Source organism: Paenarthrobacter aurescens, from assembly GCF_041549525.1.
In the GTDB taxonomy this organism is placed as follows: Bacteria; Actinomycetota; Actinomycetes; order Actinomycetales; family Micrococcaceae; genus Arthrobacter; species Arthrobacter aurescens.
On record NZ_CP157456.1, the window covers coordinates 4010142 to 4065731 of the forward strand.

Sequence of the window (55590 nt, forward strand, 5' to 3'; positions counted from 1 at the left end):
CCGAATGCCACAAGATCCCGCACGGTCAAACGCATGGTGAGGTGGTTTTCCTGCCGAAGGATGGCCATGGTCCTGGCCAGTTCCTTGCTGGGAGTTGCCGTGACATCCAAGCCGGCAACGGACACTCCCCCTGAATCCATGGGCTGCAGGCGGCTGATCAGGGAGAGCAGCGTGGACTTGCCGGCACCGTTGGGTCCGATGATGGAGGTGATGCCGCCGCGGGGAATTTCGCAGCTCACATCGTCCAGCACGGTGGTGCCGCCGTAGCGCTTGGTGACGTTGCGGACAGTGATCATGGGCAGAGCCCACTCATCTCAGAGGTCATTTCAAGGAACCTTTCAACAACAGGTAAAGGAAAAGAATGCCGCCGGTGAACTCAATGATCACGCTCAGGGCAGTGGCAAACCCGAACACGCGCTCCAACAGCAGCTGGCCACCTACCAGCGCAATGGCACCGATCAGGACCACTATCGGCAGCAGCCAGGCGTGCCGGAAACCACGGCAGAGCTGATAACCGAGGCTGACCACCAGGAGCCCGAAGAACGTCACCGGGCCCACCAATGCCGTGGAAACAGCCACCAGCAGCGAGCACGCGAGAAGCACCCGCATCACCACGCGCTTGTGGTCCACCCCCACGTTGATGGCCACTTCGCGGCCCAGCGCCAGGACATCCAAGGTATGCCGCATGCGCCACACGCCGATGCACACCAGGGCGATCAGCGCGGCGGAAACAGCCAGCAGTCCCGGGTCCACGTTGTTGAAGCTGGCGAAGAACAGATCCTGGAGGATGATGAATTCGCTGGGTTCCATGAGCCGCTGCAGGAGCGAGGAAAAGCCGCGGAACAAGGTTCCCAGAACAATACCCACGAGCAACAGCAGGTGCAGCGATCGCGTGGCCCCGGTGAACATCCAGCGGTACAGGAATACGCTGAATCCCACCATCAGCAGGATTTCCAGCCCGAACTTGAGCGTTGATGGAGCGGTGGCCAGTGTGGCTGCGCCTGCCACGAACGCCAGTGCGGTTTGCACCAGGATGTACAGCGAATCGAACCCCATGATGGACGGCGTCAGGATCCGGTTGGCCGTCACGGTCTGGAACAACAGCGTGGAAACGCCCACCGCCACGGCTACCAGCAGCATGGCAGAGACCTTGATGGCCCTCCGCGGCAGCACGTAGGCGATGTTGCCTCTAAGATCGATCGTCAGGAAAACGGCAACAAGCACGACGGCGGCAATCGCCAGGATGCCGATGACCAGTCCCGGTGGGGTGCTGCGGATTTTCCCGCGCCAGCGTGCCGGGGCGAACCAGCGTGTGCGCTTGGAAACGGGAGGACCCGGCTCCAGGGATGAGGGAGCCACGAACGTTTCAGGCATTGCGTTTCCTCAAGAGCAGGAAGAGGAACAGGATTGCCCCCAGGACGGACATGACCATCCCTACCGGCACTTCATAGGGGAAGCGGATGGTCCGGCCGATGATGTCGCAGACCAGCACAAACGCTGCCCCGAAGAGCGCGGTCCAGGGCACCGCACGGCGGAGGTTGTCGCCAAAGATCAGGGAAACGATGTTGGGAACCACCAAGCCGAGGAACGGGACTGCACCCACCGTGGTGACTACCACAGCCGAGATCAGCGAGACGATCATCAGCCCCAGCCGCATGGTACGGGCGTAATTCAGGCCCAGGTTGGTGGTGAAGTCCTGCCCCATCCCGGCCACCGTGAAGCGGTCGGCAGCCAAAAGGCCCACCAACACCAGGACAGCCACGATCCACAGCAGTTCATACCGGCCGCGGAGAACGCCGGAGAAGTCTCCGATCATCCAGTTGCTGAGGGTTTGGAGGAGGTCGAACCGGTAGGCAAAGAAGGTAGTGACGGCTGCAATGACGCCGCCCAGCATGATGCCCACCAAGGGAATGAGCAGGGTGTTGCGGGCCGGAAGCCTGCGAAGGATCGCCAGGAAGAGCGCGGTGCCCAGGATGGCAAACACCGAAGCCACCAGCATCTTGGTGAGAATGGGAGAGTCCGGAGCCATCACGGTGACTACCAGGATGCCTAGTGTGGCCGACTCCACGGTGCCCACTGTGGACGGCTCAACGAAGCGGTTCCGGGCCATGAGTTGCATAATCAATCCGGCAACCGCAACCGCCATCCCGGCCAGGACCACAGCCAAGGTGCGCGGCACCCGGGAGACCCAAAAGATTTCCCAGGCACCGGCGTCGTTCGCCAACAAGGCGGGCAGCGAAACATCGCTGACGCCCACGAAGATGCTGCCCACGGCGATCACCAGCACAACGGCAGCAGCCGCAACCAAACGGGCGGTCCCGCCAGTCCGGTTGCGGCTTGCTGCGGCCGTGGGACGCACGGCTGTAGTTGTCACGTCAGGTTTTCAGGTGGTGCAGAAGATCAGGCGACGGACCCGGCCACTGCCGTGACCATGGCCTGGACGTTGTTCAGGCCATAGCCCACGATGTACCAGCCGGCGGGATCGAGGTTGACGATCTTGTTGTTCTTGGCAGCATTGGTGGACTTCACGAGCTCGTTGTCCAGAATCGGGTTGGCAGTGGAGCCTGCGGTGCCGATCGCGGTGTCGCGGTTGATGACGTAGAGGATGTCCGGGTTGGTTTCCTTGATGTATTCGAAGGAAACAGCCTCGCCGTGGGAGCCCTCGCTCTTGACGTCAGCGGCAGTGGGGACGCCCAGGACGTCGTGGATGATGCCAAAGCGTGAGCCTGCGCCGTAAGCGGTGACTTCGCCGCCGGAGGTGAGGACGATCAAGCCCTTTCCGGCCGTAGCAGCCTTGGCCTTGGTGTCGTCAACCGTCTTGTCCACCTCCGCGAGCTTGGAGGCGACTTCGTCTTCCTTCTTGAAGATCTTGCCGAGCTTCTCCGTCTGGGCCTTGAAGCTTTCCATGGGCTTTGCGGCGTCCACGGAGAGATCGATGGTGGGGGCGATCTTGCTCAGTTCCTCATAGGCCCCAGCGGTGCGGCCGGAAACGATGATGAGGTCCGGGGCTGCGGAGCTGACGGCTTCAAAGTCGGGTTCCTTGAGTGAACCAACCTTGGCGTACTTGGCCTCGGAGAACTTCTTCAGCGCTTCCGGGTAGCTGGCCTCGGGGACACCGGTGGGCTCCACGCCGAGCGCGTTCATGGTGTCCAGAACGCCAAGATCGAAGGTGACAACCTTCGCCGGGTTCACGGGAACGTTGGCCGTGGAACCCTGGGCGTGCTCGATGGTGATGGTGCTGGCTTCCTCGGGCTGCGAGGACGCCGTTGCCCCGCCTCCACATGCCGTAACGGTCAGCAAGGCTGCGCCTGCAGCCAGTGCCCCGATGTAGCTCGACAGCCTCTTTTTCACGCCGGTACTCCACTCACTAATAAGTCACAGTTGTGTTGCCTAATTGCTTTTTGACTCTATTAGTAAGGTGAGGCTTACTTCAAAACCGAAAGGCCCTCCAGCGGGTAAAAGTGACCGAAGTCACCTGTTTTTCTCCCGCTGGAGAGCCTTTGTTACTTTCGATCGTCGGATCAGGACTCCGCCTGGCGGTCCTCCACGAGCTTCTGGACCGCCGGGAACAGCGGGTGCGACGCCGTCAGTTCCGTAATGCGCTCGACGGCGGCAGCCGCGTCCAGTTCGGACAGCAACTTGGCGAGCTCCACAGCTTCGTCGTCGTTACCGTCGTCGAAACGCAACGCTGCGGACATCGCTTCAAGGAGAGCCACGGGGGTTACCCCGCGCTCGGCCAACTCGGCAGCGGGACCAACAAAACGTTCATGTCGGCTGAGCTTCCGCAAAGGCGCCCTACCCACGCGGTTCACCGTGTCCGGCAAGTGCGGGTTGGTGAAGCGGGACAGGATTTTCTGCACATAGGCCTCCTGCTCTGCCTCCACAAACCCATGCTTGGCCACCAGCAGTTCCTTGGTCTCCTCCAGGACTGCCCGGACTTTCGCAGCAACAGAGGGGTCCGCCATGGCATCGGAGATCTTCTCCAGCCCGGCCTGGTAACCGAAGTACGCTGCCGAAGCATGGCCGGTGTTCACTGTGAACAGCTTGCGCTCGATGTACGGCCCCAACTCGTCCACGAACGTGGCACCCGGGATCACCGGCGCGTTGCCGGCAAAGGGCGTACGGTCAATGACCCACTCGTAGAAGGTCTCCACCGTCACGTCCAGGCCTTGGCCAGGCGCCTGGTTGGGGACAATACGGTCCACGGCGGTGTTGGCGAAAACTGCGACGGCGTCGAGGTCGCCGGCGGAGTCGTCCCACGCTGCCAGGATCTCCGTGTGCAGGAGGTCCGTGGCATTGATTGCGTTCTCGCAAGCCATGACCTGAAGGGGTGGCAGATCCGCGGGACGGGCGGCCAAGCCGCGGGCAATCACCGGCGCCACGAACTTCAGGATGTGCGGCCCCACAGCAGTGGTGACCACATCCGCCGTCGAGATTTCCTCCACAACCGCGGCTTCCTGCGAGGCGGAATTGAAAGCCCGGAAGCCGGTGACGGTCTTGACCGCCGGGTTTTCGCCTACCTCATGAACCTCGTAACTGCCGGCCGACGCGAGCTGGCTGATCAGCGCGTCCGCCACATCAGCGAACACCACCTCATAGCCGGCCTCGTGAAGCAGCAGCCCCACGAAGCCGCGCCCTATGTTGCCTGCCCCAAAATGGACTGCCTTCACTATGCGTTGACCTTTCCGAACAGCTCCAGCACTTCATCAACCGTGGTTGCTTCCTCCAACTGGGCCACCTGGGCCTTGTTGGTGAAGATCTTCGCAATGGAGGACAGGATGTGGAGGTGTTCATTGTTGAGGCCGGCCACGCCCACCACGAACTTCACTTGCTTGCCGCCCCAGTCAATGCCCTCCGGGTAGCGGATGATGGACACGGCCGAGTGGTTGATGTGTTCCTTGGCATCGTTGGTGCCGTGCGGGATCGCCAGGAAGCTGCCCATGTACGTGGACACCGATTCCTCGCGCTCGTGCATTGCATGGACGTAGCTGACATCAACTGCGCCTCGGTCCAGCAGGAGCTTTCCAGCTTCGTCGATCGCTGCGTCACGGTCACGGGATGTGCCGTTCAGGATCACGCTTTCGCGCAGCAGGACGCCCTTGCCCTGGCTGGCATCACCGTCGACGGCGTTGGCCGGCTCGGCTGCATGCGCACCGTGGGTGGCGGCTGCTGAGGCAGCGGCGGCGGGCTGTGCACCGGCGGTGGGTTCCGTCGTCGTGCCTGAAGCCGCGCCTTCGGTGTTGCTGCTGCGGACCAAGTCAACAATTTCGTCGTACTTGGGGCTGTTCATGAAGTTGTCCACCGAGTAGTGAACGGCGCTGGCCGTCCTCGGCTGGGCGCGTTCGGTCAGGTCCTGGTGAGTGACCACAACGTCATAGTTGTCGTTGAGGTTGGCGATGGCCGAGTTGGTGACCTTGACGTCCGGGAAACCGGCAGCCTTGATCTTGTTGCGCAGGACCGAGGCGCCCATGGCGCTGGAACCCATGCCGGCGTCGCAAGCGAACACGATGTTCCGGACCGGGCGGGTCAGCACGGTTCCTTCGCCGCGGCTGGCTGCGGCGTCACCTGTCAGCGCGGAGGAGACGGAGCTCTTCTTGCCCTTCATGGCTTCCATGCGGGACGTCGCTGCAGAGAGATCGTCCTCGCCCTTGTTCTTGGACGTGCGCAGGATGATTGCGGCGATGAGGAAGGACACGGCCGTGGCCAGGACCACTGCCAGAATCACGCCAACGTAACTGTCACGCGAGGTCTGCGCCAGCACGGCAATGATGGACCCCGGAGCTGCCGGAGCAACCAACCCGGAGTTGGTGATGGCCAGGGTGGCGATACCGGTCATGCCGCCGCCGATTGCAGCGAGGATGAGGATGGGCTTCATCAGGACATACGGGAAGTAGATCTCGTGGATGCCGCCGAGGAAGTGGATGATCGCTGCGCCGGGAGCCGAAGCCTTCGCGGCACCGCGGCCAAAGAACATGTAAGCCAGCAGGATGCCCAGGCCCGGGCCGGGGTTGGCTTCCAGCAGGAACAGGATGGACTTGCCCTGCTCCAGCGACTGCTGAATACCCAGCGGGGTGAGCACGCCGTGGTTGATGGCGTTGTTGAGGAAGAGCACCTTGGCGGGCTCAATGAAAATGCTGGTCAGCGGCAACAAACCGTTGTTGACCAGGAACTCCACAACCTCGCCGGCGCGATCAGTGAACCACTTAACAAGGTAGGAAAGCCCATAGAAGCCGCCCAGCGCCAACGCCGCTCCCCAAATACCTGCGGAGAAGTTGTTGACCAGCATCTCAAAGCCCGGGCGGATCTTGCCGTCCCAGAGGCGATCAATCTGCTTCATGGTCCAGGCACCCAGCGGACCCATGATCATGGCGCCGATGAACATGGGAGAGTCTGTACCCGCGATCACACCCATGGTGGCAATGGCGCCTACAACACCGCCCCTGACGTCATAGACCATCCGGCCGCCTGTGTAAGCGATCAGGATTGGAAGCAGGTACGTGACCATGGGGCCCACGATGCCCACATTTGGCTTGCCCTCGGAGTCGGTACCAAAACCGCCCAGTTCAGCGACTGGAATCCAGCCCTTCTCGATGAAAAGGGCAGTAATAAGGCCCCAGGCGATGAAGGCGCCGATGTTGGGCATGATCATGCCGGACAGGAATGTCCCGAACTTTTGGACACCAACGCGGGCGCTGGTGCGGGGCTTCGCAACGGTCTCTGTTGCCATGTGAATTCCTAACGTGTGTCCCGCTGCGGCGCGGGGTCAGTCGATATAGATCGAGAGAGAACAGCCTTAGGAGCTGCTGGAAATGCGGTGAAGCCACTCAAGGAACAGCTTCAATTCAGAGCTGGAAAGTTGGTCTGAATGGGAGGCCTGCAGTGCCGCATTCAGGGCGATTGCCGCAACAACCACGGACGACTTACCGGAGTCATCCGCTGCGGCGCCACGGGCGGTGTCCGTGGAGACAGCAAAAATCATGGAATCCCGGGTCATCGTTGAGAGCTCGAGATTCCTTTCTTCCACCGGTTCAGCGATCAGCATGAGCGTGACGCCCACGTTGGCGGCCAGAATGCTCCGGGCCGCCTCGCGGGGCGGCACGTTGATCTGACCGGAGATAGCGGCCTTGTTCAGCATTTCTTCCAAAAGCGCCTCAGCATCGGCCACGATTGCCGGGCGGCTTTCCGGCCTGATATTGCCGAACATCACCAGATACAAATGGGGTTGGCTCAGCCCGAACTGGACGTGGTTGTCCCACATCCGCCGGACATCTTCCAAGGGTTCCCCGGACGGTGCAAAATCCCGCTCCCCCGCCACGTACTCTTCAAATCCGGCTGATACGACGGCGTCGAACAGGCCTTCTTTGTCGCCAAAGTGGTGGTAGAGCGTTGGCGCCGTGACCCCGGCAAGCTTGGTGATCTGGCGCGTTGAGACCGCTGACCCCTCCGAATTCGCCAGCAACTCGGCAGCTGCGCGAAGCAACCGAATTTTGGGCGGAAGCTGGTCATCGAAACTCATAACCGCTACCCTAGCACCTATAGCGTTGCTATATGAAGTGGCTCACAAAGGAATTTTGTAGGCTAGTTTTCGAGGCTCCCGGTGCCGTCGCCGGCGGGCCTGAACCAACAAGCAGGAACAGAGGATTCAGTGCAGAATTTCCAAGGAGTAGGGGTTAGCCCTGGCCGCATCATTGGTTCTGTCCGCCAGATGCCCAAGCCGGTGAGTGAACCGCCGTCGGGAGAAAGACTGGCCGCGGACGTCAGTCCGGAAGACGCCGTCGTACGCTTGAAAGCGGCTGCCCAAGCGGTCCATGACGAGCTCAAAGGACGCGCAGACAGCGCTTCGGGTGACGGCAAAGCCGTCCTCGAGGCCACGGCGCTCATGGCCAAGGACACCATGCTCCTGAAATCTGCGGGCAAGCTCATCAACGCCGGATCCTCGCCGGAACGGGCCATCTGGGAAGCCGGCGCATCCGTCTCCGAAATGCTGCACAACCTGGGCGGCTACATGGCCGAGCGCGCCACGGACGTCCTGGACGTACGCGCCCGCATTGTGGCCGAACTCCGTGGCGTTCCCGCGCCGGGCATTCCTGCCTCGGACACGCCGTTCATCCTGGTGGCGGAGGACCTCGCGCCGGCGGACACTGCCACGCTGAATCCCGCCACGGTCCTTGCACTGGTCACCTCCGGCGGCGGGCCGCAGTCCCACACCGCAATCATCGCCCGCTCACTCGGCCTGCCTGCAGTAGTTGCCGCGCACGGCGTTGACACAGTGGCGGACGGAACCGAAGTGTACGTAGACGGCGCCGCCGGCTTCGTAGCCGTTTCCCCCTCTGAGGAGCAGCGCGCCGCTGCCACAGCCTGGGCCGAAACGTCCGCCACACTGGCTGAATTCGACGGAAACGGCACGACGGCGGACGGCCACCTGGTGCCGCTGCTGGCCAATGTGGGCGGAGCCAAGGACGCCGTGGCAGCTGCCGCACTGGGCGCCCAGGGTGTTGGCCTGTTCCGCACCGAGTTCTGCTTCCTGGAACGGGACACCGAGCCCTCGGTGGACGAGCAAGCGGCGGCCTACAAAGCCGTTTTCGATGCGTTCCCGGGCAAGAAAGTTGTGCTGCGCACCCTGGACGCCGGCGCCGACAAACCCCTGCCCTTCCTCACCGATGCCACCGAACCCAACCCTGCGCTGGGTGTTCGCGGCTACCGGACCGACTTCACCACCCCCGGCGTGTTGGAGCGCCAGCTCGAAGCCATCGCGCGGGCAGCCTCGGAATCCGAGGCCGACGTCTGGGTCATGGCGCCCATGATTTCCACGGCCGCCGAAGCCGGACGTTTCGCCTCGCTCTGCGCTGCCGCCGGAATCCAGACACCCGGCGTGATGGTGGAGGTACCTTCTGCCGCTTTGACCGCAGCCACCGTGTTGCGCGAAGTGGGGTTCGCCTCCCTCGGCACCAACGACCTCACCCAGTACGCCATGGCCGCGGACCGCCAATTGGGTCCCCTCGCCGAACTCAACACTCCCTGGCAACCGGCCGTGCTCCGTCTCGTCCAGCTCACCGTTGAAGGTGCGGTGCAGGAAAGCTCCGGCCGCGAAGGCGACCCCAAGCCCGTGGGCGTCTGCGGTGAGGCAGCCGCGGACCCTGCCCTCGCCGTCGTACTGACCGGGCTGGGTGTCACCACGCTGTCCATGACCGCGCGCTCCTTGGCCGCCGTGGGGACCGTGCTCAAAACGGTGACTCTGGAGCAGGCGCAGGAACTGGCCACCCTGGCTCTTTCCGCTCCCACGGCCCTTGAGGCCCGGGACTGGGTGCGCGCCAAGCTTCCCGTGCTCGAAGAACTCGGCCTGTAACTTCTGTTTGTTTCCATCGAAGGAGAAATCCATGCCCGAACGCACAGCCACCATCGCCAGCCGCTCCGGCCTGCATGCCCGCCCCGCAGCATTGTTTGCCGAAGCCGCCGGTGAGCAGCCGGTGGAGGTCACCATTGCCATGCAAGGCGACCCCGCCGATGACGCTCTCGACGCCGCCAGCATCCTTTCGCTCATGACCCTCGGGGCTGCTAAGGGCGACGTTGTTGTGCTGCGGGCCGAGGGCGAGGGTGCCGACGCTGCGCTGGACGCACTGGTGAAGCTGCTGGAGACGGACCTGGACGCGGAATAGTTCCAGCGCCGCCGCCCATTTCGATGGCTTGCTGCGCATAAGACGGCAGGAGTCGTCTAAACCGCAGCGAAGCGTCGAAATGGGCGGCACACTGGGCTCAGGCTAGGCTTCTGCCATGGCATTGATAGCTCCCCGCGTGACGGCCGGCCTGCCCGTTGACGACGCCCGGAATCTGGCACGCTCCCTCCAGGACAGCAACGACATCACGGTGTTCGTCGATGGCACGGTCCACCGCCTGCCGGATGAGGCGAGGGACGCCGTCGTCGACCTCTTGGCGAGACTGAGCCGAGGCGAAACGGTGACGGTCAGCAGCGTGGAGGAAATGCTCACAACATCGCAGGCCGCGGAGCTGGCGGGCATCTCCCACACGTATCTGCGCAACATGACCGATCGCGGGGAGATTCCCGTGGAGTACCGCGGGACGCATCGGCGGATCCGGCAGGCTTCCATCATGGCGTGGCTGGAAACGCAGAAGAAGCAGGCAGAGGAAGCGGACAGCGCCTCGAATGAGGACGACGCGACGCCGTAGCCGGGCTACACATCCAAGCATGCTGTTCAATAGCGGTATGGCAACAAGCTCCCCATCGATCGTTTGGCCCGTGGTGCACCATGAACGCCGTGCCCTGCTGCAGGATCTGGAACCGTTGCCGGCAGCGCAGTGGAAGACGCAATCGTTGTGCGCCGGATGGGATGTCCATGACGTCCTGGCCCATGTGATCGATAGCGCCAAAACCACCCGGCTGAACTTCATTCGCCGCATGATCGCCTCCCGGCTGGACTTTGACCGGGATAACGCCGTGGGTGTGGGTTTGGAAAAGACCGAAGAGCCCGCCCGGACGTTGAACAGCCTGCGTGCTGTGCTTTCGCGGACGTCCGGACCGCCCGCCGGGCTGGCCACCCGTCTGGTTGAGGCGTTCGTTCATGGGGAGGACATCCGCCGCCCACTGGGCATCCGCCGCGACTACCCCGCTGACCATGTGGCCACTGCCTTGGGCTATCAAGTGAGGACTAGCAGGAAAATGGGTGGCGGCAAGGAAATAGCTGACGGCTGGAGCTTGGTGGCCACTGATACGCATTTCCATCACGGCTCGGGTCCGGCCGTTGAGGGCCCCGCCATTGCGTTGCTGCTGGCGGTGTCCGGGCGGCCGATCAGACACGATGAAGTGAGCGGACCTGGCGCTCCGGTGTTCCTGCAGCGTTTGGGAATCCAGTGAAGATACCAAGCACAACCAAGGGTTTGCACTCTGCCGACGTGGAGGTTTTGGGTCTGACCGGACGGATCCTTTGGGCGGAGGGCACGCCTGCGCCGGAACCGGGCACCGAACCCCTGTCCGAGCCCGCGTATATCCTGATCCACGGAATCGGCGTCTCACACCGGTACCTGAAGCGGTTACACGGTGTCCTGGCTGCTAACTCCCCCACTTATTCGCTGGACCTGCCCGGGTTTGGAGGGACGCCGAAGCCCGGCCATCAGCTCTCCGTGGAGGAGTACGGGGCTTTCATTGCTGCAGCCCTGAAGTCCTGCGGGATAGATTCCTACGTGTTGGTGGGTCATTCCATGGGGGCGCAGTTTGCCATCGAAGCGGCGCTGCATGCCCCGGAGCAGATCCGGCAGCTGGTGCTGATGGGGCCTGTGGTGGACTCGCGGCACAAGAACGTTCGCCGGCAGTCCGTGGCGCTCTTCCTTGATGGGTTGCTCCGTGAGAGCCCTTCCTCCAACTGGATTGTCATCTCGGACTACTTCCGGTGTGGGCCCCGCTGGTACCTCGCCGAGCTTCCCGTGATGATGGCGTACCGCACGGAGGAGCGGCTGGCGGGCGTGGGCGTGCCGGTTCTGGTTCTGCGCGGGAGCCGGGATCATGTTGCGGGCCCGGAATGGTCGCTGCGTTTGTCCAGGGCAGTGGCGCAGGGGCGCTTGGCGGAGATTCCCGGCGTGGGGCATGTGGCGCAACATATGCGTCCCCAAGCCGTTGCGGATGCGATCCGGAGCTTCGTCACCGCCACCACTGCGCACCGTTAGACACAAAGGCACGACGTCGGCGCCTGGCGTGGGTGCCGCTTGTCCGGTGGGGCTGCTCCCGGCTAGGCTGACGGAGCAAGCGCATTAGTAAGTTTGCTTACGAAAGGGTTGATCGTGACTGACACAAACTCGAATGAAGAGACCCAGGGCTTCGGCGCTACAGGAGCTACCGGCCCCTACGACACGACGTCCGATGCGGACAGCATCCACGAGGACCCGGACATGCGCCAGGATGAGGACGAAGATCCGGCAGCCTCGGCAAACCCGGACCCGCTGGACGGCAACGTCACAGGGTTGGAGCCCGGCGGCGGAGTTCCGCCAGGAGAAACCCCACCCGCCGAAGGCAGCATGAGCAGCGACCAAGGCCACGAAGAGTAACTACGTTGCCAACCCGCTGTTACGTTGCCGGCCAACAACGTAACAGCGGTCTGGCAACGCCCTAGGTAGCGGACAGCTTCAGGATCTCCCCGAGATCGTACGCAACAGGCTCTTCCAGCTGGGAGTACGTGCAGCTCTCAGGGGTCCTGTCCGGCCGCCACCTGCGGAACTGCGTGGTGTGCCGGAACCTGTCGCCCTCCATGTAGTCGTACGCCACTTCGATCACCAGTTCGGGGCGCAGCGGCACAAACGAGAAGTCTTTGCCTGCACTCCACCGGCTTTGGGCGCCGGGCATCCGTGAACCTCCCGCGGCTTCGTCCTGCTTGGCCCACTCACCCCAAGGGTGCTCGCTGAGTTCAATCCGGTAGGGCTCCAGTTCCGCCACCAAGGCCTCGCGCTTGGCCATGGGGAACGAGGCCACCACCCCCACGTGATGCAGCAGGCCAGTGTCGTCATGGAGGCCCAGCAGCATGGAGCCCACAACCTTCGCGGTCTTGTGCCAGCGGAATCCCGCCACCACGCAATCTGCCGTTCGCTCGTGTTTGGTCTTGAACATGACGCGCTTGTTGGGCTGATAGGCCCCATCCAGCGGCTTGGACAGCACTCCGTCCAGGCCGGCACCCTCCAACTGCACAAACCACTCCTGCGCCCGCTCCAAGTCGGTTACCGCCGGAGTTACGTAGACCGGCGGCTCCGCTTTGGCGAGCGCGCGTTCCAGGATGTTCCTTCGCTCGGAGAACGGCTTGTCCATGAGGTTCTCATCGCCAAGGGCGAGGATGTCGAAGGCAACCATGGATGCAGGGGTCTTCTCTGCGAGCATCCGCACCCGGCTGTCGGCGGGGTGGATCCGCTGCTGGAGCACCTCGAACTCAAGCCGGTTTCCCTCGATCAGGATGATCTCGCCGTCGATCACGCACTTGTCCGGCAGGTTCTTCCTAAGGGCCGCCACTACTTCGGGAAAGTAGCGGGTCATCGGCTTCTCGTTCCGGCTTCCAAGGATGATCTCGTCGCCATCCTTGAAGACGATGGTCCGGAACCCGTCCCATTTGGGCTCGTAGTGCCCAACATCAGGGATGGCCGGAACGGATTTGGCGAGCATGGGCGAGACGGGTGGCATCACGGGCAGGTCCATAGACAATGTCTACCTGCCACTGCACGCCGAAGCTAGTGTTAGGCCATGGATATCTTGCTCGTGTTGGCCGCAGTGTTGGGCGTTCCGGCCTTGCTGGCGGCGCTCTGGTACTGGTCTTCACGGCACAACAAGCGAGGGAACGTTCGGCGGGGAGCTACCGGGGGCATGCTGGGGGTAGTGGATGAGATCTTTCGGCCGGAGACCCATCAGGCAGTGCAGATCCAGAAGATTCAGCAGGAGTTGCCTGCGCCCGCACCGGCCCCGAAGCCTAAGTCATAGAACCCTGCCGCTTGGGCCGCCGTACCGCCCGTTACATTAATGTGACTTTACTTTCCGGCTCATGTACCGTCGTAGGGCGACCCGAATCTCCGCTGGGCCGCTTCCGGATTGACGCCGAGCTCTGCCGCAATCCGGGATCCGCCAGACCCGCGGCAGAGGCGGGGGACCCACAGTTCCCGGGCTTGGATTCCAAGTCCTCGGGGTGAAGCCGCTACGGCGGCCGGACGGCCTCGTCCGAACCCGACAGCTAACCTCGAAGGCGTTGAGAGGCAACAACCATGTCCCCAACCATGGATCAGCCGCGCCGCGCCCACACTGAAGGCGAGCGCACCAAGCCAACCGGACGCCGTCGGGCCCAACCCAGCGGATCCCTTGCCGGCGCGCCGGCAGACTCCGCCGCTCCGCTTCGGGCACCGGACAGCCCCGGCTCTGTAAATACAAGCACGACGCCGGACCTCGCCACCGCTGCCATGTCCCCTATGGCGGCGTCCCCTACTGCGCCGTCCCCTACTCGGGCGCAACTTCGCGCGGCCGAGCGTGAGCGTGCTGCCCAGGCAGTGATCGCACCTGACGCATCCTCCTCTGAAGCGGCACAGAAAAGGCACGAACCAGCCACTACAGCCCTACCCACCATCACGGGCAGCGTTGTTGAAACGCCCCCTGCACCCCGGGCGTCCACTACCCCGGGCCCGCCAACCGCTGCCATCCCCATTGTTCCTCCAGCGGAAATTGTTCCTCCAGCGGTGACTTTGCCGTCAGAGGAGACTGTGCCGTCAGCGGTGAACCCGGGCTCGCCGGAGTTCAGCACCCAGGAAACCGCCACTGCGGCCATTCCCGTAGTGCAGCCAGCAGCACCGGAACCCGCAACCGCAGCCATTCCCGTTGTTGCAGGCCCTGAGGAACTGACCCCGCACACTGAGTCCACCCGCACTGAATCTCCGCGCGGCAAGTCCCCCGCGCAGGTTGCCGCGGCGGCCACAGCCTCGGCGTCGTTGGCTAGCCGCAAGGACGTGCGGAAGCAGGCTGCCGAAACCAGCAGGCCCAGCTTCGGCTCCGCGGCCTCGTTCAGCCGTGAACCGCAGGCCGCCCTCCGGAAAGCTGCGTCGGTCAAACAAATGAGCCAGCGCATGGCAGTGGTTGCTGGCGCCCTCGGCCTTGTGCTGACGGCGGGTGCGTTGGGGCCGGCGCTTGGCCTTCCCTTCTTTGGCCAGGAAACCCCGGCGCAGGAAGCCAGTGGAAGCGACGGCCGAACCTCGGGCTCGGCCATGCCAGGGCCCAAGGCTTCCTACACCAAGACCTCCTCACCTCTGGCCTCCACTCCTTCTGCCACATCAGGGGCAACGGCGTCCTCGGAAGCCGGCCAACCCGCAACCATTGCGGAGGCACCCGGGGCGGTGTCGCCGTCGTCGGCTCCTACCCCGCAGGTTTCGCTCGCGGACCCGGTGTGGGTTCCATCAGCGGCGCCGTCCGCGGTCCCGGCAGTTCCCGGCAACACCAGCCCGGCACCCACTCAGCCTGCGCCGGCTCCGAGCGAAGTGCCGTCGGACACCATCACAACTCCGCCCGCACCGACGCCCACCGTCACACCCACCCCGACTCCCACGGTCACACCAACACCGTCGCCCACCCCGACCCCCACGGGTACTGCGACGCCAACGTCCAAGCCGAAGCCAGGTAAGCCCACGGCTGCCTCGGCTCCGGCGCCCAGCGGATCGGCGTTTCAGGACATCCTGGATGCCGCACAGAAGGTCCTCGGTTGAGCACGCGCCTGCCCCGGACCTCCGCCCACACGGGGTGGCATAGCCGCTACTGCAGCAGCAGCCGGAGTGCCATGTTCCGTCGGCGGATAGGACGTTGGAGCTGCCAGCGCTTGCGGCGCTCCTAAGCAGGCAGGGCATCCCAGGCAGGGGCACCCCAGGCAGGGGCAGCGACAACTGAGGAGGCGGGCACCCGGACGGATGGCCGCCTCCTGTTGTTTGCCGCGGCCATGTCGCCTTAGATCCGCGGGCGCACAGCCCAGCGCTTCGCCTTCAGGGCGGCATGAAGTTCGAGCCGGATTGCGCCGCTCAATGGATCAGCGCCAATGAGCTGCCGTATCCGCCCCAGCCGGTTGTAGATGCTGCTTCTGTGGAGGTGAAGTTTGGCGGCGACGTCCTGAACAGAACCGTCATTGTCATAGAGGAGTTCCAGGACGGGCAGCAATTCGCCGTTTTTGTCGTGATCCTCAAGGGCCTGAAAATGCACGGATCCTGTGTCATCCCAACCTCCGGGGGCCACCAGGCGATCGAAGAGTTGATACACACCAACTGTCCGGCTGTCCACGAGTTCGCCCAAGGGTTGGTCCACGGCGGCCGCTTGCGCCGCAACCTTCGACTGCCGATAAGCGCCCGCCAGTTGCCGGATGACATTGAACGGCTCACTGATCCCCAGGATCACCCTGTCCACCTTGCGTCCTGCACGTTTTGCAAGCTCCAGCTGATAGTGCACCAGCACCTGCGCGTGGTCCGCCCTGCCGCCCGACTCACGGAACAGGACCACCGAATGCGTCTCCGTTCCGGCACTGAACAAGGCCGCGTTGACGCCGATGGTGGACTGCAGCGCCGCTGATCGGTGCGTCAAGGTAGCGGCAATGGGGTCGACGTCGGACCGCGCGCCTTCAGGGTCCAGGATGGTCACCAGTTGCCACGGACCGCGGCCTTGGATTTCCTTCCACCCGGCAACGGCGGCCACAGCGTTCGATTCGCCGCCGCAGGCTGACAGGAATTCCTGTTCTCGCCGTCTCCGGAACTCAGATTCGGCCGTGTTGGAATCCAGGAGCAAGCCCGCCAGGAGGTCCAGCTCGTCACGGACGCCGGGCAGTTCGGCGAGTATCGCCGTCGCGCTTTGTTCTTCAAGGTCCAACTGCACCCACAAGTACCCCACGCGGAAACCGCGGACCAAAAGGGGTACGCAGACGCGGCCCAACATGCCGAGGTCATCGTTGGCGGGCACCACCACGGGTCGCACGGCCGTGGAAATGCCGTGTGCCAGTTGCCAGGCGCTGACGTCGCTGGGAACCCGCTTGCTCAGGAGGAAGTTCACGCGGACGCGGTCTGCGTGGGATTGGTTGGAACTGTAGGCGAGCAGAACGCCGTCGAGGTCTTCCAGGGACAGTCCCCGGCCCAGCTTCAGTGCCACGCGCTCAACAATCTCTTCCACGTCCTGCTGCATGGGGAAAGCGTACCAACAGCAGGCGACACTTGACGCTCCAAGCCTCGACAATTGTCGAGCCAGCGCGCAGAAGATCCTTGTGTTTGCGCGGTTCACGCCAGGGCAGGTCCGGCACTCCATGTCGCCTGCCTCACAGCCGGATCTATTCTGGAATCACAGCCCAGCACACATTTTTCGGCCGAACAGGCCGCCAACGATGGAGCCCACAGATGATCATCGGTGTCCCCAAAGAAATCAAGAACAACGAGTTCCGCGTAGCCATCACGGCAGCGGGCGTCCACGAATTCCGCACCCACGGACACAGCGTTCTGGTGGAGCGCGGCGCAGGCCTCGGCTCGGGCATCACCGATGAGGAATACTCGATCGCCGGCGCCGAAATCGTCAACGAAGCTGACGACGTCTGGGCACGCGCTGACATGGTCATGAAGGTCAAGGAACCCATCGCGGCCGAGTACCACCGCTTCCGCAAGGGCCTCATCCTCTTCACCTACCTGCACCTCGCCGCAGAGCCCGAGCTCACCGCAGAGCTCATCAACTCCGGCGTCACGGCAATCGCCTACGAAACCGTGCAGGAAGGCCGCACCCTTCCGCTGCTCGCCCCGATGTCCGAGGTCGCGGGCCGCCTCTCCGTCGTGGTCGGCGCTTCCTCCCTGATGGCTCCGGCCGGCGGCAAGGGCGTCCTTCTGGGCGGCGTACCGGGCGTCCGTCCGGCCAAGGTTGTTGTCCTCGGCGCAGGCGTTGCGGGAACCAACGCCGCTGCCATGGCGCTGGGCCTCGGTGCTGATGTCACCATCATGGACATCAACATCAACCGGCTGCGCGAACTCGACGCCCTCTACCAGGGCCGCCTGAAGACCGTAGCCTCCAACGCCTACGAGATCGAGAAGTCAGTCATCGACGCAGATCTCGTGATCGGCTCCGTCCTGATCCCGGGCGCCAAGGCTCCCAAGCTGGTCACCAACGAGCTGGTTGCCCGCATGAAGCCCGGCTCGGTCCTGGTGGACATCGCAGTTGACCAGGGCGGCTGCTTCGAGGACACGCACCCCACCACCCACCAGGAACCCACGTACAAGGTCCACAACTCGATCTTCTACTGCGTTGCCAACATGCCTGGCGCTGTTCCGAACACCTCCACGTACGCACTGACCAACGTCACCCTGCGCTACGCCGTGGCACTGGCCAACCTGGGCGTCAAGGCCGCCTTCGACCGCGACCCCGCCCTCGCTGCCGGCCTCAACATCGCCGCAGGCCACGTGGCACACCACTCCGTTTCCGAGGCGCACAACCTGCCCCTCGTCAACGACTGGCACACGCTGGTTTCCGCCTAACTCGGCCCAGAACGTCGTTAGCCCGCACTTCCGTTGCTGCCCAGCATCGGAAGAGCGGGCTTTCCACGTTTTAGGGCTTAGCCGGGATGGACGGGACCAGTTCCGCCGGCACCGGGACGTGTGAGGGTCCAAGGCTCGAGGGGTCAATCTTTGAAGGATCGATCTCGGAGGGGTCGATCTCCGGCGGGGTCACCGGCAGCACCGGAGGCGTGGGAATCAGGCCCTTGACGGGCTCCTTGCCGGACGGCACCTCGGGCTCCTTGGGTGCGTGCGGCGAGGATCCGACGCCGGGCTGCGGCTGAGGTGCGGGCGCGGCAGGGCTGCCGGGCGGGGCTGGAACAGGCTGGGGTTGCACCGTAGCAGGAGCTTGCTGCGGCACCTCCCGCACCGGCAAAGGATCCGGAGTGCTCCCCGCCGGAGCATCGGGCTGGGGAGCGCTCCCGGAACCGGGGTTCAACTGCGAGACCACCGAACCGATCGCTGCACCAAGGTGCTGGAACGCGCCCGGCAAGCCACCTTCAGAAGCGACCGCCGCGGTGGCACCGCCAGCCAAGGACACTGCAACAGCGAGGCCCGCGATGGCCGTGCGGCGCTTCTTCCGACGCCGCGCCGCAAGTTCGTCCACAGGCGCAAGTTCGTCCACAGGCGCGGACTCAGCCTCAAGCGCGGATCCATTAACAGGCACGGGCCCGGGCTGGGATTTCGGGTGCTGAGGTTGCGGGTTAACGGTGGTGAGTAACGCCGTAGCTGCGGCCGAGGGCGCGGGCCGTCCCGCCGTCGTCGTAAGTTCCCGGGTGGCAGCCGGGCCGCTGACCATGAGCGCACGCACAGCCTCGGACGGCAAGGGGGCAGCGCCGGCCAATGAACGGAGCTCGAGCAGTTCCGTGCGGAGCCCGGCGTCGCCGGAGAAGCCGGCGTCAGCCAGCAGATGGTCCACGGCCTGCTGGTCGTTGCGTCCGCGAGGCGTTGCTTGTTCGCTCATGATGTGCCGTTCCTTAGTAGTGCACGTTTCTTCAGTGCACCCAATGCCCTGCGCTGTAATTGTTTAACGGCTCCCTGGGACTTGCCCAAAATCGCGGCCGTATCTTCCACCGAAACATCGGCCACCACCCGGAGAGCCAGGACCTCCCGGTAATCCTCGGGAAGGTCATCCAGGATTTCCGTGACGCCCAACCCGGCACCATGGCCGAAGGCCTGGTCCTCCGCTGACGGTACCCGCCGGGCATCCAGATCAGCCTCGTACGGCGTCGAATCGGGGGTTCGTTCGCGTTTTCGATAGTGGTCCACCATCCGCGCATGCGCTATGGAGAACAGTAAAGTCTTTGCTCCTTGGAGCCCGCCGTGGAGCGTTTCCAACTTTGGGTACAACGCCAGGAACACGTCCTGCGTCACGGCCTCGGGGTCGTCCACGCCACGCGCACGGAGGTAGCCAAACACTGGTCCGGCGAAGTTATTGTAGGCAGCCGTGAAGAGCAGGCCGGGATCGTCCTGATCCGCCTGCACGTATTCATCAGCCAAAGGGTCAAGCACCCGTGGATGCCTCCGTCCCACACCACACTACGTAGCGGGGCTCCTTGTCCAAGCCAAGGAGCCCCGCCCTTAAACCGTAACCGCTGCTTGCTTAGCGGACAGAATCCAGGGCTGCACCGGGAACAGCCGGGACATCGGTGGGAACCTGGGTGGGCAGCTCAGGGGCAGCGGGGACAGCAGGCACTGCCGGCGTGGCGGGAACAGCGCCCGGCACTGCGGGGACCGCGGGAACTGCGGGGGTTGCAGGCAGTTCGGACGGCATTGCGGCCTCGACGGCGGCATCAGCTTCGGCCTCGGACTTTGCCGAACCGTCAGCCTTCAGGCCGGCAGCCTTACCGGCTTCCACCACGGACTCGCAGTGCGCCTCCACCTTGGCTTCGCCGCCGGCTGCGATGGTCAAGGACTCGAAGCCCTGAACCTTGGTGTCAGACTTCAGGCCGCCATTGAGGAAAGCGGTGCAGAGGCCAAACGCCTCCGGGGAAGTGGCATCCTCCACAGCGGCTTTGGCGCCGGAGGCTGCGTCGGCGGCCTTTGCCTGGCCGGCTTCGGCAGCCTCAGTTGCCGTTGCCTGCGCGGTCTCGACGGCGTCAGCGGCCTTCGCCTTGGCGGTCCGGGCGGCGTCGGCTGCTGCGGCGTCGGCGTTGGCTGCCGCGGTGTCAGCGGCGTCAGCGGCCTTCTCAGCCACCGGGGCGGGGGCACCGACGAGGTCGTGGGCGGTCTGCTGGATACCGGAAGGAAGCGCGCCATTGAAGGCAGCAACGCCGGTTCCGCCGGCAGCTACAGCTCCGGCGGCCAGGACGCCAGCGGCGACTTTGCTGGTGGCAAGGACAGTGAACAAGGACATGAAACCCTCCGACAAACGATTTTGGGATTGCCCCGGCCGCGGTTGGGTGGCGACCGGATGATCAGTGTGCGGATGTGGCCCGCACACCCCTTACATCGTTCGTGGCACCGGTGAGGTTACGCCTTCTCCAAAATTTTTTTTAGAGCCTGGCATTCGGTTCTTTATCCACATACCGCTCCTTTTCCACACTGGCTAGATGTCCCCATGGCCGGGAACGCTGCGGCCAACTATGCTCAGGAAAAGCCCGGCAGCATGGACCGTCTGGCGATCAACATGTCACTACGTTCAGGGGATACGTGATGGGCAGGGACGCAATGGGACAGCTTTACGCCGTGGGGCTGAGTATCTGATGGGGCAAGGACTGGTAGGCGCGGACGTCGCGGATCTCCGGCGGTTGTCCGCCGTCATGGACGCAGAAGCGGAGAAGATCACAACTCTTCAGCAGCAGCTCACTGCCATGATCCAGGCAGGTTCTTATTGGCGGGGTAACGACGCCGACCAATTCCGGAGCAGATGGCACAGCGATCTCCACGGACGCTTGGGGGCAGCAGCGCTTTGCCTGCGAACCAACGCACGCGTCCTCAAACTCAATGCAGACCAGCAGGAACAAGCGTCCTCCGGAGGTTCCTCGGGAGTGTCCAAGGGAAGTCCTTCCACAGGGCCTTTCAAAATCAGTCCAGAAGAGCTTGGGTTCACTTTTGATTCCACAAGCTATGGTCCCGTCACGGTTGAAGGCAGCGGTTCCATTGACAGTGAGGCCACCGGCGAAGCCCATGGCTCCTTGGGTCCCGGGGGCCTTGAAGCAGGGGGCTCCGGCGAGGCTTCCAGTGGGGGCGACATGACGTGGAAGGCGGAGTCCGGGTTCGGCCCCGTCAACACCACAGTCACCAATGAGACGTTCGTGGGCGCTCGCGCCGAAGGCGAGTATGGGGTCAGCGTGCCGTTCGGGCTGGGACTTCCCAACGCCCACGCCAACGGCGAAGCGTTCGCAGGCGCCGAGAACGTGACCACCACCCGCTCTGACTTCTTCGATGGCTGGGTCACCAACACCTCCACCACGCGCATGATGACGGGCGTGGAGGCCAGCGCGCACACAGAAGCCAGCAGCCCGTTCCTGTTTTCCGCAGGTGGTGAAGGTTTTGCCGGTCAAAAGGTCACTGTGGATAACAAAACCGATTTCGCCGGCGGCTTGTTCTCTCTGGGGCAGGGTGGAGAACTCCGCGCCGGCGCATGGGCCAGTGCCGGCGAGGGCGAACTCAGTGTCAAGGGCGGCCAGAGCACCGGCACGGCGTTCAGCGCAGGTGCCGGAGCGGAACTGACCGGGAGCCGATACGTGGAAGTTCTGGGCCAAACACTGACGCTCAACGCAACGGTCGCCGCGGGTGCCGGTGAGGGGCACTTCTTCACCGCTTCCATGGACGAAGACGGGCTCACCCTCGGCGCGGGCGCCAAGCTCACCGCGGAACTGGGGCTGGGCGCCGGTGGCCAGATCACCATCAGCCCGTCCGGATTCGTGGATTCCGTCACCGGGTTTGTCGACTTCCTGAACAACTGATTTTTCGCCACAGTCCACCGCCGGAAAGGCTCCCATGACATCCCAGCAGGTATTCCCGTCCGAAGCTTTTCCCGCTTACCCGATCATCAGCGTCAACGCGCCGGCCGGTTGGACCCAGCAGGTGGTTCCCGACGCCGTGGGCGCCTTGTTGGCTCCCGCCGCGGAAGGCCGCTACACAGCGAATGTGGTCATCTCAGTGTCGCGTCGATTGCCTGGTTACCAGCTGCAGGACATCGCCGCATCCGTTGACTCGTTCCTGGACGCCTTGCCGGATGCCGTCCTGCTGGGCACCGAGCCAGTAGTCATCAACGGCCGTGATTGGCACGTACGCGAGGCACGCTATTCACATCCTCAGGCGGGTTCGCTGGCCCAGTTCACTGCCGTAACCGTGGTCCATCAGCACGCCGCCGCGGATATCGTCCAGCTGACTGGCAGCTGCCAGCCCAGCGAAGACGAGGACCTCAAAGCCATCTATTCGCTGGTCGCCAGCGCAGACGTCACGCCAGCGCCCTTGCCTGCTCAATGAGCTTCAGCACCGTCACTGAATCAGCCGGGTCAACAGGTAACGGGAGCGCGGAGGTTGCCCCGCCGTCGTCGAGCTTTTCGGCGAGAATCCGGTAGAACTCCGGGTACGCGCCTCGCTCTGTGGCGATGGTTACGCGTTGGCCGTTCCGTTCCAGCACACCATTGTTTTGGGGAGGTTCCACCCCGTACTCGCTGTCCGTGGGTAGCCCGCCACCCAGCAAGTAGGGCTCCTGAGGGTCGGTGCCAAACTTCACGAAGCCGCCCTCGGTGCCGAGGATGCGGAATCGGGGGCCGTGGAGGTGGCTGTTGAGGTTGATGGTCACATGGCTGAGAACACCGGACTCGTGCCGTAGCGCGAGGAAGACGTCGTCGTCGGCGCTTTCCTGGGGCCGGCGGGCTGTGATCTCCGCGAAGGTCACCGTGGCTGGCCCAAAGAACCGGAGAATGAGATCCAGGACGTGGGTGCCGAGGTCGAAAAGGACCCCGCCGCCGTCCTCGGCCGTGGCGCTTGCCTTCCACGCCTTGGCGATTTCCGGCGCCCACCGCTCCATCCCCACCTCAAACCGGGTAACGGTACCCAACGTCCCGGCGTCGAGGAGTTTCTGCACGGTGAGCGAATCGCCATCCCAGCGCCGGTTTTGGTAGACCGTGAGGACACGCCCCAGTTTTGCAGCCAAACGGATCAGTTCCTCACCCTCGGCGCTGCGGACTGTGAACGGTTTATCAACGACGACGTCCAGCCCGGCTTCCAGCGCAGCTTTCGCCAGCGGGAAGTGGGTGGCCGGCGGTGTGCCCAGAACCACCAGATCCAGTTCGGCGGAGAGCGAGAGGATGTCCTCCGGCGTGCTCACAATCTTTGCCTGCGGGTACCTTTGCCGTGCTTTGGCTTGGCGTGCCTCGTCCGAGGTTGCGATAACTGCGAGCTCATAAGCGGGGTTGCTGGCGATGAAGGGCGCGTGGAAGACGCTGCCCGACAAGCCAAAACCTGCCACGGCGGTGCGGATCGGCTGGGAAGTCATGTGCCAAGGCTACCCACCCTCTCGCAGATAACAGCCCATTCCGGCCAACCCTCTATCACCGGGTGAGAGAGGGATCGGTTTAAGGGCATGGGAGGTGAGAGAGGGTGGGGACGGCGAAGGCCGGGAGCCTCCCCGCACTGACGAATCAGCTTGAGGGGGTTCCCGGCCTTCAGGAAACTACGCTTGGGAAACTACTGCCTGGGTGCTACTTCTTGGCGCCCTTTTCCCAGCCGATGGTGGTCCAATCCGGAACGTTGGAGAGGCTCTTGAACAGGGACGGGCCGTAGTTGGCCAGGCCCGTACGCACAAACTGGATCTCCGGGCCGTTCAGGACGGTGCCCATGGAGAAGTACTTCTCCATGTGCTGCTTCTCTACCTCCATGGCGGCCTTGTTGCGCTCGGCGTCATCAGCGATGGTTGCCAGTCGCTCGATTTCGGCATCCAACTCGGCGTCGCCAAGCTTGTTCTCGTTGGTGGTGGATTCGTAGAACTGCTTAACGCCACTGGTCGCATCCGCGCTCACCGTGTAACCGGAGATCGTCAGATCAAAATCCCTCGAGCCCAGAACCTTCTGGAAGTCTGCGTCACCACGCTGATCAATGGACACGTCCATGCCAGCGGCCTGGAGCTGCTTCTGCAGGGTCTGGGAGGTGGCAGCCTGGGTGGGGTCATCGCCGAAGTACGTGACCTTGAAGGACACGGGAACGCCGTCCTTGGCCATGATGCCCTTGTCGTTGGCCGTGTAACCGGCGTCCGTCAGGACCTTCTTGGCAGCCTCGGCGCCTGTGTCCTTCACAGGGTAGTTGTCCTGGTAGTACTCGGAGAACGGCATGAGCATCATGGAGCCCGAGCTTTCCTCGGACCAGTTCAGGCCGTTGAAGCGGACATCGCGGATAGCCTTGCGGTCGACGGCGGTGAAGATCGCCTTGCGCACGGCGACGTCGGTCAGGGCAGGCCGCTCGGCATTGAGGTTGAGACCACCGGCGAACAGTCGCTGGCCACGGCGAACTTCAGCGTTCTTGGTTCCTTCAAGCTGCTTGTAGCGGCTCAGGGTGCGGGCATCAGTAGCGTCAATTTCGCCGTTCTTGAAGGCCGCGATGGTTGCACTCGGTTCCATCTGACGCCAGATGATCCTCTCGAGAACAGGCTTCTGGCCCCACCACTTGTCGTTGGGGATCATGGTGACGGTCTTGGCGGTGCTGTCGTACTTCTCTACCTTGAACGGGCCAGCCATCCATTCGGGGTGCATGTTGCCGGCAAAGCCGTTGTTGAAGGTCTCCGCGTTGTTGACGGCCGGGTGGATCAGGCCGAAGAAGAGATCCTCAAGGGGGTATACGGGCTTGCTGGTGGTGACAATGACTTCCTTGTCGTTGGCACCGGCTGTGACTGATTCAACGAATGGGTAGGATCCCGGGTTGACGATGTCAATCGCCTTGTCTTCTCCGCGGGACATCTTCCACGTGTTCTCGAACGTCTTGACGTCGATAGGCGTGCCGTCGTTCCAGGTGGCCTTCTCGTTCACCTTGATGGTGATGGTCTGCTTGCCGTCCTTGACTTCGCTCTTGACCTCTTCGCAGAAGTCCTTGTTCGGCTCAGCCTTGCCGTTATAGTCCAGCTTCCAGCAGCCGCCAATCCCGCCGCTGCTCATGCCTGCCGGGTTGACTGGGGTCAGTACAGCTGAAGTGGCGGCGCTGTTGCCGACGTTGGAAGAGTTGTTGAAGTCCGGCCCGAGGTCCACGGTTGGCAGTGTCAACGTGCCACCCTGCTCCAGGTCCTTTGCTTCCTTGGCGTTGACGCTGATCAGCTTGCTGATATCGCCACCCGCCTCTTCGGCCTTCTGCGAGGCCGGACCCGACGGCGTTCCCCCGCCGCAAGCGGTCAGCATGAGCGTTGCTGCGAGCGCCACGCCACCGATCGTCGTGTATTTCTTCATGGTTTGCCCTTCATGTTTACGACTGAAATATCTTTTGCGAATTGAGACCAGGGATTCTTCAATGCTTCATATGTCGTCAGGCATGCACCACCAGCATGTCGGCGTCTATTTCTCCGTCCGGGAAGAAGCAGGCGAAGTCCTGTGTGCCCTCCTCCTCCGAAGCCAGTGGCGGCTCCAGAGTAAGGCACTTTTCCTGCTTTGCGGCAGGTAGCGCGGCAAAGACGGGGCAACGGGTTGCAAAATTGCATCCTTTGGGAGCATCAAGCGGGCTGGGCAGGTCACCCTGCAGGATGATGCGTTCGCGGGTGCGTTCCAGATTGGGGTCCGGCACTGGAATGGCGGACAGCAGGGCCCGGGTGTAGGGGTGGCGCGGGTTGTCGAAGACATCGTCCACGTCACCGGTTTCCACAATCTTGCCCAGGTACATCACGGCCACGCGGTCCGAGATGTGGCGGACTACCGAGAGGTCGTGGGCAACCATGAGGTAACTGAGTCCGAGTTCGGCACGGAGTTTGTCCAGGAGGTTGATGACACCGGCCTGTACGGACACGTCCAGTGCCGAGACGGGCTCATCCAGCACCACGAGCTTCGGATTGACTGCGAGCGCCCGGGCAATGCCGATGCGCTGGCGCTGGCCGCCGGAGAACTGGTTGGGGAAGCGGTTCACGTGGTCCGGTTGCAGGCCCACCAGTTTCATGAGCTCCATGATGCGTTTCCTGATGGCAGCTTTGGGCATGCCCAGGTTTTCCAGGGGTTCGGCAAGGACCTCGTATACGGTGAAACGCGGATCCAGGGCGCCGGTGGGGTCCTGGAACACCATCTGCATTTCCTTGCGCATGGCCATTTTGGTCTTGTGATCGGTGGCCACCTTGTTGCTGACACCGCCGATGATCACTTCGCCCACCTGGTCCGGGTGGAATTCCATGATTTCCAGGAGTGTGGTGGTCTTGCCGCAGCCTGACTCACCCACTATGGAGACGCACTCGCCTTCGCGGATATCAAAGCTGAGTCCATCCACGGCCTTGACCGTGCCGATCCTCCGTTTGATCAATGCACCTTTGAGGAGCGGGAAGTGCTTTTTCACGTCCTTGAGTTCCAGGACCTTTTGGCGCTCGAGGCGGGTGACGCCGTCGAACTTTGAAACGGGCTTGGGAGGTGCGTGGAAGATTTTGTGGGCGTCGGCGTTGCCGGAGAGTTCCTCAGCTTTGATGCAGGCAGCCTTGTGCCCCAAGGTCTGCGCCTCAACACCGGGCACCGGGATCAGCTCCGGCTCCCCGTGCAGGCAGGCGTCGCTGACCATGGGGCAGCGGGCGGCGAAGGAGCAGCCCAGCACGGGCAGCGCCAGGTTGGGCGGGGTTCCTTCGATGGGGACCAGCGACTGCTTGTCCGAGGTATCCACACGCGGTACGGCACCGAGGAGGCCCAGGGTGTACGGCATCCGCGGGTTGTAGTAGATGTCCTCCACAGTGCCGGTTTCCACGGGCTTGCCCGCGTACATCACCATGATGTCGTCCGCCATGCCCGCCACAACGCCGAGGTCGTGGGTGATCATGACGACGGCGGCACCGGTCTCCTCCTGCGCGGTGTGCAGGACTTCGAGCACCTGCGCCTGGATGGTGACGTCCAGCGCCGTCGTGGGTTCATCAGCGATCAGCACCCGGGGATCGTTGGCGATGGCAATCGCGATCATGACGCGTTGGCGCATGCCGCCGGAAAATTCGTGCGGGAAGGCTTTCAGCCGGTCCTTGGGACTGGGGATGCCCACCATGCGCAAAAGCTCGACGGCGCGGGCTTCTTTGGCCTGCTTGCTCATGGTGGGGTTGTGGACTGTCAGAGCCTCGATGATCTGGGTGCCCACCGTGTAAACGGGCGTCAGCGAGGACAGCGGATCCTGGAACACCATGGCGATGTCGCTGCCACGGTGCTTGCACATGGCTTTGTCGCTCAGGCCAAGGAGCTCTTTGCCTTTGAAGCGCACGGAGCCGGTGATGTCCGCGGTTTCGGGGAGCAAACCCATGATGGCCATGGAGGTAACGGACTTACCGGAACCGGATTCACCCACGATGCCCAATGTTTTGCCCGGCATGAGGTCGAAGTCCACTCCGCGGACTGCGTGGACCACGCCATTCTCGGAGTTGAAGCGGACGTTGAGGTCGCGGACGCTGAGGACGGCGTCGCCGGGGGCGTACAGCCCGGCGTCGCGGAGACGCTCAGCGGGAGTGGTGTTGGTGCTCATTTGCCAGCCTTTGCGGTCTTGGTCTTGGCCCGCCCGATGGAGCTTGAGCTGGGGTCGAAGGCGTCACGGAGGCCATCGTTCATCATGGCCAGTGAACCGGTCAGCAGGAACATGACGGTCAACGGCACCCAGAACATCCAAGGGAACGAGGACACTTGTCCGGTGGCCTGGCCGATCAGGACGCCGAGGCTGACGTCAGGGAGTTTGATGCCGATGCCAATGAAGGAGAACGCCACTTCGGCCAGGATGGCGCCGGTGATGCCACGGGTGAAGTCCAGTACCAGCAGCGAGCCGATATTCGGAACGAGGTGGCGCCACACGATCCGGCGGGAGGGAACTCCCATGTACTTGGCGGCTTTGACGTAATCGCGCTGCATGAGGGACATGGACAGCGAGCGCACCAGGCGGGCGGTTCCCATCCAGCTGAAGAACAGCAGGACGACCACCAGCAGGAGCCAGCTGGGGAGGTCCTTGAGGCCGCCACCGCCACTGGTTGCCACGGCCACCACCAGGATGGCGGGCATCATGATGAGTGCTTCGAGGATGAACAACATAACGGCATCCACTTTGCCGCCGAAGAACGCCATGGTGCAGCCGTATACGGCGGAGATCAGCACCGAAATGCCGCCCACGATCAAACCAATGAGGATGGAGGTCCGGGTGCCGTCCACAATAAGTGCCATGAGATCGATGCCGGCCTGCGTGGTACCCAGCAGGTGATCCGGTGAGGGCGGCATGCCGATGTTCAGGGGATCAATGGTGTCCTTGTCCCACGAGGTCAGGAACCCGCCAAAGATGGAGAAGAGGAACAGCGCAAGGAAAATGAACAAGCCGGCGACGGCGGTTCGGTTGCGCATGAAGCGACGGAAGATGATGCGGGACTTGCCAATGACCACGTCCTGGTCAGCCACCCGGGACTCGTCAATTTCCGCAATGGGATCAATGATGTTGGTCATTACTGGACCCTCACTCGTGGATCAACCAGCGTGGTGGCGAAGTCGGCAAGGATGGCGCCGATCGCGAAGATCACCGAGCCGTAGGCCAGCGTGGCGGTGGCTACGTTGACGTCTTGGAGGCTGATGGCTTGGATGCTCCACAGGCCTATGCCGGGCCAAGCGAAAATGGCCTCCGCGAAGAAGCCGCCCGTGAAGATGGCGGGGATGGTGAATGCGATGCTCTGGGCCACGGGAATGAAGGACACACGGAGGGCGTGCTTCCTGATGGCCTGGTTTCGGGTCAGTCCTTTGGCCCGGGCGGTACGGACGAAGTCGGCGTTGACGTTGTCCAGGAGGTACTGCCGCTGGGCGATCTGATAGCCGGCCCAACCGAAGATGGTCATCGCGAAGGTGGGCACGGCGTAGTGGGCCACAAGATCAACGAAAGCCGGCCACCCTGGCTCGATTCCCGGCGTCGAAATTCCTGTCACAAAGAAGATGCGCTCGCCCACGGCCTCGTTGATGCTGATGGCACCGAGCTGCACCAGGAAGTAGGCGATGGGTGCGGGCAGGATGTGGACCAGGTAGCTGTAGGACGTGATGACACGGTCCTGGACCTTGTACTGGCGGGCTGCGGAGTAGACACCGAGCGCCACGCCGATGATCAGGGTGAGGATGATGGAGGCGATGAACAGTCGGGTGGAGACCATCACGCGATCAGCGAACTCGGCATTGACGAATGCGCCGTTGGGGCTGCGGCCCCAATCCCAGCGGGTCACAATTCCCCAAAGCCATTGAACGTACCGTTCCCACGGGTTCAGGTCCGGATCCAGTCCGAGCCCCCGGAACGAGGCTGCTACCTGTTCGGGGGTTGGCCGCGGGATTTTCTCTTGCTCGAGCACTGCGGGCTTCAGCGTTGAGACGGCCAGGAAGTAGCCTGCACTGGTGGTCAGGAAGATCATGATCAGGTAGATGCCCGACCGCTTCATCAGATATTTCAGCATGTCGGGTGGCTGCCCCGAATCGTGGCAAAACTCAATGCTCGTCCTTCCGCGGTTCCCGGCTGTGGCCGGCGTCAGCTACGAATTGGCGCAGCGGGTTGTTGGGTCCCCCGCACCCCTTCAGTGATCACCAGCCCTGTATGGCATGCGTCACATTCAAGAGGACACTACCACAATAACTGCTTCACGTTTTGCTTCAAGGCGTCCGGTTTCGCGCCTGCAGCCAGATTGTTATGTGCACCTTGCATCATGATCACGACGCCGGAGGTACTAATGCGCTTACGGGGACAAGGGCAGGACTGCCGCCACGGTCAAGTCCACCGCCGGAACGGCTGTCAATCCGCCTTGAGGAGCCGCGTAATGAGCTCACGCCATGAATCCGCGAGCCTGGTGGGAGAAATGCCCCGGACGCGGACGTCGTCAACGATTCGTTCGGGGTCCAGCGCGTACGTCAGGGACATCGCCATCACCCAAGGATCCGCGATTCCCGCCTCCCGCAGCAGGACCTCCATATGTCGATGCGAAAGTTTGGTGGCCGGAACTTCGAATCTGTTGCGGGTTGCCGCTCCGGCCGCTTTCAGGAGTTCGCCGTTTTCCAGGACGAAGTAAATGCGCCCCTCTCCGAAGGCAACCAGACGATCTTTGGGCGCGGCACCTGGCCCCAAGGGAGGTGGGCCAAACATGAAGCCGGCTTGAAACTCGGACTCCGAGTCACTCAGGAGGGTCATCATGAGCCCGGCGCGGCTGCCAAAACGCCGGAACACCGTCCCTTTGCCCACCTTCGCCTTGCAAGCCAATGCATCCATGGTCAGCGCCTCGGCGCCAAACTCGGCCACCAGATCCCGGGCAGCGTTGAGGAGGCGCTCGCGATTCCTCGCTGCGTCACTGCGCTCGTGGGGCGCACCTAGGGGCACGTCCGGCCTCATGGGGATCGAGCTCACAGAAATATTCTAGACCCCGGGAATAGAAACCGGACCATAGTCCGTTTAGTATCGGTGAAGGCAACAAAGCCCAGACCACGAGGGCCGGAACCGCAAGGCACCCGGCCAAACACAAGGAGACACCATGTCCAAGAGCACTGTTCTTACCCTCGTCGGCAGCCTGCGCGCCGATTCCCACAACAAGAAGCTCGCCGAAGCCATCCAGCTGAACGCACCGGAGAACGTTGACGTGCAGATCCACGGCTCGCTGGGCACCATCCCCTTCTACAACGAAGACATCGACGTCGAAGGCCAGGTCCCCGCCGAAGCCGCCGCCCTCCGCGCTGCAGCAGCCGACGCCGACACCATCCTGCTCGTCACCCCCGAGCACAACGGCACCATGCCTGCCTCCCTGAAGAACGCCATTGACTGGCTGTCCCGCCCGTTCGGCGCCGGCGCCCTCTCCGGCAAGCCGACCGCCGTCGTCGGAACCGCCTTTGGCCAGTTCGGTGGCGTGTGGGCCCAGGACGAAGCCCGCAAAGCCGCGGGTATTGCCGGCGCCAAGGTCCTTGAAGACGTCAAGCTGGCCGTGCCCGGTTCCATGATCCGTTTCGCTGAACTGCACCCGAAGGACGACGCCGAGGTTGTAGAGCAGATCAAGGCCATCTTCGAGCCGCTCACTGCCGTTCAGGAAGAAGAAGCCGCAGCCTAGCCCTCCCGCTTCTGATGCCCCCGTTCCGCTTTCTGCGGGGCGGGGGCATTCGCGTTCCTGCCTGGTTTTGGGGCCGGCGTGATCAACTCTTGTCCGAACCGTCACCGTAACGGCATGTTGTGTTCGGCCGCCCCGTCCTAACGTTGGAGATACAGGTGGACGGACAGGAGCGCGGGGCTGTCATGCATGCCGGACGGGGACCACAAAGTGTCACGACGATCACCGCTGCCTGCCTCATTTTTGGCTTGTGGGTGGCTGGTTGCACGCCCGCACCTTCCGGGACCTCCGATCCAGGCTCCTTACCCACGGTTTCCATAGCTCCCCGCACCCCACCGGCCAGCACCGCGCCCACCACATCCGTCCCCGCTGCGCCGGACCCCGTCCCTTCCGTTCCTCCCCCAACAAACTCCGGCACTCCATCCGTTGCGGTACCCGCTGCGCCACCCTCGCCGGCAGCACCCACTCCCGCTCCTTCAAGCACACCGTCCCCGGCGCCCGCCACACAGCCAGCCACGGTGCTTGAACCTTCACCCCGGCCCGGCACCAGCGCCCCTGAACCAACAGCCACGCCCACGGTCATTCCCGTGGATGCCGAAAACATAGGACCAGCCGTGTACTACGTGGCGATCGACGACGGCGGCGCCCGCGGTGTGCGCTTTGGCTGCAACGACAGTTTGGTCCCCGTCAGGGGCGTAGCCACCCCCGGCGATCCGCTGTCCGTGGCCCTGAGCCGCCTGCTGGAGACCGGAATGCCGGTGGACAGCGATGCAGCGCTCTACGATGCCCTGGCGAATTCTTCACTGCGCTACCTCTCCGGTTACATGAGCGGGGCAACGGTGGTGGTGAACCTCAGCGGGTCACTCCGGCCCGGGGGCGTATGCGACATTCCACGGATCCAAGCGCAGTTGACGCAGACCATAGTGCAGGCCAGTGGCGCGTCCCGTGCCGAGATCTACGTGAACGGCCGGACATTGACGGAGGCCCTGAGCGTGCGTTGATGCGTGTGTTTTCCGTGGTTGGCCCGCATATAAGTCGCTGCCCAGCAACGGAATTGCGGGTTGGGGACGTGGCTCAGGACGGTGGCCTACGCCGTTGAGATCGCCAGCACCCTTCGGAGCGCCCACGCCACACGCAGCAGGGCCAGGATGGAAGCGAAGGTCAACACAAACACCATGGCCTCAGGAATCCACAAGCCGGTGAGGGCATCTCCTTCCAGGACCACAGTGACCAACGCAGCCACCACCAACAAGCCCAGCCCCGGGATGGCAAACAGGAACACCTCGCCAATCTGGCGACGATGAGCGGCGGACAGTTTCTCCAAGGGAAGTTCCTGCTGGCCCGGCGGAGCCTTCTTTCCCAGCACATTGATCAGCATGGACACACTGGTGAGCGTCAAACCGGCCGTTGCTCCGGCCAAGGTTGCAAGCGTCTGGAACAGGGTCCGCCGCGCGCCGGGATCCGCGGCCTCCAGCATCAGCGGTTGCCGGGCAAGCAAGGCTATCCCCAACCAGAGCAGGACAGCAGCGGCAGCCCAGGCGAAATCTGCGCCGGGATGCAACAGGAACCAACGCCGCAAGGTCCTGCGGCGCCCGGTCCGTTGGACGTCAACCTCGTACAAGCTCATGGCCAGCACCGCCTTGGCTCTCCCCGGCCGGTTGAGTTGCTCTGTCAGCGCTCTGTTCCCCTTGCGCGGAACTCTCCACAGCGGCCGCAAGAGCCGCCCTGACGGTAGCCATTCCCCCGGCCACGATGTCCGGCACCAGAGCTGAATCCGCCGAGCCTTTGATGTCCGGCAAGGTCCTGGCAAAGAATGACTCGTTGTCCCTGGCTTGTTTGTTGAGGATGCTGATGGCTTCTGCCGTGGATTTTTGAGGATCGTTGAAAACGTCCGGGTCCACTTCGATGTGCGAGATGAACCGCTCCTTGAGAAGGTCCACAACCTCGCGGTCCCCGGTCAGGGAGTCCTTGCCCTCAGCCACCACGTAATCGAAGTGTTCCACCGACCCGGCCCTGCGGAAGAGGTCAATCAATTGCTGGATGCGGTCCCTGATGCGTTGCTTGTCCTCGGCCTTGCCGGACCGACCCACGCTCAAGGAAATGCGGAACGTACCTTCATTCATGAGCCGTGAAGCGCTGTCCAGGACATCAGCCCATTCGCCCTCCATGAGCTTCCCGGACAGGCGTTCGGCAGGAAGCGCGAACTCGAAACGGCTTACCTCCAACCGGGTCAGGATTTCCTCGATGTCCTCCCGGACAACCGGGACCAGGCTTGGCTCAAGCCCCAGCATCCCCTCAAGGTACTCGCCCATCCTTGACGCGCGGGGGCCGTTTCCGCTGGTCAGCACAGCTATGACATTGCGCTTCAGGAAGGCAAAATACGTGGTCTCCAGCAGATGGTCCCCCGGAGCCAGTGGCAGGGGTTTGCGCCTGCCCAGAGCATCACCGACGCTGGGGAGATTGGTGTCCCGGACCCGGTCCAGGAGCAGCACGGGATGCGGCGATGATGCCACCGCCTGGGCGAGCAACACCGTGCCGTCTCCACTGGTGAAGTGCCTGTCCGTGCCGGCATCCTGAGCTTTCTTCAGTACTTCGGCCACGCGGCGCGCCGGAAACGGGCGGCTGAGCTCCTCGCCGTTCAGCTGCTCGATCCGCCAGAACTGCACACTGCGCCTCGCCATGGATTCTCCCCTCGACTTCCGTGACCCACGCTATGGGCGAGGTCTGACATTAAAGGCAAGTGCCGCCGTCGTGCCTGAACTTTCCTTGCGGCCAGCGCAAGGTCACAGGCTGTATTTGGGCCCCGGAGCGAACAGCGAATCCATCTCGTCGTGGCTTCGTGTGCCGGCCAACCCGGCCCAATTGCCGTCCCCGAGGATTTCCTTGGCCACCCGAGCCACCTTGGCATACGCCGCTTTGGCAGTGTTGCCACCTATGCTGACACGCCGCACACCGGCGTCGTGCAATTCCAAAGGTGAGGGCGCACCAACTCCTGCCAAGGCGTTGAGCGGCGCGGGAATCCGGTTGGACAGCTCGTGCAGGACATGCAAATCCACCACGCCGGGGACGAAGATTCCGTCCGCACCGGCCGTCAGGTAGGCCTCTGCCCGCCGCAGGGTCTCATCAAAGGCGGTGTCCGGAAATTGACCGGACAGGTAGGTGTCGGTGCGGGCGTTGATGAACATCGGTATACCGCGATCGTCAGCGGCGGCGCGGATCAAAGCTATTCGCCTCGATTGTTCGGCCGGATCGGTGAGCGGAGACGCCGCGGAGTCTTCAATGTTGATTCCCACAGCGCCCTCGTCCAGAACGGCGTGGACGGTGGCACGCAATTCGTCATCCGTGCGGCCGTAGCCGGTTTCAATGTCCGCCGTCACCGGCAAGCGGGTTGCCCCCGCGATGCGGCCAAGCGCGGCCATTGCCAAGCCCCATGGCACGTGGTCGCCGTCCCGGAAACCGAGGCTCCAGGAGACCGCGGAGCTCGAGGTGGCAATCGCAGTGGCACCGGCCTCTTCCACCACCCGGGCTGACGCTGCGTCCCACACGTTCACCAACACCAGAGGTGTGGGCCCGGGATCATGAAGCTTGTGGAAGTGTTCGGCCTTGGTCACGGATCCCCGGTGCGCTGTCATAGCTACATTCCAGCCCTTCCCGATCCCGGCGTAAAGCACAGCCCGGGAAAAAGATTGAATTCGAAAACATATGTTGCCTATCCAACAACATCGAGGAGTATCCTGTCACTGTGACCCACGAAACATTGGATGCCGGCGCAACGCTGCCCGCTGAAGCCATCGACGCCATTGAGCGGGCCGCCACGGCCGCTCACCCGCACGAGGAACTGTTCTCCGCGCGGGCTGCCAACATCAAGCAATCCGCTGTGCGGGATGTCTTCGACATCTCCATGCAGCCGGGCCTTGTCTCCCTTGCAGGCGGTAACCCATACCTGCAATCGCTGCCCTTGGACCAGCTCGGGCAGACCGCCGCCAGGATCATCGCCGAAGAAGGCATGACCGCCCTGCAGTATGGCGGAGGCCAGGGCACCGAAGAGCTCCGCGAGCAAATATGCACCATCATGGCGGCCGAAGGAATCACTGACGCCCGCCCCGAGAACATTGTGATCACCGCAGGATCGCAGTCCGCGCAGGATGTTGCCACCAAGGTCTTCTGCAACCCGGGCGACGTGGTCCTGGTGGAAAACCCAACGTACGTGGGTGCCCTGAATACGTTCGAGGCCTACCAGGTTCAGGTGGAACCTGTGGAAATGGACGACGACGGTTTGGTACCGGAGCTTCTTGAGGCCAGGATCGCGGCGCTCCAGGCCGAGGGGAAGAACATCAAGTTCCTCTACACCATCCCCAACTTCAACAACCCCTCCGGGATCACCCTTGCGGAAAACCGCAGGCAGCGGATCGTGAATATATGCCGTGCAGCGAATATTATTGTTCTTGAGGACAATCCCTACGGGCTCCTCCGCTTCGACGGCCACCCGATCGCCCCGATGCGGGCAGCGAACCCGGACGACGTTATCTACTTGGGCTCGTTCTCCAAGATCTTCGCCCCCGGCCTCCGCATCGGCTGGGCCCTGGTTCCCGCGCACCTGCAGCGCCGCTTCTACCTGGCCTCCGAGGCCGTAACCCTTTGCCCGCCTCCACTGAACCAAATGCTCGTCTCGGCATACCTTCGCGAGTACGACTGGCAGGGCCAGATCGACACTTACCGGACGCTCTACTCCGAGCGTTGCCAGGCTCTGCTGTCCGCGCTGGACGAGTACATGCCCGCCGGGCTCAGCTGGACACGCCCGGATGGCGGTTTCTTCGTGTGGGTCACCCTGCCCGATGGCGTAGATACCTACCCCCTGCTCGGAAAGGCCATAGACGCAGGGGTGGTGTTCATCCCCGGCGCGGCGTTCTCCCCGGCAGATGGACCTTCCAACAAGCTCCGCCTCGCGTTCAGCGCCGTACCGCCGGATACCATAGCCGAAGGCGTCCGCCGCTTGGCCCCTGTCCTGGCGGAAGCCATTGAAGCTACCAATGAAGGAGCACCACAATGACCGGAGTTGTGATCGTCGGAGTAGACGGCAGCGAGACCGCAATGAGGGCAGCGCAGGCTGCCCAGCAGTTGGCGATCGGCCTCGGAGCCAGCCTTCGCGTGGTGAGCGCCTTCGACAGCAACCGCACAGAGGTTGTTGAAATCGGCACGGACAAGTGGATTGTCTCCGACGCCGCAGAAGCTGAAGCCGTAGCCCGCGCTGTAGCCGAACGTCTCGCTGATGACCGCCTTGAGGTGACCTACTCCGCAGCCCGCGGCAAGCCCGGGGAAGCCCTGGTCAAGGAAGCCGAGGTACAGGAGGCCCGCCTGATCGTGGTGGGTAATCGTCGCATGCAGGGCTTGGGCCGCGTACTGGGAAGCGTAGCCAACACCGTGGCGCACACGGCGCCCTGTGATGTGTACATCGCCAAGACCGACCAGCCTTAGAGCGAGCTGAGTCACGCCGCCGGGTGGGGAGTCTCACCCGGCGTTTGGCGTCTTTTGGGCAGGATCCCCGAAGTCATCGTTATAAAATCGAGATGCCCCCAATGGCGCGAGCCACCTCCATTCACTGACTTCAGGGGATCATTTCTTGCTTACTTTGCAGCCGCGCCAGCGCGTGGGACACGACATCCTGCTTGCCCGCCACGGCAACCACATCAGCACCATGCGCTACGACCGCAGCAATGATCGCATCATTGCCATGCTCGACGACGGCTCCTGGGACAGCGCGCCCAACATGATCTCCCCCACCCTGGAGATGCCCGAAACAATCGGCAGCGTCTTCCGCAAGGATTGGCGCTTCCTGTCCGTGGCCTGCGTCGCCATGGTCACAGTAGCCGCCGTCGCCATGGGCATCAGCGTTGAGATGGCAAACCACATGTCGACGACGGAACTTCAGGCGCTGCTGGTCAGTTACCCGGCGTTTTAGTCCTCTTCGCGCTCCCCGGGCTTAGGTGCTGCCGGAACCGGCGCCTCCTCGGCCACCATGCCGTCGTCGAAGTTCAGAGCCACCTGCCCTCCCGCTTTTCGGCGGCGCAGCAGGAGAATCACAGCTCCCACGCCGAGCCATGCGGCGCCCAGCAAATAGGTGAACCAGGCCAAGGAAGTCCACAGCCAGGCGATGAACGCGAAGCCCAGCAAGGGCATCATCATGTTCCGCACCGCCCCCGCTGTTCCCCGCTTCCGCAGGTCGAAGAAGACCACCTTGATGGTTGCAAGATTCACCACCGCGAAAGCAACCAAGGCCCCGAAGTTGATCATGTACACCGCTTGTTCCAAGGTGATGACGAGGGCGATCAGGGACACGGCAGAGACGAGCATCGCTGCGACATAGGGCGTCCTGAACCGGGGGTGCAGCCTCGCCAGGGCACCGGGAAGAATCCGGTCCCTGCCCATGGCAAAGATGACACGGCTCACGCTCATCTGGGCGGCAGTGCCGCAAAGAACCAAGCCACCAAGGTTCACAATGACGAACACCACCATAAGCACGTCACCTCCGGCGCGCTGCATGAGTTCAGTTCCTGCGGCATCGAGGTTGGCGATGGATCTCCAATCTGGTGCGATCAGGCTTCCCGCCACCGAAAACAAGGTGTAGCCCAAACCAGCAAACAGCGTGGACAAGATGATGCCCCGCGGAACATCGCGCCGGGGGTTGCGCGCCTCCTCAGAGAGTGTGGAAACGCCGTCAAATCCCAAAAAGGCAAAGGCCACAATGGCTGCGGCCGCCATGACGGGCGCCACCCCGCCCTCCCCCAAACTCAGGGGCCTGGCCAGATTCTCGAAGGACAGGTCCGGGGCATTGACCACAGCCAGCACCAGGAACACCAGGATCACCAGCACCGAGGCCGACACCACCACGATGTTCATCTTCTTGATCCACGCAACGCCAATCACACTGAAAAGTCCCACCACCAACAGACAGAGCAGGACTCCCAGCTGCGGCGGAATGACGGGCACCAGGCTGTTGAGATACAGGCCGAAAAGCAGGAAATTCACCATTGGCAAGAACAAATAGTCCAGCATCATGGCCCAACCAACCATGAACCCCACGGGGCTGCCAAAAGCCCGCGAAGCATATGCGTAGGCTCCCCCGGTCACCGGGACGTGCTTGGCCATCTGCCCGTAGCTGTGCGCGGTGAACAGCATCGCCACCAGGGCAGCAAGATATGCTGCCGGCAAATGCCCGTCACTGATCTCGGTTCCGGCCCCGTAGACCGCCACCACGGACAGGATGCCCATGGAAGTCAGTCCGAAGGCGATGAGTGATGGTAAACCCAGGACGCGTTTTAGCTGGGGGGCCGCTTGGACGCCATCCAATGCACTTCTTCCGGTGATGGTCATGGGGTTCTCCTCGATGCGATCTGTGTCACATAAATGAATGCTGCTCATTAGAGTAAGCGCCGCCAGAGTCGGTGTACAGCTTTTGGTATCCCAAATATTTAATACGACTTTGGTGCTTTGACCCGGATGCTTGCATCTGCTCACTTTATGACTGTAGCTTCTGCGACCGCTAGAGTTTTGGTATACCTGTTGCGGATACTGAAAGGGATTTGCATGACTGCTCTGATCACCACTCCGGGTTTTGTAGACGCCCATATCCACCCGGACAAAACCACCTGGGGCTCCGGATGGCTCTCCCGCACGCCGGCGCAATCGCTGACGGACCTTATAGGAAACGATCTCCGGGCGCAGCTCTCCCTTCAGGACAGCGTGGAGGACAGGGCCTACGCCTTGATGAGCCAAGCTGTCCTCAACGGAACCATGGCCATGCGTGCACACGTGGACGTAGCGCCCCAAATCGGGCTAAAAAACATTCACGGAGTCCGTGCCGCCGCGGAGCGTTTGGCACCCTTCCTGAATGTTCAGGTGGTGGCGTTCCCGCAATTCGGCCTCTTGAGCAACCCCGGCACGCTGGAGCTCATGGAGGCTGCGCTGACCGAGGGCGCAGACCTTGTGGGCGGCATAGACCCGGAATCGGTGGACGGCGACCTCCACGGACATCTGGATGCCATCTTCGCCTTGGCGAACAGACACGGAAGGGACCTGGACATCCACCTGCATGATGTTGGCGCTGAAGGGCTGGCGCAACTCCGTGTGATCGCAGGACGAACAGTGGCCGAAGGCATGCAGGGCAGAGTCACCATCGGACACGGCTTTGCTCTCTGCGACGCCTCACAGCCAGCCATCGGCGCCACCTTGGAAGCCTTGGCCGATGCTGGAATCTGGATGGCTACCTGCGCGCTGGGGGCAGACCCCGTCCCGGATCTGGACCTTGTGGAAAGTCACGGAGTCAAGGTTGCCCTCGGTTCAGACGGAGTCCGTGATGCCTGGTCACCGTTCGGCACCGGCAGCATGATGGACCGCGCACACCTGCTGGGGTACCGGACCGGGGCATCCACAGATGATGAGCTTGAGCGTTGCTTCCGGCTGGCCACTACGGCAGGTGCGGAGCTGCTCGGCTCAGCCGTGGTGAAGGGCTTCTCCGGACCAACATCACTCGATCGGCTCGAATTCGCTGCGAACTCCATCCCGGAGCTGGTGGTTGACAGGCCTGCCCCACTGCGGGTGATCCGGCGTGGAGAAGCCATAACCCTCAAGGCGTGAGCTACCAGCGGCTAGAGCATCCAAACCCGCAGCAACCACCACAGGCCTGCGATGACAACAGCTCCGAACAGCGAGCCCACAATTACTTGAGCGAGGGTGTGGGCCCGCAAAACCAGCCGCGACCAGCCAACAGCCGGCACCAGGAGCAGCAGCGGGAGCCACGCGGGCCCGAACATAAGGATGGTGATCACAACCGCAGCCGAAAGTGCCGATGCGTGCCCGCTCATTTTCCAGAACGCGCTGACAACGGCCAGCACCCCAATGCCTCCAATGAGCGCAATGATCATCACCGCCACACCCGCCGGGCCATTGAGCAGATGCAGGACGAGCAAGCCGACCAGCACTGATCCCAGGGTCATGAGGAGCAACGCGGGCCGCTGCCGACGGTCGCTGACATGATGATCCGTGATCCGGCCCAGCTTCACCATCACCAGGACATACGCCAACGGCAGGACACAAACGAACAACGCAGCCAGCATCCCGAACCATATAGTTCCGGGGAAACCGGGTTCCGTAGCCGGGCTGATCAATAGCAGGACCAACACAACAACCGGTGGCTGGAAGACTTCGGTCAGCACGCGGGCAACCGTACGCCAAGGTCCAGTCACCAACTGAGGGGGCACATGCCCGGTTTCCCCGGTTGACGCCACAGTGTCCGCCGCTATCTCTGTGCCTTTGCCGGCCCGGGCTTGCCCGTCAGTCAAGCAGGAGCGCCGGTTCTTCGAGAATGGAGGCAACATCCGCCATGAAGCGCGCGGACAAATCTCCGTCCACAACGCGGTGATCGAAGGACCCGCCGAGTGTAGTGATCCACCGCGGGATGACCTCACCGTCGAGAACCCAAGGCTTCTGCTTGATGGTTCCGAACGCAATGATTGCCACTTCGCCGGGGTTGATAATGGGCGTTCCCGTGTCAATGCCCAATGCGCCAATGTTGGTGATGGTCAGGCTTCCACCCTGCATCTCAGCCGGCTGGGTTTTTCCTGCCCGGGCCTTGGTTGCCAACTCGTTAAGCGCAAGGGCCAATTGCTTGAGGGAGAGGTCCTGGGCGTCCTTGATGTTGGGGACCATGAGGCCGCGTGGGGTAGCGGCGGCGATGCCCAAGTTCATGTAGTGCTTCACCTGGATCTCGGCGCCACCCTTGCCGTCGGCGTTATCCACCCAGGTCGCGTTGACGCTTGGGTTACGCGCCGCAGCCCATATGACTGCCTTGGCAAGGATGAGCAGCGGCGAAACTTTGATGCCTTCAAAGTCCCTGGAGGCCTTCAGCCGCTTGACGAATTCCATGGTTCGGCTGGCATCCACATCCACAAAAATGCTGACGTGGGGAGCCGAGAAAGCCGAATCCACCATGGCCTTGGCGGTGGCCTTGCGAACGCCCTTGACCGGCATCGTCTCCACGCGCTGATCCTGGGGTTTCTTGGACGCTCCCCAGAAACTGTCCGCTTGGTCATGCTCAGCATCACGTTGGGCCTGGTAGCTCACCAGGTCCTCGCGGGTCACCTCACCCCGCTGGCCCGTAGCCACCACATCAGCGAGGTCGATTCCGAGGTCGCGAGCGAATTTGCGCACCGGTGGCTTTGCAAGGACCTTGTTGACCAAGCCACTAATGGTTCCGCTGATAGCGGCGCCACGGGAGGCCGTAGCCTGCGGCGCTTCGGGAACAACTACGCTGCCTTGGGCCGCCGGAGCCTGCGCCACGGTCCGCTGGGGAGCCTGCGCCACGATCCCCTGGGGAGCCGGAGAGACGACGGCGGCAGGCGTCGTGGTGCGGTGTGGAACCGGAGCTTCGGCTGCCGTGGCTTCCAATACTGCCTGGTGGTCCTGGACTGTTCCTTCTGCGTTCTCGGCGATTGTGGCGGCCGCAACCACAGATCCCGCCGGGCGTTTGCGCGTGCGGCGCTTGACGGCGTCAGCCTTGGGGCCGGAACCAACCAGTGGACCGCCGGCCGGGCGGTTGTCGTCCTGATCGTCGTCGAGAGGCAGCTTGCCATACAGCGGCGTCTCGACGGCCGGTGCATCCGCAGCAGTCGGCGTCACCGGCGCGTCACCGGCGTCTTGTCCTTCAGAGACAGCGATGATGGCCGTGCCCACCTCAACCGTGATGCCTTCCTCAACCAAGAGTTCCGTGACTGTGCCCGCAAAAGGGGACGGGAGCTCAACGAGGGACTTGGCGGTCTCGATCTCGCACAGGACATCGTTGATGGCAACGACGTCTCCCGGCTTGACCTTCCAAGCCACTACCTCGGCCTCGGTCAGGCCTTCGCCGACGTCCGGCAGGTTGAATTTCTTTACAGTCACAGTGGTCCTCGATTTCCGGTTACCCGGCAGCGAAGCCGGGCTGGATCAGGGCGGTTGGCAGGGCGGCGGTGAACCGGCTGTCCTGGTGGAACCGGGCGGTTCCAGTGGAACGGTTCTAGTAGGACAAGGAGCGGTCCAGCGCCTCAAGGATCTTGTCGATGTCCGGCAAGTAGTCCTCCTCCACCTTGGCCACGGGATACGGCATGTGGAATCCCCCGACTCGAATGACGGGTGCCTCCAAGTGAAGGAAAGCGCGTTCGCTGATGCGGGCAGCGATTTCGCCGCCGATCCCACCAAACGTGGGGGCCTCATGGGCGACGATCAACCGGCCCGTCTTCTTGACCGATGCTTCCACGGTGTCGAAGTCCAAGGGTGAGATGGACCGGAGATCGATGACTTCGATGCTCCGTCCGTCCTCGACTGCAGCGTTTGCTGCCGCCAGCGCAACTGGCACCAACGGGCCATAAGCCACGATCGTTGCATCCGTGCCTTCACGGACCACGTGCGCTTTGAAGGGATCCTCGGAAAGGCCTGCGTTCTCCACATCCACTTCACCCTTGAGCCAGTAACGACGTTTAGGTTCAAAGAAGATCACAGGGTCCTGGCACTCGATGGCCTTCTGGATCATCCAGTAGGCATCATGGGCGTTGGACGGCGAGATGATGCGAAGGCCCGCGGTGTGGGCGAACAATGCTTCCGGGGACTCGGAGTGATGCTCGATCGATCCGATGCCGCCGCCGTACGGGATGCGGATGACTACAGGAACCGTCAGCTTGCCAAGGCTGCGGGCGTGGATCTTGGCCAGCTGCGTGGTGATCTGGTTGAAGGCGGGGTAAACGAAGCCGTCAAACTGGATTTCGCACACCGGCGAGTATCCGCGCAGCGCCAGGCCAATTGCCGTGCCGACGATGCCTGATTCAGCCAGCGGCGTGTCCACGACGCGTTCGTCCCCGAACTCCTTGATCAAGCCATCGGTGACACGGTAAACACCACCCAGATGTCCAATATCCTCGCCCATCAGCAAGGACTTGGGGTTGTTCGTCAGCGATGCACGGAGACCCTCGTTGATGGCCTTCGCAATGGTCATTGTTGCCATCAGTTGGCTGCCTCCTCGTCGCTTTCAAAACCGGCAGAGTACTCCTCAAACCAGGCAAGTTCCTCCGCAATCAGCGGGTGCTGTTCGGCGTACACGCTGGCGAAGGCATCCCGGATATCAGGGACCTCAAGGCCATGTGTTGTGCTGCGGACATATTTGGCGAGTTCATCGCCGTCGGCCTTCACTTGGTCGAAGAAAGCCTCATCCGCCAATCCTTCGGCACGCAGGTATTTCTCCAGGCGATCGAGTGGATCCTTCTCCCGCCAGGCAGCTTCTTCTGCAGATTCCCGGTATTTGGTGGGGTCATCGGCAGTAGTGTGCGCACCCACGCGGTAAGTGTAGGCCTCAATGAGTACAGGACCCCGGCCCTCTCGGGCGTGCTCGAGTGCCCACTCGGTGACGGCATGGACGGCGATGACATCATTGCCGTCCACCCGGATTCCGGGGAAGCCGTAGCCTTTGGCACGGTTTGCCAAGGGAACTTTGGTCTGAACTTCAGTGGGCACCGAAATGGCCCAGTGGTTGTTCTGGCAGAAGAAGACGACGGGAGCGTTGTAGGAGGCGGCGAACACCATGGACTCATGGACGTCGCCCTCAGAACTTGCGCCGTCACCGAAGTATGCGATCACCGCTGCCTTGGGGTCCGTGGAATCCGCGGACGCCAGCTTCTGGTCCCTCTGGATACCCATGGCGTAGCCAACAGCGTGAAGTGTCTGCGCCGCAAGAACCAAGGTGTACAGATGGAAGTTGTTCTCCCTGGGATCCCATCCACCATTGGAGACACCGCGGAACTGCTTGAGCAGCTCGGCAAGGTCAACGTTGCGGACCAGCGCTACGCCGTGTTCGCGGTAGGTGGGGAAAATGTAGTCCTGGGACTGGCTTGCGTGGCCGGATCCGATCTGCGCGGCCTCCTGGCCGGTAAGAGGCACCCACAGGGCAAGCTCGCCCTGACGCTGCAGGGCGGTAGCTTCTTGGTCGAAGCGCCGGATTTTGGCCATGTCCGTGTAGAAAACCCGGAGCTTCTCGGGATCAATCCGCTTGGCATAGTCCGAGAAGACAGGATCGGAGCCCAAGGTCCCATCAGGTCCGAGCAACTGCACCATTTCCACAGGTTCGCCTGGCGCGGCTGCTTTCGCGGTGGCAGCCGCGAGAGTTTCTTCCGTCCCGGGGGGCAGTTGTGTCGAGCCCATTCCGTCTCCTTGCTTGCCATGGCGGGGCGCCGGGCAATGTCTGTCGCTGGGATATATGCCTGTTCCGGAATGCATTCCGGAACAGGCATATATTTTGGCTTTCGTCCCTTACTTTATCGGCAGTAAGTAGGGTTGGCGCATTTGTTAACCGCTAGGAACCGTGCGGAGCCTTTGTATAACCTGCACAGAGATCCAAGAACCGGGTGTTGGCTTCCACCTCACCGATGCTGACTCGAACACCCTCGTTTCCGAAGGCCCGGACAGACAAGGCCTGTTCTGCTGCCAAGGCAGCAAACTCCGCGCTGTGCTCGCCAAGATTCAGCCAAACGAAGTTGCCTTGAGCCTCAGGAATGAACCAGCCGAGTTCCTTCAAGCCTGCCGTCACGCGATCCCGTTCATCCACCAGGCTTTGTACCCTTTCCACAACCTGATCGAAATGTTCAATTGACGTCACGGCTGCACGTTCGGCGATTTGCGAGACGGCGAAGGGAGTAGCCGTTACCCGGAGGTGCTGCGTCAGCAAGGGGCCTGAGACGCTGTATCCAACACGCAGCCCGGCCAGGCCGTGGGCTTTGGAGAAGGTCCTCAACACCACCACATTGGGGTATTTGCGGTACAGCTTGATGCCGTCCACAGCCTCAGCGTCCCGAACGAACTCCTGGTAAGCCTCGTCGATGACCACCACCACGCTGGGCGGCACCGCCTGAATAAAGCGCTCCGTTTCTTCCGCGGTAAGAATAGGACCAGTGGGGTTGTTCGGCGTGCACAGGAGTACCACCTTGGTGCGCACGGTCACGGCAGCGGCCATGGTCTCAAGGTCGTGGCGCCCGTCCGGAAGCAACGGAATTTGCACACTGGCCGCCCCTGCAAGGCCAACGCAGATGGGATACGCCTCAAAAGATCGCCAGGCGTAAATCACCTCGTCCTGCTTACCATCGTCATTCTGCCCAGCGAAGGTAGCCAGAATCTGGTTCAGCGCCCCCAAGCTGCCGGCGCCGGTAACGACATCCTCAGCGGGAACATCAAGGAAACCAGCCAAGGCGTTGCGTAGCTTTGTAGCCAGCGGGTCAGGGTACCGGTTGATGTCGGCCTGGTCCGCGATTGCCTGCAACACTGCAGGAATCGGAGGCAGGGGATTTTCGTTGGACGACAATTTGTAGCTGGTGAGGCCCTCAATCGGAGCAGGGGGTTTACCCGCCGCGTACTTGGGAAGCCTGTCCACGACCGGACGGGGGATGACGCCCTCCGGCACGTTGTCAGTAGTAGTCATGGCTTCAAGCCTACTTGCCCCTCCACGATCAACACCGAGCTCTTTAACAGGCTCGTGTGAAACCATGGACCCATGGGTTCATTCATCATTCGCGTCCTGATCAACGGGCTTGCCCTTTGGGTTGCTACCTGGCTTCTGCAGGGCATGGACATCTCCACCAGTGCTACAGAATCGGCTGCAGCAAATGCAGGACTAACGCAGGGCGCAGACACTGCCGGCATCATTCTGGCGTATCTGTTCATCGGCCTGATTTTCGGAGTGGTGAATGCTTTTGTCCGTCCACTGGTCAGGTTCTTGTCCCTCCCGGTGACCATCCTGACGTTGGGCCTGTTCACGATCGTGATCAATGCCGCCATGCTGTACCTGACGGCATGGCTAAGCACTTTTACGCCCGTGCACCTCACAATTGACTCCTTCTTTTGGACAGCAATCCTGGCGTCGATCATCATCAGCATCATCTCCATGGTGGCGGGCCTGATTCCGGGGGCCCGCAAGCGTTAGACGGGGAGCTCTTCGCCATCAAGGCTTTACCTTGTTCTGCATATCCAACCTCGCGTCCTGGACAGTGCGCGGGCCAGCAGGGCGGATCGCGGGCGCTTGGGCCGGCAGCGGTGCCCTTTCCAGCTTGAACCGGGTCACCTTCGCCACCCCACCCGCGCCAACAACACCGGCAAACACGGCAGTTGACGCTGCCAGTGACTCATCTTGGCTGGCAGCCACCAGCTCTGCTCCTGCAGCGTAGTTTTCCTGCCCATGGCCTGGCCCGATACCGGGATCTTCGCCATCGGGAGCCTTGACGCCATTAGTCAGGGTGACCGTCACTCTGTCTTTCGTGTCGGCGTTAAAGTGCCCGTCCGTGCCCGCAACCCAGTCTTGCTCGTGTTCCAAATGAAGTGAAGTGATGCCGGGCTCAGCGGTGATGCCACCCACTGGAGCTCCGGCCGTCAGCACGTATTTGAGATCGAACTCCTGGAGGAACGCCTTGTTGTGGCTCAGGTTCATTGCGTGGAGACCACCTTGGCTATGTCCCACGGCTACTACTTGCTCGCCCGCCTTGGCGCCGGCTTCACGAAGCGCCTGACCAATGGCAGGTACAACTTCTTCAGATTCGTAGCCCATTGCTTCGCCTACTCCCAAGGAATCGAAAGGATTGGTACTGGGTGACTGAGGCTGGGTTCCAGGGATCAGCACCATCCAAGAGGCAGCGCCATTGTTGTCGAAGCGGATAACCTCAATCTCGCCGTCGTTCCGCGAGTGAAGCCTCTCCAGGCGACGAAGGCTGTCTGCCATGGAAGGGTCCACATCGTCGGACGACTCGCCCGTCTTCTCGATACTCACGGTTCTTGGCCGCAGCGCTGCCAGTAACGGCAGCTCGAGGAGGGTGCGCACCAAGTTTCCCGCCTCATGGCCTTCGGGAATGACCCGGTTATAGCCCTCTTCTGTAATGTCCCGCCCCAGCGCCAGAAGGCCCCACGCCCCGGAGAGTCGATACTGGTCCCGGCCCAAGGCGTGCGGCGAGGCATTTTCAGCCTCCGCCTCCATATAGTCCCGGTGGCTGGCCCGCACACTTTCGCCCACCTCAACCAACTCCTGCCGGACCCTCGCCACTTCCTTGCGGCTCTCGGCCACAGCGTTGATGGCGTTACAGCCCGTTTCATAGGAGTCGTAGAGGAATGGCTCCAAGCCGTCCTGTACCTGACGCGTCTCGGCTTCAATTCCTACGAGTTGTTGAACCAGTTCATCGAGCGTTCCCGCTCCCCTGAGGAGTTCCTCGAGCTGAAAAGACATTCCTCCTACCCCTCCCCTGATACTCAGGAATCCATCCGAGGTCGGTAGAGAGGGTCTTGGTGCCGCGCCGGCCCCTACGGGAGCCGCGTCTGCCATCTACGGACCCCTTTCACTTGAGACGGAGACGTTTTGGGAGTGCCGGAGCACCAATGCCACTGAGGCCTCCAGCGACTCGCGGGCACGCATCAACGCTGAAGCATGCACGGCAATGGTGGTCCGGTAGGCCCGCCCCGCCGGGGAAAGCCAGTCGTCAACCTGTGCCTTGCGCAGGGACGAAAGGACCGCGTCCACACGGTCTACGCACGATTGCACCCGCCACGCCAGCCTCTGGACTTCATGGCTTCGGGAGGCACATTCCAAGGGATCAAAAGTTGGCGGGTTGGGTGCAGGCATCAAGCCGACGCTCATTGTCTGTGTACTCCATCGATTGTTCTGCTGATCGGTAGGGACGACGCTACGGATCAGCAGAACCCAAAGGAAGTTCCGTTGTGGCCTATGTGGATAACCTGAACCCCTGTCCACATAGCCTCGTCACCGACTCCATTGCCCCGCGCGGAACATGAAAGAATAGACCTCATGGCTGAATCCCACCGCGTGTCCCTCGCTTCCGAACCTCTCGCCCTTGGCGCCCTTGACGGCAGGTACCGTGCCGCCGTTGCGCCCCTCGTGGACTACCTGTCCGAGGCCGCACTGAACCGCGATCGCGTTCACGTTGAAGTTGAGTGGCTCATCCACCTGACCAGCCAGTCCGTTTTGCCCGGTGCGGGCCCGCTGTCCGACGAGCAGGTGGCACAGTTGCGCGCCATCGTCACGGACTTCGATGCTGCATCGGTCAACGAACTCGCGGAAATCGAAGCTGTCACGGTTCACGACGTCAAGGCTGTTGAGTACTACATCGGGCGCCGTCTGCCGGCAATCGGCATCGAGAACCTCACCGCCATGGTGCACTTCGGCTGTACGTCCGAGGACATCAACAACCTTTCCTACGCTGTGGGCATCAAGGGTGCCGTTGAAGATGTGTGGCTGCCCAACGCCGCCGCCCTCGTGAAGCAGATCGAGGCCATGGCCGAAGCGAACCGCTCCGTGCCCATGCTGTCCCGCACGCACGGCCAGCCCGCCACACCCACCACGCTGGGCAAGGAACTCGCCGTCATTGCGCACCGCCTGAACCGCCAGCTGTCCCGCATTTCCAAGACTGAGTACCTTGGCAAGATCAACGGGGCCACAGGGACGTACGCGGCGCATGTAGCTTCGGTCCCAAGCGCTGACTGGGAAGCTGTCGCCAAAACGTTCGTTGAAGGCCTTGGCCTCACGTGGAACCCCCTCACAACCCAGATCGAAAGCCACGACTGGCAGGCCGAGCTGTACGCCGACATCGCTCGTTTCAACCGCATCCTGCACAACGTCTGCACGGACATCTGGAGCTACATCTCCATCGGATACTTCCGCCAGATCCCTGTTGCCGGTGCCACGGGTTCCTCCACCATGCCGCATAAGGTCAACCCAATTCGCTTCGAGAACGCCGAAGCCAACCTGGAAATCTCCAATGGCCTCCTGGACACCCTTGGCGCCACACTGGTGACCTCCCGCTGGCAGCGCGACCTCACGGACTCCTCCTCACAGCGCAATATCGGCGTCGCTTTCGGCCACTCTCTGCTGGCGATCTCCAACGTAGCCAAGGGCTTGAAGGCCCTTGATGTGGCAGAGGAAGTACTCGCGGGCGATCTCAACACCAACTGGGAAGTCCTTGGCGAAGCCATCCAGATGGTGATGCGTGCCGAAGCCATTGCCGGCGTCGAAGGCATGGAGAACCCGTACGAGCGCCTCAAGGATCTCACCCGCGGCCAGCGCGTGGACGGTGCCCGCATGCAGGAATTCGTTCAGGGGCTCGGCCTTTCCCCCGAGGCCGAAGCCCGCCTGCTTGCCCTCACACCTGGCAAGTACACGGGCATCGCGGACAAGCTGGTGGACCACCTGCAGTAATTCAAACGCTCGACGACGGCGGGCCGGGGCTGGGTGCCTCGGCCCGCCGTCGGCGTTTAATCCGATGTGAACGTTGGATCCAGTGGGCGGCAGAGCGCTCCTTCCCAGTTGCTATGCCCAGCCTCCCGTCTGAGAGCTCGAGACACGGCGTGTCGGGGTGTTTCCGTGCCCCCGCACCTGATTGATTGGAAGCAAACCCGGCAGGAGCGCTGGAACTCAGGGGGTAAGAGCGTTGACCGTCCAGCCCCCGGATCATTCACGACGTAAGGAGCGGAGCATCCATGAAGCTCCTTTTGATCAGGCATGGACAAACACCAGGCAACGTCGCCGGTCAGCTGGACACCGCTTTTCCGGGCCCGGGATTGACTGAGCTCGGGGAGCGCCAGGCGTCCGCCCTGCCCGACGCTTTGGCCGCTGAAGGGATTCAAGGCCTGTACACCTCAACCTTGCTGCGCACCCAACGGACTGCCGCGCCTTTGGCCAGGGCCACAGGATTGGAGCCAACAATCCTGAACGGGGTCCACGAGATCGAAGCCGGAGCATTGGAAAAGAAAACCGACCACGAATCGCATCGTCGATACATGGGTACGGTGTTCGCCTGGACGGACGGCGATTTGGATCTTCGCATGCCGGGAGCCTTCAGTGGGCACGAATTCTTTGAGAGATTCGATGCGTCCATACAGCAAGTGGCGGCGGCGGGACATGAAACCGCCGCAATAGTCAGCCACGGTGCTGCCATCCGTTGCTGGGCGGGGCGCAGGGCAACGGACATCGACACCGAGTTCGCCGAAACGCATGCACTCCCCAATACAGGCATTGTTGCGTTGGAAGGTGACCCCGGCTCCGGTTGGCGGGTGCTGCATTGGGACCAAATCCCTGTTGGGGGCATGGCGCTGGCAGACCAAACAGCCGAAGACCCCACGGGCGAGTCCCTCTAGGGCACACCGCGCATTGGAACGCCCCGCGCATCCGGCGCGTCACCTGCCCGCGCATCGGGGGCCTTGTGGGGCCCACTCTGCGCCCCAAACCAACCCGTTACAACGCAAAGCGGGCCCCACAACGCGGGGAAGGCCAGCAATTCTCCCGACGCTTACGCGCAGGAAACACCGCGGTAACCACAGCTGCCTAGGCTTAAGACGCATAGACACCTCACCGAAACCCGGCGAAAAGAGGCAAGATGCAGACCAACCCACGGCTCAACATCCGGCAGGTAACGTGGTCGAACCCCGTGGGCGCCGACCTCCGCGCCGCACAACAGGCAGAACTCGATGCGAGGTTCGGAACCACGGACCACGAACCTGGACCCCCGCCTACGGAAGCGGACACGGCAGTTTTTGTGGTGGCCTACGAGAAGTGCTCTGGCCAACCTTTGGGATGCGGCGGATTGCGGATGCTGGATGAAAACACCGCCGAGATCAAGAGGCTCTACGTGGTCCCTTATGCCAGGGGCTCCGGAGTGGCAAGCTCCATCCTCGCCGCGCTCGAGGCGCAGGCTCATTCGCACGGTTTCACTGTGATCGCAGCTGAGGCAGGATCAGCCCAATCGGACGGCAGAAGCTTCTATGAGAGCGCAGGCTTTGCCGCCGTGCCGAACTTCGGCCCCTACGTCGGTGCCAGTGGATCGTATTGCTACTCCAAGCGGATCGACTCCCACAGTGCCTCGCACACGGCCATGGCCTAGGACTCAGGCGCAACATCAAGCGAAGGTTGCGCCTGTTCGATAATCTCGGATTATGGAAAAAGCAGATATCACCTTCCGTACCCGCAAATGGGTGCGGCCCGAGGACCTCAACGCCAACGGCACACTCTTTGGTGGCAGCCTGCTGAAGTGGATCGATGAAGAGGCCGCGATCTACGCCATCCTTCAATTGGGCAACGGCCGCGCCGTCACCAAGTACATCTCAGAGATCAACTTTGTCAGTTCCGCAGTTCAGGGTGACTTGGTTGAGATGGGCTTGACCGCCAAGCGATTCGGCCGGACGTCCTTGACCATGCGGGCCGAGGTCCGCAACATGATTACCCGCGAGGCAATCCTGACCATCGAGGAGATCGTGTTTGTGAACCTCGGGCCCGATGGCCGGCCCCAACCGCATGGCTACACAGAGATCACTTACGATCGCGACCGCATCCCCACCCATCACCTCACGGAAACCTTGGACGAGGACTGAACCATCCGGCGTCGGGCGTTCAATTACTGACGGCAGTGACGTCATAGGCGGCACCTTCGCCGGGAAGAACATTCGGTGAATCCCCAAGCCCACCGTTGAACCCGCTGATGCGGCAGGGTAGAACGGAGGGATGAACGATGTGAACTCCTGGATGGACCAGTACGTGCGCGCGTGGACGTCGAACGATCCCCATGAAATCAGGGCGTTGTTCACCGAAGACGCTGTGTATAACGACCGGCCCAACACCGAAAAACAATGGAACGGTCACGAGGAGATCGTCAAAGCGTGGGCCGATGCCGGCGATAAACCCGAAGACTGGACGTTCGAGTGGAACCTTCTGGGCCAGGACGGTGACACCGCATTTGTCCAAGGCCTCACCACGTACCTCAACGGGGAGCCTACCTATGACAACCTCTGGGTGATCCGGTTTGCCGAGGACGGGCGCGCCCGTGAATTCACCGAGTGGTACATGGCGCGTAAGCAGTCACACGCACCCAGCTGAGTAGCAGTTGAGTGTCAGTAGCTTTCGCGGTCAGCCGTTTCAGACACGGGAATGAAGGTTGACGCGAAGCCCTCTGAAGCGCGGGCCAGCACGGAGACGTCGGCGCCCACCAGCACAAAGGAGGCACCGGCGTCGAGATAGGCGCGGGCAGTCGACTCGTTGAAAGCGTTCACGCCGGCGGGTTTACCGGCCGCTTTCGCGGCTTCGAGACAATGCTCGACGACGGCCCTCACCAGGGGATTTTCCTGCTGCCCCAGCAGGCCCATGGAGGCGGCGAGGTCCGAGGGCCCGAGGAAGATGCCGTCAACGCCGTCGACGGCCAGAATCTCCTCCACAGCCGATGCCGCAGCCTCCGATTCGATCTGCACCGTGAGGCTGATCGACTCCGAAGCGGACGCCAAGTAGTCCGGGACGCGGTTCCAGCGCGAGGCGCGGGCCAATGCAGAGCCGACCCCGCGGACACCGAGAGGCGGATACCTTACGGCTGCGACGGCGGACGCGGCTTCGAACGCCGAATTCACCATGGGGATGAGCAGGTTCTGCACTCCGAGGTCCAGGTATTGCTTGATGACCACGGTGTCGTTCACGGGAGGCCGGACCATGGCCTGGATCGGATAGCCACTCACTGCGTGAAGCTGGGCCAGGATGGATTCAAGCCCGTTGGGGCTGTGCTCAGCGTCAATCAGGATCCAGTCCAAGCCGGAGCCGGCACAGATTTCGGCCACCAGTGGACTGCCGGAACACACCCACATCCCGGCGAGTGGCCTGCCTGACTCGGAGAGGGCCGAATAGAAGGTGGGGCTCAGCTGAAGTGACATGTCACAACTCCCAACGGTCCGTAATCCGCATGCACGGTATCACCTTTGTACACCCACAGGGGCCGTGTAAACGAGCCTGCCAGGATGATATCTCCGGCTTTCATGGAGTCCCCGTGCGCAGCGATTTTGTTGGCAAGCCAGTGCACTCCGTTGGCCGGGTGATCCAGCACTCCGGCGGCCACTCCGGTCTCTTCCACGGTCTGGTTTTTGTAGAGGATGGCGGACACCCAGCGGAGGTCAACGGCGTCGGGCCGCACCGGGCGTCCGCCCACCACCATGGCGCCCATGGCGGCGTTGTCCGAGATGGTGTCTACGATGGTCCGGCCCTCCATCTCGATCCTGGAGTCCAGGATTTCAAGGGCCGGAACCACGTAGTCGGTGGCGTTGAGGACGTCGAAGATGGTGCAGCCCGGACCTTTGAGGCCGGTCTTCAACACGAAGGCCAGTTCAACTTCCACCCGCGGGTGGGTGTACTTATCCCACTCAACGGAGCAGCCGGTTTCGAGGACCATGTCATCGAAAATGGCGCCGTAATCCGGCTCTGCAATGCCCGTGGCGGCCTGCATGGCCTTGGACGTGAGGCCGATCTTGCGCCCCACCAACGTGCGTCCGGCTTCCTCGTTCCGCCGCATCCACAACTGTTGCACGGCGTAGGAGTCCTCCACCGTCATCCCGGGGTAGCGGGCGGTCAGCCGGGGAACCGGGGTACGGGAACGGCCGGCTTCAAGCAGTTCGTCGGCAATGGCTTCGATCGTCTTCGCGTCCAGCATGGCTTAGACCTGTGCTCCCAGTTTGAAGCCTTCGGCAGCTTCACCGGGCGCACCTTCAGGGCGGGTGTAGGAGAAGCCGTCGGCACCCACGGTGACAGCCATTTCGGACTTGTCTTCGCGTTCGATGATGGGTTGCGGGTTGCCGTCGAGGTCCAGGACCAGGGAGGCCTCGGTGTACCAGGAGGGGACCACGGGGTTGCCCCACCAGTCGCGGCGCTGGTTGTCGTGGACGTCCCAGGTAACGGTGGGGTTGTCCGGGTCACCGGTGTAGTAATCCTGGGTGTAGATCTCCACGCGGTGGCCGTCCGGGTCCAGGATGTAGAGGTAGAACGCGTTGGACACGCCGTGGCGGCCGGGTCCGCGTTCGATCCTGTCCGAGATGCGCAGGGCGCCCATCTTGTCGCAGATCTGGATGATGTTGTGCTTCTCGTGCGTGGAGAAGGCGATGTGGTGCAGGCGGGGTCCGTTGCCACCGGTCAGGGCGGTGTCGTGCACAGTCTGCTTCCGGTGCATCCATGCGGCGTACGTGACGCCGTCGGAATCTTTGATGTCCTCGGAAACGCGGAAGCCCAGGTCTTCGAGGTACTTCCGGCCGCGCGGGACGTCCGGGGTGACCTGGTTGAAGTGGTCCAGGCGGACCAGCTCACCGGCGGAGTAGAGGTCGTAGCGCTGGGTGAGGCGTTCCACGTGCTCCACGTCGTAGAAGAATTCGTACGGGAAGCCCAGCGGGTCCTCCACGCGGACGGAGTCGCCCACGCCCTTGGTGAAGCCTTCCTTGCGACGCTCCACCCGGCAACCAAGTTCACGGTAGTAGGCTTCGGCGGCGTCCACCTCGGCGGGGGACTTCACCCGGTACGCGAAGGCAGCAGCGGCAGCGACCGGTCCCTTGCGGAGGACCAGGTTGTGGTGGATGAACTCCTCAAAGGAGCGCAGGTAGATGGTGTTCTCGTCCTCCTCGGTGACGTGCAGGCCGAGGAGGTCAACGTAGAACGCGCGGGATTTGGCGAGGTCCGTGACCACGAGTTCCAGGTAGGCGCAGCGAACAATGTCCGGTGCCGGGACCGTGGGCGTGGGGATGGGGCCGGTGAAGTTGCTCATGGGGTTCTCTCTTCGTTGAAAGGGTCAGTTGGATGGAGTTTTTGTACAGATACGGCCCTTTAGAAGGGGTTTTAGGGGCGTTATCTGTACAAAAACTCCGCGGTTAGGCGCCGAACTTGGGCGTGTGAACTGAGCCGAGCGTGATGTGCACGGCCTGCTGGTCCGTGTAGAAATCGATGGACCGGTAGCCGCCTTCGTGGCCCAAGCCCGAGGCTTTTACGCCGCCGAACGGGGTGCGGAGATCCCGGACGTTGTGGCTGTTGAGCCACACCATGCCGGCCTCCACGTTCTGGGAAAAGTTGTGGGCCCGGGTGAGGTTCTGGGTCCAGATGTAGGCCGCCAGGCCGTACTTGGTGTTGTTGGCCAAGGCGAGGGCTTCGTCGTCGTTCTCGAACGGCGTGATGGCCACCACGGGACCGAAGATTTCCTCCTGGAAGATCCGCGCGTCAGGCGCGACGTCGGCAAACACCGTGGGTGCGATGTAGTTGCCTTCGGGCAGGTGGCTGGGCCTGCCGCCGCCGGCCAGGAGCCTGCCTTCGGACTTGCCGATCTCCACGTAGGAGGCCACCTTGTTGTAGTGCTCGGGGTGGACCAGTGCGCCAACCTGGGTTTTGGGATCGTGGGGATCGCCCACCACGATGTTCTTGGCCCGGGCGGCGTACTTTTCGCAGAATTCGTCGTAGATGGCCCGCTCCACGAGGATGCGGGAGCCTGCGGTGCAGCGTTCACCGTTGAGGGAAAAGACTCCGAACAGGGCCGAAT

The 55590-nt window shown here is 62.6% G+C and carries 57 protein-coding genes and 1 riboswitch (2 of these 58 running past the window's edge); of the genes, 24 read left to right on the forward strand and 33 right to left on the reverse strand.

The window, feature by feature from the left end; translation table 11 throughout:
• The 7 genes from ABI796_RS18585 to ABI796_RS18615 form a co-directional block, all read right to left on the reverse strand.
• A protein-coding gene (locus tag ABI796_RS18585) for an ABC transporter ATP-binding protein (protein WP_141283831.1) crosses the window boundary here: on the reverse strand, window positions 1-296 show its start. 463 nt of this gene lie to the left of the window's left edge; 296 of the gene's 759 nt are visible here — the first part of the coding sequence; the start codon lies at window positions 294-296; the stop codon falls past the left edge of the window.
• Window positions 297-321: 25 nt separating this feature from the next.
• Complete coding sequence (locus ABI796_RS18590; protein ID WP_218028012.1) at window positions 322-1374, reverse strand: iron chelate uptake ABC transporter family permease subunit; 1053 nt, start codon at window positions 1372-1374, stop codon at window positions 322-324.
• Window positions 1367-2374: an ABC transporter permease gene (locus tag ABI796_RS18595; RefSeq protein WP_141283830.1), complete on the reverse strand. Its 1008-nt coding sequence runs from the start codon at window positions 2372-2374 to the stop codon at window positions 1367-1369. Before ABI796_RS18595 ends, ABI796_RS18590 begins: the two co-directional genes overlap by 8 nt.
• Before the next feature lie 26 nt (window positions 2375-2400).
• Entirely contained in the window at window positions 2401-3351 is a 951-nt protein-coding gene (locus tag ABI796_RS18600; RefSeq protein WP_141283829.1) for a siderophore ABC transporter substrate-binding protein, read from the reverse strand.
• A gap of 170 nt (window positions 3352-3521) precedes the next feature.
• Window positions 3522-4670 carry a mannitol-1-phosphate 5-dehydrogenase gene (locus tag ABI796_RS18605; protein WP_141283828.1) on the reverse strand — a complete coding sequence of 383 codons (1149 nt, stop codon included), beginning with the start codon at window positions 4668-4670 and terminating at the stop codon, window positions 3522-3524.
• Window positions 4670-6727, reverse strand: a complete 2058-nt coding sequence (locus ABI796_RS18610; protein ID WP_141283827.1) for a PTS mannitol transporter subunit IICBA — start codon at window positions 6725-6727, stop codon at window positions 4670-4672. Before ABI796_RS18610 ends, ABI796_RS18605 begins: the two co-directional genes overlap by 1 nt.
• Window positions 6728-6793: 66 nt before the next feature.
• Entirely contained in the window at window positions 6794-7516 is a 723-nt protein-coding gene (locus tag ABI796_RS18615) for a TetR/AcrR family transcriptional regulator (protein ID WP_014923084.1), read from the reverse strand.
• 129 nt (window positions 7517-7645) lie between these two features.
• On the opposite strand from ABI796_RS18615, the gene ptsP reads away from it, so the two are divergent.
• The 6 genes from ptsP to ABI796_RS18645 all read left to right on the forward strand — a co-directional run bounded on the left by ptsP (window position 7646) and on the right by ABI796_RS18645 (window position 12054).
• Window positions 7646-9346 carry a phosphoenolpyruvate--protein phosphotransferase gene (gene ptsP, locus ABI796_RS18620; RefSeq protein ID WP_141283826.1) on the forward strand — a complete coding sequence of 567 codons (1701 nt, stop codon included), beginning with the start codon at window positions 7646-7648 and terminating at the stop codon, window positions 9344-9346.
• Between the two features lie 31 nt (window positions 9347-9377).
• The gene (locus ABI796_RS18625) at window positions 9378-9656 is read left to right on the forward strand and encodes an HPr family phosphocarrier protein (RefSeq protein WP_141283825.1); all 279 of its coding nucleotides are present in this window, start codon (window positions 9378-9380) and stop codon (window positions 9654-9656) included.
• A gap of 115 nt (window positions 9657-9771) precedes the next feature.
• On the forward strand, window positions 9772-10185 hold the full coding sequence (locus ABI796_RS18630; protein WP_141283824.1) for a helix-turn-helix domain-containing protein: 414 nt from the start codon (window positions 9772-9774) through the stop codon (window positions 10183-10185).
• Window positions 10186-10204: 19 nt separating this feature from the next.
• Window positions 10205-10870 (forward strand): maleylpyruvate isomerase family mycothiol-dependent enzyme, encoded by a 666-nt coding sequence (locus ABI796_RS18635; protein ID WP_141283823.1) that lies wholly within the window; start codon window positions 10205-10207, stop codon window positions 10868-10870.
• On the forward strand, window positions 10867-11676 hold the full coding sequence (locus ABI796_RS18640; protein WP_246095804.1) for an alpha/beta fold hydrolase: 810 nt from the start codon (window positions 10867-10869) through the stop codon (window positions 11674-11676). Before ABI796_RS18635 ends, ABI796_RS18640 begins: the two co-directional genes overlap by 4 nt.
• Before the next feature lie 114 nt (window positions 11677-11790).
• Window positions 11791-12054, forward strand: a complete 264-nt coding sequence (locus tag ABI796_RS18645) for a DUF6480 family protein (protein ID WP_246095803.1) — start codon at window positions 11791-11793, stop codon at window positions 12052-12054.
• Between the two features lie 61 nt (window positions 12055-12115).
• Here the strand turns inward: ABI796_RS18645 and ABI796_RS18650 are convergent, their stop codons facing one another.
• Window positions 12116-13186: an ATP-dependent DNA ligase gene (locus ABI796_RS18650; RefSeq protein WP_141283821.1), complete on the reverse strand. Its 1071-nt coding sequence runs from the start codon at window positions 13184-13186 to the stop codon at window positions 12116-12118.
• A gap of 45 nt (window positions 13187-13231) precedes the next feature.
• Between ABI796_RS18650 and ABI796_RS18655 the strand changes: the two genes are divergently transcribed.
• A complete protein-coding gene (locus ABI796_RS18655) occupies window positions 13232-13465 on the forward strand; it encodes a hypothetical protein (protein ID WP_141283820.1) in 234 nt (77 codons plus the stop codon).
• A 129-nt stretch (window positions 13466-13594) separates the two neighbouring features.
• A riboswitch (cyclic di-AMP (ydaO/yuaA leader) is annotated at window positions 13595-13741 on the forward strand.
• Between the two features lie 2 nt (window positions 13742-13743).
• Window positions 13744-15225: a hypothetical protein gene (locus ABI796_RS18660; protein WP_141283819.1), complete on the forward strand. Its 1482-nt coding sequence runs from the start codon at window positions 13744-13746 to the stop codon at window positions 15223-15225.
• A 235-nt stretch (window positions 15226-15460) separates the two neighbouring features.
• On the opposite strand, the gene ABI796_RS18665 is transcribed toward ABI796_RS18660, so the two are convergent.
• A complete protein-coding gene (locus ABI796_RS18665) occupies window positions 15461-16675 on the reverse strand; it encodes a CdaR family transcriptional regulator (RefSeq protein ID WP_141283818.1) in 1215 nt (404 codons plus the stop codon).
• Window positions 16676-16884: 209 nt separating this feature from the next.
• On the opposite strand from ABI796_RS18665, the gene ald reads away from it, so the two are divergent.
• A complete protein-coding gene (gene ald, locus ABI796_RS18670) occupies window positions 16885-18003 on the forward strand; it encodes an alanine dehydrogenase (RefSeq protein ID WP_141283817.1) in 1119 nt (372 codons plus the stop codon).
• 70 nt (window positions 18004-18073) lie between these two features.
• On the opposite strand, the gene ABI796_RS18675 is transcribed toward ald, so the two are convergent.
• From ABI796_RS18675 to ABI796_RS18685, 3 genes are all read right to left on the reverse strand, one after another.
• Window positions 18074-18985, reverse strand: a complete 912-nt coding sequence (locus tag ABI796_RS18675; RefSeq protein ID WP_141283816.1) for a hypothetical protein — start codon at window positions 18983-18985, stop codon at window positions 18074-18076.
• Window positions 18982-19533 (reverse strand): RNA polymerase sigma factor, encoded by a 552-nt coding sequence (locus tag ABI796_RS18680; RefSeq protein WP_141283815.1) that lies wholly within the window; start codon window positions 19531-19533, stop codon window positions 18982-18984. The genes ABI796_RS18675 and ABI796_RS18680 overlap by 4 nt, the downstream gene beginning before the upstream one ends.
• Window positions 19534-19624: 91 nt before the next feature.
• On the reverse strand, window positions 19625-20377 hold the full coding sequence (locus ABI796_RS18685) for a hypothetical protein (RefSeq protein WP_141283814.1): 753 nt from the start codon (window positions 20375-20377) through the stop codon (window positions 19625-19627).
• Between the two features lie 349 nt (window positions 20378-20726).
• Between ABI796_RS18685 and ABI796_RS18690 the strand changes: the two genes are divergently transcribed.
• Window positions 20727-21932 (forward strand): WXG100 family type VII secretion target, encoded by a 1206-nt coding sequence (locus ABI796_RS18690; RefSeq protein ID WP_141283813.1) that lies wholly within the window; start codon window positions 20727-20729, stop codon window positions 21930-21932.
• Window positions 21933-21966: 34 nt separating this feature from the next.
• Window positions 21967-22458, forward strand: coding sequence for a hypothetical protein (locus ABI796_RS18695; RefSeq protein WP_141283812.1), 492 nt, complete (start codon window positions 21967-21969; stop codon window positions 22456-22458).
• Here the strand turns inward: ABI796_RS18695 and ABI796_RS18700 are convergent.
• The 6 genes from ABI796_RS18700 to ABI796_RS18725 form a co-directional block, all read right to left on the reverse strand.
• Window positions 22430-23476: a Gfo/Idh/MocA family oxidoreductase gene (locus ABI796_RS18700; protein ID WP_141283811.1), complete on the reverse strand. Its 1047-nt coding sequence runs from the start codon at window positions 23474-23476 to the stop codon at window positions 22430-22432. The two genes, ABI796_RS18695 and ABI796_RS18700, sit on opposite strands and share 29 nt — an antisense overlap.
• 205 nt (window positions 23477-23681) lie before the next feature.
• Complete coding sequence (locus ABI796_RS18705) at window positions 23682-25409, reverse strand: ABC transporter family substrate-binding protein (RefSeq protein WP_141283810.1); 1728 nt, start codon at window positions 25407-25409, stop codon at window positions 23682-23684.
• A 76-nt stretch (window positions 25410-25485) separates the two neighbouring features.
• Window positions 25486-27645: an ABC transporter ATP-binding protein gene (locus tag ABI796_RS18710; protein WP_141283809.1), complete on the reverse strand. Its 2160-nt coding sequence runs from the start codon at window positions 27643-27645 to the stop codon at window positions 25486-25488.
• Window positions 27642-28601 carry an ABC transporter permease gene (locus ABI796_RS18715; protein WP_141283808.1) on the reverse strand — a complete coding sequence of 320 codons (960 nt, stop codon included), beginning with the start codon at window positions 28599-28601 and terminating at the stop codon, window positions 27642-27644. The genes ABI796_RS18710 and ABI796_RS18715 overlap by 4 nt, the downstream gene beginning before the upstream one ends.
• The gene (locus tag ABI796_RS18720; protein ID WP_141283807.1) at window positions 28601-29584 is read right to left on the reverse strand and encodes an ABC transporter permease; all 984 of its coding nucleotides are present in this window, start codon (window positions 29582-29584) and stop codon (window positions 28601-28603) included. The genes ABI796_RS18715 and ABI796_RS18720 overlap by 1 nt, the downstream gene beginning before the upstream one ends.
• A 332-nt stretch (window positions 29585-29916) precedes the next feature.
• A complete protein-coding gene (locus ABI796_RS18725) occupies window positions 29917-30522 on the reverse strand; it encodes a TetR/AcrR family transcriptional regulator (RefSeq protein WP_174754555.1) in 606 nt (201 codons plus the stop codon).
• Window positions 30523-30646: 124 nt separating this feature from the next.
• Here ABI796_RS18725 and ABI796_RS18730 point away from each other — a divergent pair, with 124 nt between their 5' ends.
• From ABI796_RS18730 to ABI796_RS18740, 3 genes are all read left to right on the forward strand, one after another.
• Window positions 30647-31213, forward strand: coding sequence for an NAD(P)H-dependent oxidoreductase (locus ABI796_RS18730; protein WP_141283806.1), 567 nt, complete (start codon window positions 30647-30649; stop codon window positions 31211-31213).
• 259 nt (window positions 31214-31472) lie between these two features.
• On the forward strand, window positions 31473-31736 hold the full coding sequence (locus tag ABI796_RS18735) for a hypothetical protein (protein WP_246095802.1): 264 nt from the start codon (window positions 31473-31475) through the stop codon (window positions 31734-31736).
• On the forward strand, window positions 31729-32211 hold the full coding sequence (locus ABI796_RS18740; RefSeq protein WP_246095801.1) for a GerMN domain-containing protein: 483 nt from the start codon (window positions 31729-31731) through the stop codon (window positions 32209-32211). The genes ABI796_RS18735 and ABI796_RS18740 overlap by 8 nt, the downstream gene beginning before the upstream one ends.
• An 86-nt stretch (window positions 32212-32297) precedes the next feature.
• Here the strand turns inward: ABI796_RS18740 and ABI796_RS18745 are convergent, their stop codons facing one another.
• The 3 genes from ABI796_RS18745 to ABI796_RS18755 all read right to left on the reverse strand — a co-directional run bounded on the left by ABI796_RS18745 (window position 32298) and on the right by ABI796_RS18755 (window position 34842).
• The gene (locus ABI796_RS18745; protein ID WP_141283805.1) at window positions 32298-32837 is read right to left on the reverse strand and encodes a hypothetical protein; all 540 of its coding nucleotides are present in this window, start codon (window positions 32835-32837) and stop codon (window positions 32298-32300) included.
• Entirely contained in the window at window positions 32818-33891 is a 1074-nt protein-coding gene (locus ABI796_RS18750) for a hypothetical protein (RefSeq protein WP_141283804.1), read from the reverse strand. The genes ABI796_RS18745 and ABI796_RS18750 overlap by 20 nt, the downstream gene beginning before the upstream one ends.
• A 102-nt stretch (window positions 33892-33993) precedes the next feature.
• Window positions 33994-34842, reverse strand: a complete 849-nt coding sequence (locus tag ABI796_RS18755) for an isocitrate lyase/phosphoenolpyruvate mutase family protein (protein WP_141283803.1) — start codon at window positions 34840-34842, stop codon at window positions 33994-33996.
• 110 nt (window positions 34843-34952) lie between these two features.
• On the opposite strand from ABI796_RS18755, the gene ABI796_RS18760 reads away from it, so the two are divergent.
• From ABI796_RS18760 to ABI796_RS18770, 3 genes are all read left to right on the forward strand, one after another.
• On the forward strand, window positions 34953-36260 hold the full coding sequence (locus ABI796_RS18760) for a PLP-dependent aminotransferase family protein (protein ID WP_141283802.1): 1308 nt from the start codon (window positions 34953-34955) through the stop codon (window positions 36258-36260).
• On the forward strand, window positions 36257-36685 hold the full coding sequence (locus tag ABI796_RS18765) for a universal stress protein (protein ID WP_141283801.1): 429 nt from the start codon (window positions 36257-36259) through the stop codon (window positions 36683-36685). Before ABI796_RS18760 ends, ABI796_RS18765 begins: the two co-directional genes overlap by 4 nt.
• A gap of 172 nt (window positions 36686-36857) precedes the next feature.
• The gene (locus tag ABI796_RS18770; RefSeq protein WP_141283859.1) at window positions 36858-37169 is read left to right on the forward strand and encodes a hypothetical protein; all 312 of its coding nucleotides are present in this window, start codon (window positions 36858-36860) and stop codon (window positions 37167-37169) included.
• Here the strand turns inward: ABI796_RS18770 and ABI796_RS18775 are convergent.
• Complete coding sequence (locus tag ABI796_RS18775; RefSeq protein ID WP_141283800.1) at window positions 37166-38581, reverse strand: APC family permease; 1416 nt, start codon at window positions 38579-38581, stop codon at window positions 37166-37168. The two genes, ABI796_RS18770 and ABI796_RS18775, sit on opposite strands and share 4 nt — an antisense overlap.
• Before the next feature lie 213 nt (window positions 38582-38794).
• On the opposite strand from ABI796_RS18775, the gene ABI796_RS18780 reads away from it, so the two are divergent.
• A complete protein-coding gene (locus ABI796_RS18780) occupies window positions 38795-39844 on the forward strand; it encodes an amidohydrolase family protein (protein ID WP_141283799.1) in 1050 nt (349 codons plus the stop codon).
• 11 nt (window positions 39845-39855) lie between these two features.
• Here ABI796_RS18780 and ABI796_RS18785 read toward each other — a convergent pair whose 3' ends face one another.
• The 5 genes from ABI796_RS18785 to ABI796_RS18805 form a co-directional block, all read right to left on the reverse strand.
• Window positions 39856-40452: a phosphatase PAP2 family protein gene (locus ABI796_RS18785; protein WP_141283858.1), complete on the reverse strand. Its 597-nt coding sequence runs from the start codon at window positions 40450-40452 to the stop codon at window positions 39856-39858.
• 88 nt (window positions 40453-40540) lie between these two features.
• Entirely contained in the window at window positions 40541-42145 is a 1605-nt protein-coding gene (locus ABI796_RS18790) for a 2-oxo acid dehydrogenase subunit E2 (RefSeq protein ID WP_141283798.1), read from the reverse strand.
• Window positions 42146-42260: 115 nt separating this feature from the next.
• Window positions 42261-43241 carry an alpha-ketoacid dehydrogenase subunit beta gene (locus tag ABI796_RS18795; protein WP_141283797.1) on the reverse strand — a complete coding sequence of 327 codons (981 nt, stop codon included), beginning with the start codon at window positions 43239-43241 and terminating at the stop codon, window positions 42261-42263.
• On the reverse strand, window positions 43241-44431 hold the full coding sequence (gene pdhA / locus ABI796_RS18800) for a pyruvate dehydrogenase (acetyl-transferring) E1 component subunit alpha (RefSeq protein WP_141283796.1): 1191 nt from the start codon (window positions 44429-44431) through the stop codon (window positions 43241-43243). The genes ABI796_RS18795 and pdhA overlap by 1 nt, the downstream gene beginning before the upstream one ends.
• Before the next feature lie 151 nt (window positions 44432-44582).
• Entirely contained in the window at window positions 44583-45701 is a 1119-nt protein-coding gene (locus ABI796_RS18805) for a histidinol-phosphate transaminase (RefSeq protein ID WP_174754553.1), read from the reverse strand.
• A gap of 72 nt (window positions 45702-45773) precedes the next feature.
• Between ABI796_RS18805 and ABI796_RS18810 the strand changes: the two genes are divergently transcribed.
• On the forward strand, window positions 45774-46202 hold the full coding sequence (locus ABI796_RS18810) for a phage holin family protein (protein WP_141283794.1): 429 nt from the start codon (window positions 45774-45776) through the stop codon (window positions 46200-46202).
• Between the two features lie 18 nt (window positions 46203-46220).
• Here the strand turns inward: ABI796_RS18810 and ABI796_RS18815 are convergent, their stop codons facing one another.
• Window positions 46221-47489, reverse strand: coding sequence for a hypothetical protein (locus tag ABI796_RS18815; RefSeq protein ID WP_141283793.1), 1269 nt, complete (start codon window positions 47487-47489; stop codon window positions 46221-46223).
• A gap of 96 nt (window positions 47490-47585) precedes the next feature.
• Complete coding sequence (locus ABI796_RS18820) at window positions 47586-47897, reverse strand: hypothetical protein (RefSeq protein ID WP_141283792.1); 312 nt, start codon at window positions 47895-47897, stop codon at window positions 47586-47588.
• A 168-nt stretch (window positions 47898-48065) separates the two neighbouring features.
• Here ABI796_RS18820 and purB point away from each other — a divergent pair, with 168 nt between their 5' ends.
• The 5 genes from purB (at window position 48066) to ABI796_RS18845 (ending at window position 52142) form a co-directional block, all read left to right on the forward strand.
• Window positions 48066-49472 carry an adenylosuccinate lyase gene (gene purB / locus ABI796_RS18825; RefSeq protein ID WP_141283791.1) on the forward strand — a complete coding sequence of 469 codons (1407 nt, stop codon included), beginning with the start codon at window positions 48066-48068 and terminating at the stop codon, window positions 49470-49472.
• 281 nt (window positions 49473-49753) lie between these two features.
• Window positions 49754-50410 (forward strand): histidine phosphatase family protein, encoded by a 657-nt coding sequence (locus ABI796_RS18830; RefSeq protein ID WP_141283790.1) that lies wholly within the window; start codon window positions 49754-49756, stop codon window positions 50408-50410.
• Window positions 50411-50649: 239 nt separating this feature from the next.
• The gene (locus ABI796_RS18835) at window positions 50650-51153 is read left to right on the forward strand and encodes a GNAT family N-acetyltransferase (protein WP_141283789.1); all 504 of its coding nucleotides are present in this window, start codon (window positions 50650-50652) and stop codon (window positions 51151-51153) included.
• A gap of 52 nt (window positions 51154-51205) precedes the next feature.
• Window positions 51206-51640 carry an acyl-CoA thioesterase gene (locus ABI796_RS18840; protein WP_011776502.1) on the forward strand — a complete coding sequence of 145 codons (435 nt, stop codon included), beginning with the start codon at window positions 51206-51208 and terminating at the stop codon, window positions 51638-51640.
• A 130-nt stretch (window positions 51641-51770) separates the two neighbouring features.
• Window positions 51771-52142 carry a nuclear transport factor 2 family protein gene (locus ABI796_RS18845; protein ID WP_246095800.1) on the forward strand — a complete coding sequence of 124 codons (372 nt, stop codon included), beginning with the start codon at window positions 51771-51773 and terminating at the stop codon, window positions 52140-52142.
• A gap of 14 nt (window positions 52143-52156) precedes the next feature.
• Here ABI796_RS18845 and ABI796_RS18850 read toward each other — a convergent pair whose 3' ends face one another.
• From ABI796_RS18850 to hpaE, 4 genes are all read right to left on the reverse strand, one after another.
• A complete protein-coding gene (locus ABI796_RS18850; RefSeq protein ID WP_141283788.1) occupies window positions 52157-52960 on the reverse strand; it encodes an aldolase/citrate lyase family protein in 804 nt (267 codons plus the stop codon).
• A complete protein-coding gene (gene hpaH, locus ABI796_RS18855; RefSeq protein ID WP_141283787.1) occupies window positions 52945-53730 on the reverse strand; it encodes a 2-oxo-hept-4-ene-1,7-dioate hydratase in 786 nt (261 codons plus the stop codon). The genes ABI796_RS18850 and hpaH overlap by 16 nt, the downstream gene beginning before the upstream one ends.
• A gap of 3 nt (window positions 53731-53733) precedes the next feature.
• Complete coding sequence (gene hpaD / locus ABI796_RS18860; RefSeq protein WP_141283786.1) at window positions 53734-54828, reverse strand: 3,4-dihydroxyphenylacetate 2,3-dioxygenase; 1095 nt, start codon at window positions 54826-54828, stop codon at window positions 53734-53736.
• A 103-nt stretch (window positions 54829-54931) separates the two neighbouring features.
• On the reverse strand, window positions 54932-55590 hold the 3' end of the coding sequence (gene hpaE, locus ABI796_RS18865) for a 5-carboxymethyl-2-hydroxymuconate semialdehyde dehydrogenase (RefSeq protein ID WP_141283856.1). The gene runs 853 nt beyond the window's last position; only the last 659 of its 1512 coding nucleotides appear in the window; its start codon lies off the right edge, out of view; the stop codon is at window positions 54932-54934.

Excerpts from the sequence above, each read along its gene's own strand:
- ABI796_RS18765 (WP_141283801.1), top strand. The coding sequence starts at position 36,257 with ATGACCGGAGTTGTGATCGTCGGAGTAGACGGCAGCGAGACCGCAATG.
- ABI796_RS18650 (WP_141283821.1), bottom strand. The coding sequence starts at position 13,186 with ATGGACCTGCCCGTGATGCCACCCGTCTCGCCCATGCTCGCCAAATCC.
- ABI796_RS18700 (WP_141283811.1), bottom strand. The coding sequence starts at position 23,476 with ATGACTTCCCAGCCGATCCGCACCGCCGTGGCAGGTTTTGGCTTGTCG.
- ABI796_RS18780 (WP_141283799.1), top strand. The coding sequence starts at position 38,795 with ATGACTGCTCTGATCACCACTCCGGGTTTTGTAGACGCCCATATCCAC.
- ABI796_RS18705 (WP_141283810.1), bottom strand. The coding sequence starts at position 25,409 with ATGAAGAAATACACGACGATCGGTGGCGTGGCGCTCGCAGCAACGCTC.
- purB (WP_141283791.1), top strand. The coding sequence starts at position 48,066 with ATGGCTGAATCCCACCGCGTGTCCCTCGCTTCCGAACCTCTCGCCCTT.
- ABI796_RS18615 (WP_014923084.1), bottom strand. The coding sequence starts at position 7,516 with ATGAGTTTCGATGACCAGCTTCCGCCCAAAATTCGGTTGCTTCGCGCA.
- ABI796_RS18630 (WP_141283824.1), top strand. The coding sequence starts at position 9,772 with ATGGCATTGATAGCTCCCCGCGTGACGGCCGGCCTGCCCGTTGACGAC.
- ABI796_RS18635 (WP_141283823.1), top strand. The coding sequence starts at position 10,205 with ATGCTGTTCAATAGCGGTATGGCAACAAGCTCCCCATCGATCGTTTGG.
- ABI796_RS18625 (WP_141283825.1), top strand. The coding sequence starts at position 9,378 with ATGCCCGAACGCACAGCCACCATCGCCAGCCGCTCCGGCCTGCATGCC.
- ABI796_RS18590 (WP_218028012.1), bottom strand. The coding sequence starts at position 1,374 with ATGCCTGAAACGTTCGTGGCTCCCTCATCCCTGGAGCCGGGTCCTCCC.
- ABI796_RS18710 (WP_141283809.1), bottom strand. The coding sequence starts at position 27,645 with ATGAGCACCAACACCACTCCCGCTGAGCGTCTCCGCGACGCCGGGCTG.
- ABI796_RS18755 (WP_141283803.1), bottom strand. The coding sequence starts at position 34,842 with ATGACAGCGCACCGGGGATCCGTGACCAAGGCCGAACACTTCCACAAG.
- ABI796_RS18835 (WP_141283789.1), top strand. The coding sequence starts at position 50,650 with ATGCAGACCAACCCACGGCTCAACATCCGGCAGGTAACGTGGTCGAAC.
- ABI796_RS18795 (WP_141283797.1), bottom strand. The coding sequence starts at position 43,241 with ATGGCAACAATGACCATTGCGAAGGCCATCAACGAGGGTCTCCGTGCA.
- ABI796_RS18610 (WP_141283827.1), bottom strand. The coding sequence starts at position 6,727 with ATGGCAACAGAGACCGTTGCGAAGCCCCGCACCAGCGCCCGCGTTGGT.
- ABI796_RS18830 (WP_141283790.1), top strand. The coding sequence starts at position 49,754 with ATGAAGCTCCTTTTGATCAGGCATGGACAAACACCAGGCAACGTCGCC.
- ABI796_RS18695 (WP_141283812.1), top strand. The coding sequence starts at position 21,967 with ATGACATCCCAGCAGGTATTCCCGTCCGAAGCTTTTCCCGCTTACCCG.
- ABI796_RS18730 (WP_141283806.1), top strand. The coding sequence starts at position 30,647 with ATGTCCAAGAGCACTGTTCTTACCCTCGTCGGCAGCCTGCGCGCCGAT.
- ABI796_RS18820 (WP_141283792.1), bottom strand. The coding sequence starts at position 47,897 with ATGAGCGTCGGCTTGATGCCTGCACCCAACCCGCCAACTTTTGATCCC.
- ABI796_RS18845 (WP_246095800.1), top strand. The coding sequence starts at position 51,771 with ATGAACGATGTGAACTCCTGGATGGACCAGTACGTGCGCGCGTGGACG.
- ABI796_RS18675 (WP_141283816.1), bottom strand. The coding sequence starts at position 18,985 with ATGAGCGAACAAGCAACGCCTCGCGGACGCAACGACCAGCAGGCCGTG.
- hpaH (WP_141283787.1), bottom strand. The coding sequence starts at position 53,730 with ATGCTGGACGCGAAGACGATCGAAGCCATTGCCGACGAACTGCTTGAA.
- ABI796_RS18745 (WP_141283805.1), bottom strand. The coding sequence starts at position 32,837 with ATGAGCTTGTACGAGGTTGACGTCCAACGGACCGGGCGCCGCAGGACC.
- ABI796_RS18805 (WP_174754553.1), bottom strand. The coding sequence starts at position 45,701 with ATGACTACTACTGACAACGTGCCGGAGGGCGTCATCCCCCGTCCGGTC.
- ABI796_RS18775 (WP_141283800.1), bottom strand. The coding sequence starts at position 38,581 with ATGACCATCACCGGAAGAAGTGCATTGGATGGCGTCCAAGCGGCCCCC.
- ABI796_RS18690 (WP_141283813.1), top strand. The coding sequence starts at position 20,727 with ATGGGGCAAGGACTGGTAGGCGCGGACGTCGCGGATCTCCGGCGGTTG.
- ABI796_RS18810 (WP_141283794.1), top strand. The coding sequence starts at position 45,774 with ATGGGTTCATTCATCATTCGCGTCCTGATCAACGGGCTTGCCCTTTGG.
- ABI796_RS18750 (WP_141283804.1), bottom strand. The coding sequence starts at position 33,891 with ATGGCGAGGCGCAGTGTGCAGTTCTGGCGGATCGAGCAGCTGAACGGC.
- hpaD (WP_141283786.1), bottom strand. The coding sequence starts at position 54,828 with ATGAGCAACTTCACCGGCCCCATCCCCACGCCCACGGTCCCGGCACCG.
- ABI796_RS18815 (WP_141283793.1), bottom strand. The coding sequence starts at position 47,489 with ATGTCTTTTCAGCTCGAGGAACTCCTCAGGGGAGCGGGAACGCTCGAT.
- ABI796_RS18850 (WP_141283788.1), bottom strand. The coding sequence starts at position 52,960 with ATGTCACTTCAGCTGAGCCCCACCTTCTATTCGGCCCTCTCCGAGTCA.
- ald (WP_141283817.1), top strand. The coding sequence starts at position 16,885 with ATGATCATCGGTGTCCCCAAAGAAATCAAGAACAACGAGTTCCGCGTA.
- ABI796_RS18720 (WP_141283807.1), bottom strand. The coding sequence starts at position 29,584 with ATGCTGAAATATCTGATGAAGCGGTCGGGCATCTACCTGATCATGATC.
- ABI796_RS18685 (WP_141283814.1), bottom strand. The coding sequence starts at position 20,377 with ATGTCCTTGTTCACTGTCCTTGCCACCAGCAAAGTCGCCGCTGGCGTC.
- ABI796_RS18655 (WP_141283820.1), top strand. The coding sequence starts at position 13,232 with ATGGATATCTTGCTCGTGTTGGCCGCAGTGTTGGGCGTTCCGGCCTTG.
- ABI796_RS18665 (WP_141283818.1), bottom strand. The coding sequence starts at position 16,675 with ATGCAGCAGGACGTGGAAGAGATTGTTGAGCGCGTGGCACTGAAGCTG.
- pdhA (WP_141283796.1), bottom strand. The coding sequence starts at position 44,431 with ATGGGCTCGACACAACTGCCCCCCGGGACGGAAGAAACTCTCGCGGCT.
- ABI796_RS18660 (WP_141283819.1), top strand. The coding sequence starts at position 13,744 with ATGTCCCCAACCATGGATCAGCCGCGCCGCGCCCACACTGAAGGCGAG.
- ABI796_RS18840 (WP_011776502.1), top strand. The coding sequence starts at position 51,206 with ATGGAAAAAGCAGATATCACCTTCCGTACCCGCAAATGGGTGCGGCCC.
- ABI796_RS18715 (WP_141283808.1), bottom strand. The coding sequence starts at position 28,601 with ATGACCAACATCATTGATCCCATTGCGGAAATTGACGAGTCCCGGGTG.